This window comes from Pseudopedobacter beijingensis (genome assembly GCF_042678145.1).
In the GTDB taxonomy this organism is placed as follows: Bacteria; Bacteroidota; Bacteroidia; order Sphingobacteriales; family Sphingobacteriaceae; genus Pseudopedobacter; species Pseudopedobacter beijingensis.
The window spans coordinates 1-57,671 of sequence record NZ_JBHUDG010000048.1; the positions used below are offsets into that span (position 1 = coordinate 1).

43 protein-coding genes and 1 other RNA gene (1 of these 44 running past the window's edge) are annotated in these 57,671 nt (G+C 37.2%); 24 read left to right on the top strand and 20 right to left on the bottom strand.

Going from position 1 to position 57,671, the window contains the following annotated elements:
- Positions 1-323 precede the first annotated feature (323 nt).
- The 4 genes from ACFSAH_RS16475 to ACFSAH_RS16490 form a co-directional block, all read right to left on the bottom strand.
- Entirely contained in the window at positions 324-1,622 is a 1,299-nt protein-coding gene (locus ACFSAH_RS16475) for an NAD(P)/FAD-dependent oxidoreductase (RefSeq protein WP_379663839.1), read from the bottom strand.
- A 166-nt stretch (positions 1,623-1,788) separates the two neighbouring features.
- Complete coding sequence (gene secDF, locus ACFSAH_RS16480; RefSeq protein WP_379663840.1) at positions 1,789-4,758, bottom strand: protein translocase subunit SecDF; 2,970 nt, start codon at positions 4,756-4,758, stop codon at positions 1,789-1,791.
- 102 nt (positions 4,759-4,860) lie between these two features.
- A complete protein-coding gene (locus ACFSAH_RS16485) occupies positions 4,861-5,343 on the bottom strand; it encodes a dihydrofolate reductase (protein ID WP_379663841.1) in 483 nt (160 codons plus the stop codon).
- Positions 5,344-5,528: 185 nt separating this feature from the next.
- The gene (locus ACFSAH_RS16490; protein ID WP_379663842.1) at positions 5,529-6,323 is read right to left on the bottom strand and encodes a thymidylate synthase; all 795 of its coding nucleotides are present in this window, start codon (positions 6,321-6,323) and stop codon (positions 5,529-5,531) included.
- Between the two features lie 76 nt (positions 6,324-6,399).
- On the opposite strand from ACFSAH_RS16490, the gene ispE reads away from it, so the two are divergent.
- Together ispE and ACFSAH_RS16500 are read left to right on the top strand one after the other, a co-directional pair.
- Positions 6,400-7,203: a 4-(cytidine 5'-diphospho)-2-C-methyl-D-erythritol kinase gene (ispE, locus tag ACFSAH_RS16495; RefSeq protein WP_379663843.1), complete on the top strand. Its 804-nt coding sequence runs from the start codon at positions 6,400-6,402 to the stop codon at positions 7,201-7,203.
- 69 nt (positions 7,204-7,272) lie between these two features.
- Entirely contained in the window at positions 7,273-7,629 is a 357-nt protein-coding gene (locus tag ACFSAH_RS16500; protein ID WP_379663844.1) for a VOC family protein, read from the top strand.
- A 48-nt stretch (positions 7,630-7,677) separates the two neighbouring features.
- On the opposite strand, the gene ACFSAH_RS16505 is transcribed toward ACFSAH_RS16500, so the two are convergent.
- From ACFSAH_RS16505 to gpmI, 6 genes are all read right to left on the bottom strand, one after another.
- Positions 7,678-8,364, bottom strand: a complete 687-nt coding sequence (locus ACFSAH_RS16505) for a LytR/AlgR family response regulator transcription factor (RefSeq protein WP_379663845.1) — start codon at positions 8,362-8,364, stop codon at positions 7,678-7,680.
- A gap of 2 nt (positions 8,365-8,366) precedes the next feature.
- Entirely contained in the window at positions 8,367-9,122 is a 756-nt protein-coding gene (locus ACFSAH_RS16510; protein ID WP_379663846.1) for a sensor histidine kinase, read from the bottom strand.
- A 393-nt stretch (positions 9,123-9,515) separates the two neighbouring features.
- Entirely contained in the window at positions 9,516-10,502 is a 987-nt protein-coding gene (locus tag ACFSAH_RS16515) for a Kelch repeat-containing protein (RefSeq protein WP_379663847.1), read from the bottom strand.
- 1 nt (position 10,503) lies between these two features.
- The gene (locus ACFSAH_RS16520) at positions 10,504-11,832 is read right to left on the bottom strand and encodes a DUF4270 family protein (RefSeq protein WP_379663848.1); all 1,329 of its coding nucleotides are present in this window, start codon (positions 11,830-11,832) and stop codon (positions 10,504-10,506) included.
- A 574-nt stretch (positions 11,833-12,406) separates the two neighbouring features.
- Positions 12,407-12,940 (bottom strand): hypothetical protein, encoded by a 534-nt coding sequence (locus ACFSAH_RS16525; protein ID WP_379663849.1) that lies wholly within the window; start codon positions 12,938-12,940, stop codon positions 12,407-12,409.
- Positions 12,941-14,464, bottom strand: coding sequence for a 2,3-bisphosphoglycerate-independent phosphoglycerate mutase (gene gpmI / locus ACFSAH_RS16530; protein WP_379663850.1), 1,524 nt, complete (start codon positions 14,462-14,464; stop codon positions 12,941-12,943).
- Between the two features lie 102 nt (positions 14,465-14,566).
- On the opposite strand from gpmI, the gene ACFSAH_RS16535 reads away from it, so the two are divergent.
- The 14 genes from ACFSAH_RS16535 (at position 14,567) to dnaK (ending at position 40,538) form a co-directional block, all read left to right on the top strand.
- The gene (locus tag ACFSAH_RS16535; protein ID WP_379663851.1) at positions 14,567-14,953 is read left to right on the top strand and encodes a DUF4783 domain-containing protein; all 387 of its coding nucleotides are present in this window, start codon (positions 14,567-14,569) and stop codon (positions 14,951-14,953) included.
- Positions 14,954-15,005: 52 nt separating this feature from the next.
- Positions 15,006-15,854: a carboxylating nicotinate-nucleotide diphosphorylase gene (gene nadC / locus ACFSAH_RS16540; protein ID WP_379663852.1), complete on the top strand. Its 849-nt coding sequence runs from the start codon at positions 15,006-15,008 to the stop codon at positions 15,852-15,854.
- 14 nt (positions 15,855-15,868) lie between these two features.
- Positions 15,869-16,516 carry a glycerol-3-phosphate 1-O-acyltransferase PlsY gene (plsY, locus tag ACFSAH_RS16545; protein WP_379663853.1) on the top strand — a complete coding sequence of 216 codons (648 nt, stop codon included), beginning with the start codon at positions 15,869-15,871 and terminating at the stop codon, positions 16,514-16,516.
- A 4-nt stretch (positions 16,517-16,520) separates the two neighbouring features.
- Positions 16,521-17,327 (top strand): M48 family metallopeptidase, encoded by an 807-nt coding sequence (locus tag ACFSAH_RS16550; protein ID WP_379663854.1) that lies wholly within the window; start codon positions 16,521-16,523, stop codon positions 17,325-17,327.
- A 900-nt stretch (positions 17,328-18,227) separates the two neighbouring features.
- Positions 18,228-19,421 carry a helix-turn-helix domain-containing protein gene (locus ACFSAH_RS16555; protein WP_379663855.1) on the top strand — a complete coding sequence of 398 codons (1,194 nt, stop codon included), beginning with the start codon at positions 18,228-18,230 and terminating at the stop codon, positions 19,419-19,421.
- Positions 19,422-19,446: 25 nt separating this feature from the next.
- Positions 19,447-22,311, top strand: coding sequence for a TonB-dependent receptor (locus tag ACFSAH_RS16560; RefSeq protein WP_379663856.1), 2,865 nt, complete (start codon positions 19,447-19,449; stop codon positions 22,309-22,311).
- 191 nt (positions 22,312-22,502) lie between these two features.
- A complete protein-coding gene (locus ACFSAH_RS16565; RefSeq protein WP_379663857.1) occupies positions 22,503-23,183 on the top strand; it encodes an FAD-binding protein in 681 nt (226 codons plus the stop codon).
- Positions 23,146-24,201, top strand: coding sequence for an FAD-binding protein (locus ACFSAH_RS16570; protein WP_379663858.1), 1,056 nt, complete (start codon positions 23,146-23,148; stop codon positions 24,199-24,201). The genes ACFSAH_RS16565 and ACFSAH_RS16570 overlap by 38 nt, the downstream gene beginning before the upstream one ends.
- Before the next feature lie 1,287 nt (positions 24,202-25,488).
- Positions 25,489-32,091 (top strand): MBG domain-containing protein, encoded by a 6,603-nt coding sequence (locus tag ACFSAH_RS16575; RefSeq protein WP_379663859.1) that lies wholly within the window; start codon positions 25,489-25,491, stop codon positions 32,089-32,091.
- 91 nt (positions 32,092-32,182) lie between these two features.
- Positions 32,183-33,046 (top strand): PorP/SprF family type IX secretion system membrane protein, encoded by an 864-nt coding sequence (locus ACFSAH_RS16580; protein ID WP_379663860.1) that lies wholly within the window; start codon positions 32,183-32,185, stop codon positions 33,044-33,046.
- A 162-nt stretch (positions 33,047-33,208) separates the two neighbouring features.
- Complete coding sequence (locus tag ACFSAH_RS16585) at positions 33,209-34,588, top strand: exonuclease domain-containing protein (protein ID WP_379663861.1); 1,380 nt, start codon at positions 33,209-33,211, stop codon at positions 34,586-34,588.
- Positions 34,589-34,754: 166 nt separating this feature from the next.
- Positions 34,755-35,717, top strand: a complete 963-nt coding sequence (locus ACFSAH_RS16590; protein WP_379663862.1) for a hypothetical protein — start codon at positions 34,755-34,757, stop codon at positions 35,715-35,717.
- Entirely contained in the window at positions 35,677-37,914 is a 2,238-nt protein-coding gene (locus ACFSAH_RS16595) for a hypothetical protein (protein WP_379663863.1), read from the top strand. Before ACFSAH_RS16590 ends, ACFSAH_RS16595 begins: the two co-directional genes overlap by 41 nt.
- A gap of 695 nt (positions 37,915-38,609) precedes the next feature.
- On the top strand, positions 38,610-40,538 hold the full coding sequence (dnaK, locus tag ACFSAH_RS16600; RefSeq protein ID WP_379663864.1) for a molecular chaperone DnaK: 1,929 nt from the start codon (positions 38,610-38,612) through the stop codon (positions 40,536-40,538).
- Positions 40,539-40,611: 73 nt separating this feature from the next.
- Here dnaK and ACFSAH_RS16605 read toward each other — a convergent pair whose 3' ends face one another.
- Positions 40,612-42,450 carry a hypothetical protein gene (locus tag ACFSAH_RS16605; protein WP_379663865.1) on the bottom strand — a complete coding sequence of 613 codons (1,839 nt, stop codon included), beginning with the start codon at positions 42,448-42,450 and terminating at the stop codon, positions 40,612-40,614.
- Positions 42,451-42,547: 97 nt separating this feature from the next.
- Here ACFSAH_RS16605 and ACFSAH_RS16610 point away from each other — a divergent pair, with 97 nt between their 5' ends.
- The gene (locus ACFSAH_RS16610; RefSeq protein ID WP_379663866.1) at positions 42,548-43,366 is read left to right on the top strand and encodes an alpha/beta hydrolase; all 819 of its coding nucleotides are present in this window, start codon (positions 42,548-42,550) and stop codon (positions 43,364-43,366) included.
- A 183-nt stretch (positions 43,367-43,549) separates the two neighbouring features.
- Here the strand turns inward: ACFSAH_RS16610 and bcp are convergent, their stop codons facing one another.
- From bcp to ACFSAH_RS16630, 4 genes are all read right to left on the bottom strand, one after another.
- Complete coding sequence (gene bcp, locus ACFSAH_RS16615; protein ID WP_379663867.1) at positions 43,550-44,014, bottom strand: thioredoxin-dependent thiol peroxidase; 465 nt, start codon at positions 44,012-44,014, stop codon at positions 43,550-43,552.
- An 81-nt stretch (positions 44,015-44,095) separates the two neighbouring features.
- Positions 44,096-45,799, bottom strand: coding sequence for a M23 family metallopeptidase (locus tag ACFSAH_RS16620; protein ID WP_379663868.1), 1,704 nt, complete (start codon positions 45,797-45,799; stop codon positions 44,096-44,098).
- A 2-nt stretch (positions 45,800-45,801) separates the two neighbouring features.
- A complete protein-coding gene (locus tag ACFSAH_RS16625) occupies positions 45,802-46,413 on the bottom strand; it encodes a fumarylacetoacetate hydrolase family protein (RefSeq protein ID WP_379663869.1) in 612 nt (203 codons plus the stop codon).
- A 219-nt stretch (positions 46,414-46,632) separates the two neighbouring features.
- Complete coding sequence (locus ACFSAH_RS16630) at positions 46,633-47,193, bottom strand: T9SS type A sorting domain-containing protein (protein ID WP_379663870.1); 561 nt, start codon at positions 47,191-47,193, stop codon at positions 46,633-46,635.
- 174 nt (positions 47,194-47,367) lie between these two features.
- Here ACFSAH_RS16630 and ACFSAH_RS16635 point away from each other — a divergent pair, with 174 nt between their 5' ends.
- Together ACFSAH_RS16635 and ACFSAH_RS16640 are read left to right on the top strand one after the other, a co-directional pair.
- Complete coding sequence (locus ACFSAH_RS16635) at positions 47,368-49,305, top strand: KUP/HAK/KT family potassium transporter (protein WP_379663871.1); 1,938 nt, start codon at positions 47,368-47,370, stop codon at positions 49,303-49,305.
- A 323-nt stretch (positions 49,306-49,628) separates the two neighbouring features.
- The gene (locus tag ACFSAH_RS16640) at positions 49,629-50,573 is read left to right on the top strand and encodes a sulfite exporter TauE/SafE family protein (protein ID WP_379663872.1); all 945 of its coding nucleotides are present in this window, start codon (positions 49,629-49,631) and stop codon (positions 50,571-50,573) included.
- A gap of 178 nt (positions 50,574-50,751) precedes the next feature.
- On the opposite strand, the gene ACFSAH_RS16645 is transcribed toward ACFSAH_RS16640, so the two are convergent.
- Positions 50,752-51,123, bottom strand: coding sequence for a DMT family protein (locus ACFSAH_RS16645; protein ID WP_379663873.1), 372 nt, complete (start codon positions 51,121-51,123; stop codon positions 50,752-50,754).
- A gap of 174 nt (positions 51,124-51,297) precedes the next feature.
- Here ACFSAH_RS16645 and ACFSAH_RS16650 point away from each other — a divergent pair, with 174 nt between their 5' ends.
- Complete coding sequence (locus tag ACFSAH_RS16650; protein WP_379663874.1) at positions 51,298-51,492, top strand: hypothetical protein; 195 nt, start codon at positions 51,298-51,300, stop codon at positions 51,490-51,492.
- 20 nt (positions 51,493-51,512) lie between these two features.
- On the opposite strand, the gene ung is transcribed toward ACFSAH_RS16650, so the two are convergent.
- Positions 51,513-52,187 carry a uracil-DNA glycosylase gene (gene ung / locus ACFSAH_RS16655; RefSeq protein ID WP_379663875.1) on the bottom strand — a complete coding sequence of 225 codons (675 nt, stop codon included), beginning with the start codon at positions 52,185-52,187 and terminating at the stop codon, positions 51,513-51,515.
- Between the two features lie 131 nt (positions 52,188-52,318).
- On the opposite strand from ung, the gene ACFSAH_RS16660 reads away from it, so the two are divergent.
- The 3 genes from ACFSAH_RS16660 to ACFSAH_RS16670 all read left to right on the top strand — a co-directional run bounded on the left by ACFSAH_RS16660 (position 52,319) and on the right by ACFSAH_RS16670 (position 54,466).
- On the top strand, positions 52,319-52,885 hold the full coding sequence (locus tag ACFSAH_RS16660; protein WP_379663876.1) for a tetratricopeptide repeat protein: 567 nt from the start codon (positions 52,319-52,321) through the stop codon (positions 52,883-52,885).
- A 147-nt stretch (positions 52,886-53,032) separates the two neighbouring features.
- On the top strand, positions 53,033-53,350 hold the full coding sequence (locus ACFSAH_RS16665; protein ID WP_379663877.1) for a phosphoribosylpyrophosphate synthetase: 318 nt from the start codon (positions 53,033-53,035) through the stop codon (positions 53,348-53,350).
- A 276-nt stretch (positions 53,351-53,626) separates the two neighbouring features.
- Positions 53,627-54,466: a hypothetical protein gene (locus ACFSAH_RS16670; protein WP_379663878.1), complete on the top strand. Its 840-nt coding sequence runs from the start codon at positions 53,627-53,629 to the stop codon at positions 54,464-54,466.
- 61 nt (positions 54,467-54,527) lie between these two features.
- On the opposite strand, the gene ssrA is transcribed toward ACFSAH_RS16670, so the two are convergent.
- From ssrA to ACFSAH_RS16685, 3 genes are all read right to left on the bottom strand, one after another.
- Positions 54,528-54,925: a transfer-messenger RNA gene (ssrA, locus tag ACFSAH_RS16675) on the bottom strand.
- 32 nt (positions 54,926-54,957) lie between these two features.
- Positions 54,958-56,193, bottom strand: coding sequence for a pyridoxal phosphate-dependent aminotransferase (locus ACFSAH_RS16680; RefSeq protein WP_379663879.1), 1,236 nt, complete (start codon positions 56,191-56,193; stop codon positions 54,958-54,960).
- Positions 56,194-56,314: 121 nt separating this feature from the next.
- Positions 56,315-56,713, bottom strand: coding sequence for a DUF1573 domain-containing protein (locus ACFSAH_RS16685; protein WP_379663880.1), 399 nt, complete (start codon positions 56,711-56,713; stop codon positions 56,315-56,317).
- 136 nt (positions 56,714-56,849) lie between these two features.
- Here ACFSAH_RS16685 and ACFSAH_RS16690 point away from each other — a divergent pair, with 136 nt between their 5' ends.
- Positions 56,850-57,671, top strand: the 5' end (the start) of a protein-coding gene (locus ACFSAH_RS16690) for an alpha-ketoacid dehydrogenase subunit alpha/beta (RefSeq protein ID WP_379663881.1). 1,590 nt of this gene lie beyond the right edge of the window; only the first 822 of its 2,412 coding nucleotides appear in the window; the start codon lies at positions 56,850-56,852; the stop codon falls past the right edge of the window.

The following is a 57,671-nucleotide window of genomic DNA, read 5'->3' on the forward strand; positions in this document are numbered from 1 at the left end:
AATGGGTTATTAACCCTAATTTCTATTTGAGTTCTTGATGAAAGGAAGGCAAAAGTCTGAATCAATATATGAGTTATTAACTCGGAGCGCTTGTCTTAGTGTACTCTTGCTTCCTTTCTCATTCTAAATTTAACAATAACAAATCTAAAGGAGCGGAGTCGAAATATGACTTGAATGGCGCTATACAGGCTTCGACTGAGTTTATCCTGAGCCCGACGAAGGGCTCAGCCTGACAAAAAAACACTAATTTGAGACAGCCCCTTCATAAACATTCGGAATATAAACCTATTCCACCAAACAGGTCAGGAAAACCTAAATAGCCACTAATCTATAGCTATATCTTCCTTCATTGTTTTTCTGTTAAACCTTCTGATGATTAAACGCGTACCTCTATCCTGACTAAAATAGTTTACAATCCAGTTCATCATGGTTACCAGTTTGTTTCTGAAACCTACCAAAAACAGTAGGTGTATAAACATCCAGGTTATCCACGCAAAAAATCCTTGAAACTTCCAGAATTTTAAATCTACTACCGCCTTATTTCTGCCTATTGTAGCCATAGATCCTTTATCAAAATAGTCAAAAGGCTTAGGTGTTTCTTTATTAATTATCCTGATGAGGTTGGCGGCAAGTTGCTGGCCTTGCTGTATGGCCACCTGAGCTACTCCCGGATGCCCGTGAGGAAACTTCTCTGTTTCCATGTACGAAATATCCCCAATAGCAAAAATATTGTTGTAGCCCTCTATAAGGTTGTAATCTGTGGTTTTTATCCTTCCGCCTCTTACTATCTGCGCATGTTCAAGACCGGGAATAATGGCACCTTTTACCCCGGCACTCCAGATAACGCTTTTGGTAGGTATAACATCGCCGTTTTTAAAGCTGATCTGTTCACCGTTGTACTGATCTACCATGGTATTGGTTAGTACAGTAACTCCCATCTCTTCTAAGAATTGCTGGGCTTTATAAGAGGCTTGCTCAGAGAAAGGGGGAAGTACCCGGTTAGCACCTTCTACAAGGAAAATCTTCATTTTACTGAAATCTATTTCGTCGTAGTCAGAAGGTAAAACGTGGTTGCGTAATTCTGCCAATGCCCCGGCGGTTTCAACACCGGTAGGACCGGCACCTACAATTACAAAGTTAAGGAAGGCTTGTTTGGCCTGTGCATTTTTTTCTATAACGGCTTCTTCAAAGTTCTGAAGTAAGAGTGAGCGTAAGTTAAGGGCTTCGGGCACAGACTTCATTGGCATAGAGAAATGTTCTATCTCTTTTTGTCCGAAAAAGTTGGTCTCAGAACCTGTGGCAATTACCAGATAGTCGTAATGGAAATCTCCTATGCTTGTGGTAACGCTGCTGCTTTCTGTATTTATTTGGGTAACGTTGGCTACCCTGAATTTGAAATTAGCTTGTTTTTGAAATATTTTCCGGATAGGGAAGGCAATGGAATCGGGTTCTAGTCCACCTGTTGCAACCTGATATAGTAAAGGCTGGAAAGTGTGGTAATTATGTTTGTCCAGCATAAGGACATTGACTTCTTTGTCTTTTAATTTTTTGGCTATTTGTATGCCTCCGAATCCACCTCCAATAATGATGACCTGTGGGAATTTAGAACTTCTGCTCTCCATCAATTGTGAATAAAATATTAGTACTGCAAATTTACCGTTTCTCTCTTTCTTATTCTCTCTGTTGAAGTAAGTTTTTACTTCAAGATTATATAGAGGTAAGATTTAATGTAAAACAAAAAAGGAGCCATCTTTAAAGACAGCTCCTTTTTTATCATTAATAATGTTATTAGTTTTTAGTGTCTTTAGATAAATCGACTACAATAGGGGTAGAGATACACAACGACGAGTATGTACCAATGATACGTCCTATTAGTAATGCAAAGATAAATCCGCGGATACTGTCTCCTCCAAAGATGAAGATGGCTAATAATACGAAGAATACGGTTAACGAGGTTAAGATGGTACGGCTTAATGTACTGTTTAACGCAAAGTTGATTAACTGTATTTTTTCTTCGCCATGAACGTCTTCTTTTCCGTGTTCTGATAAACGCTCACGGATACGGTCAAATACGATAACGGTCTCTGTCATGGTATAACCCATAACGGTTAATATTGCCGCAATAAAGTCCTGTCCAATTTCAAGAGGGAATGGCATTACTCCGTCTAAAATAGTATAGAAAGATAATACCAGCAATACGTCGTGGAATAGAGCTATAACAGCACCCATACCATATTGCCATTTTTTGAAACGTACCAGGATGTATATAAACATCACAATACAAGAGAATAAAATGGCTCCGTATGCTCCGTAAATAATATCACTTGCAATAGTAGGTGTTACTTTTTGCGAGCTGGAGATTTCGTATTTAACGCCTAATTCGTTTAATCCTTTCTTCAACGCATTTTCTACAATATTATCGGCATCCGGATTTTCATCAGAAATATGATAAGGAGTAGTGATTTTTAAAGAGTGATCTGTTCCGGCAGTTTTAACCAGAGCTTCTTCTCCTTCAAACTTCTCTGTTAATTTTTTGGCAACGTCTTCAGTACTTAATGCCTGATCAAATTTAACGATATAGGTTCTTCCTCCTTTAAAGTCAACACCTAAGTGTAAACCATCATTTTTGATATAGAAAATAATACCTAGTATGATGATGATAGAAGAGATAGCATAATATGTTTTACGATGCCCAACAAAGTTGAATGACAGATTTTTGAAAGCGTTACGTGTGATGTTATTATCAAAAGTAATAGTTGCTTTTCTCTCTATTAACGATTCGAAGATCCAACGAGAAATAAGTACCGCTGCAAATAAAGAGGTAATAATACCTATACATAGCGTTGTAGCAAAACCCTGTACCGGTCCTGAACCAAATATGAATAGAATAGCACCTAAGATAAACAGAGTTACGTTAGAGTCAATAATTGACGGCATAGCGTGTTTAAAACCTTCTCTGATAGCTGTAGTGGTATTCTTGCCTAAGGCTAATTCTTCACGGACACGCTCAAATATAAGGATGTTGGCATCCACCGATAAACCTATGGTGAGTACTATACCCGCAATACCAGGTAATGTAAGTACAAAACCAAAGGACGTGAGTATGCCCAGAATGAAGAATAGATTTATTACCAGTCCAATATTGGCAACCCAACCTGCTTTGTTGTAATAGAATGCCATGAAAACAAGGATAACAACAAATGCGATTACAAATGACATTAAACCACTTTCAATAGCTTGCTGACCTAATGACGGACCTACAACAAAGTCTGATACGATTTTAGCCGGAGCTGGTAATTTACCTGCTTTTAATACGTTGGCAAGGTCTTTTGTTTCTTCAACACTAAAGTTTCCAGATATGGAAGAAACACCGTTAGGAATTTCGCCACCTACACGAGGTGCTGTATAAACCATTTCGTCTAAAACGATGGCGATACATTTGTTATCGTCTTCGTTTCTTGGATCTCCGGCAGCAGCAGCTGTTATTCTTTTCCATTCTCTGGCACCTGAAGAGTTCATGGTCATGGTTACCTCAGGGTTACCTTTCTGGTCAAAGTCTTCTCTGGCGTTAGTAATAGATTCACCAGTTAAAACAGCACCATTATTTACACCACTTCCTTTTATAGCAAATAGTTCGAATACTTTAGCTTCTTTACTAATTGATTTTACACCCCACATCAATTTAACGCTAGGTGGAATCATCGCTTTAATATCCGGATCATTCAAATAGTGGTTAACCTGTGCAGTATCTTTTAAAGCTGCATAACCTACAACCGGACCTGGTCTCAGGCTTTGCTCGCCATTAGGACCTTGATAGGTAGCAGGACTTAATACAGAGAATAACGGGTTAGCTTTTGCCAAACTAGCCATATTGCTTGCAGAGTCTTTGTTTGTGCTGTCTTTTTTAGCACTTAACAAAGCTGGTTTGTTACCTTCTGCTATAGCAGTTGTTGTGTCTTGTTTAGCAGCAGCTTTAGGTTGTTCTTTAGGCTGTTTTGCGGCTAATACACCATTTATGTTCTGTAATAGAGGGAATATTTCGTGGTTTTCAAAAGTCTCGAAAAACTCAAGCTTTGCAGAACCTTGCAATAACTTACGTACACGTTCCTGATCTGTAACCCCAGGTAGTTCTACTAAGATTCTGTTAGAACTTAGCTGTAGCTGGATGTTAGGCTGGGTTACCCCAAATTTATCAATACGTGTTCTTAAGATGTTATAAGATCTTTCGATTGCAGAATTCGACTGTTTTTCAAGATAGCTTTTTACTTTAGCGTTAGAGTCGTCAAGTTTAATGTCAGACGAGTTGTCTTTAGTAGAGTAGAAAGCAGCTAGCTTACCATCCGGGTTCAGGTGCTCGTATTCACTAACGAACAATGATACCAAGCCTTCTCTGCTGGTGCTTAACTTTTGTTGCGCATTTTTTAGCGCTTCATTGAAAATTGGGTCTGCTGGATTATTGGCCAGGTTTCTTAACAATTCAGATAAATCTATCTCCATTGTTACGTTCATACCGCCTTTTAAGTCCAATCCAAGGGCCATTTCACGCTCTTTTACGTATTGGTAGTTATGCCCAAAAATAGGATAAACGGGTTGCGAAGAAATAGAATCCAGATAATTCTTCTCTTTAACAGGATCTCCCTGCGCAAACTCCTTTGCTTCTTTCTCAGCTTTTCTGGCGAAAAAAGTAAAGGATAATGAATACAAACTTAGTACAGATAATACAACTGTTGCAAACTTAATTAGTCCTTTGTTTTGCATTTTTGATTAATTATTTATTCTGCTTTTTTTATATAAGAGGGCAAAGCTAATATAATTTTTAAATTATAAAATCTCTGCTATTAATTTATTTATACTTAATTGCTATTTTTCTAAAATGAAGAAAGAATAGTTGTATGGGTGACGTTCGTCGGCTAGGTGATCTTCTCTGTAAATTTCATTCAATTCGTTCAAGTTTAGGTTGTTAAAAAATGCATCAGCATCAAATTTATGGTGTACTTTGGTAACGTAAAATTTTTGCGTATAAGGTAAAGCCTGTTTGTATATTTCGGCTCCGCCAATAATAAAAACTTCTTCTTCTGTTTGGCATTTTTCTAATGCTTCTTCTAAAGAATGTACCACTTCGATACCCTCTAATTTAAGGTTTTTGTCTCTCGAAACAACAATATTACGTCTTTTTGGTAAAGGTCGTCCAATAGAATCATAGGTTTTACGACCCATAATTATGGTGTGACCCGAAGTTTTTTCTTTGAAAAACTTCAAATCATTAGGTAAATGCCAGAGTAGCTGGTTGTTTTTTCCTATTGCATTATTCTCGTCTACAGCTACAATTATATTTAAGCTCATTAGTTTGTAAAGTTCATCGTTTCCCGTTCATGATTTTTCTAGTTCCCAATTCTCATTTCTTATCCCCGTTCATCATTCATTACTCTTAGCTTTCCAATTCATCATTCATAGTTTATAGTTCATGACTCCTGGTTTCCCAATTCATCATTTATTGTTCATCATTCTTAGTTTTTCCTGCTCATCACCTAAACCGCAACAATTCCTTTAATATGCGGATGCGGATCGTAGTTTTCCAGAGTAAAATCTTCGTATTTGAAATCGAAAATGTTTTTTACTTCAGGGTTGATACGCATAGTTGGCAATGGTCTGAAATCTCTCGAAAGTTGCAATTTAGCTTGTTCCAGATGGTTATTGTACAAATGGGCATCGCCCAGAGTATGTACAAAATCTCCCGGTTTTAAACCACATACCTGTGCTACGATTAGCGTTAATAAGGCGTATGAGGCAATATTAAACGGCACTCCCAGGAAAATATCTGCACTTCTTTGGTACAGCTGACAACTTAATTTACCATCGGCCACATAGAACTGGAAAAAGCTGTGACATGGAGGTAATGCCATGTTTTCTATTTCGGCAACATTCCAGGCAGATACTATAATTCTGCGGCTGTCGGGATTATTGCGAATCTGATCTATAATAAGAGATATCTGGTCTATATGCCTGCCGTCAGGTGTAGGCCACGAACGCCATTGCGAACCGTATACCGGACCTAAATTTCCTTCCTCATCTGCCCATTCATCCCATATTCTAACACCATTTTCTTTAAGGTATTTGATATTGGTGTCGCCACTTAAAAACCAAATTAACTCGTGTATAATAGATTTTAAGTGCAACTTTTTTGTGGTCAATAAAGGAAAACCCTCTTCGAGATTAAAACGCATTTGATAACCAAATACACTAATTGTCCCTGTACCCGTCCTGTCATGTTTTTGATTGCCGTTTTCCAGCACATGACGCATTAAGTCATGATATTGTTTCATCTCTTTTTGGAAGTTTAAAGCTAATGTTTTCGCAAATTAAATATATTTGCTGATATCTCTAAATTTCTCTAAAAATATGATCTGCTTTCCTAACGCAAAAATTAATATTGGATTAAATGTACTGAGTAGAAGAACTGACGGTTACCATAACCTGGAAACTATTTTTTATCCGATTAAAATTAACGATGCGCTGGAGGTGATAGAAGCTGCTGAGATGGGATTTGAAACATCAGGTATTCCTATTCCGGGCTATGCAAATGAGAACTTGTGTTTACGGGCTTACGAGTTGATGCGGAAGGATTTTGATTTACCCAACATTAGAATACATCTGCATAAAAACATTCCGATAGGAGCGGGACTAGGAGGGGGCTCTTCGGATGCGGCGTTTTTTATTAAGCTTATTAACGATAAGTTTGGTTTGGAGATAGCTAAAGAACAGATGCTGGGGTATTGCAAGGTACTGGGCGCAGATTGTTCTTTTTTTATAGAAAACAGACCTGTATTTGCTCAGGGAATAGGAGACGAGTTTGAGCCTTTGGATATAGATCTTTCTCCCTATCATTTGGTTCTTGTTAAACCGGATGTGCATGTATCTACCGGAGAAGCTTATCGAGGGGTGAAATATAGCGAACCGGTAAATCCGCTGAAAACTTTGGTACGCTTGCCTGTAGAGGAGTGGAATTGTAATATTAAAAACGATTTTGAACCTCATATATTTAACAGCCATCCTCAAATAAGATTGGTGAAGGCAAACTTACTGGAGGCAGGGGCTTTGTTTGCATTAATGAGCGGCAGTGGATCTTCGGTGTTCGGTGTTTTTAATGAAAAACCAGATTTGAGCATGATGGACGAATCTTGTCTGGTTTATAGTGATATTTAAAAACGTTAATTCTTTTTTATACAGATAATTAGTATCTTAAACGTCAGTTTTTTGTTTTATCTGTATAATATGGAAATTCAATTCAAACGTCTGCACCACATTTTATTAACTGTTCCTGTTGGAAAAATACAGGAGGCCAGAGATTTCTATGCGAACGCTGTTGGCTTGCAGGAAATAGAGGGACAACATCCCAATGGAGCTATATGGTTCCAAATGGGGGATGTAGAACTGCATTTACTGGAAGAAGATAAAGGAGGGTTATACTCCAATCATCCGGCATTTGAAATTAAAGGACTTTCGGCCATTAGAGAACATTTTCTGACTAAAGGATTAGAGTTATCTTACCCGCCAAAAATAGAAGGACGGGAAAGGTTTTTTATCAGAGACCCGTTTGGAAACAGAGTAGAGTTTATCGAATTTATTTAGGAAAGACTTTTAATGGTGGCGAAGTAGGGTATGGGAGCCTGTTGGAATCTACTGGCGTATCCATGACTTTACTTCGTCCAGATAGCTGTTACCAATAGGAAGCTCCATATCAAGTATACTTATTTTTTTATTCTTAATGGATTTAACTTTCTGAATAGCTATGATATAGCTTTTATGGACCCGTTTAAATTGATCTGCTGGAAGCTTGCTTAATATTTTTTTTAGGGACATTAAGGTCATTACCGGTTTTCGGTTATTGCAATGTATTCTTATATAATCCTCCATACCTTCGATATACTCTATATCTGAAAAGTTTATTTTAACCATAGCATACTCAGAATATACATAAATGGCACCCTCAGAAATACCGTGTTTATACCTGTACTGGGCTATAGCTTTTTGTACACCTTTTTCGAACCGGTTAAAGTCTATGGGTTTTACGAGATAATCCGTAGCCGACAGTTCGAAGCCTTCATAAGCAAATTGTTTGTAAGCCGTTGTAAATATTACCGCGGTATCTGTTTTGAGGAACTTAACCAGCTCTATACCGTTAATGTCGGGCATATTAATATCAACGAGAAGAATGTCTGTCTGGTTTTTTTTAAGATATTCAATAGCTGCCACAGCATTTTCGAAAGTCTCGCAAAGCTTCAACGAAGGAATCCTCGCAATATATTCCTTTAGAAGATCTAAGGCCAATGGCTCGTCATCTATGGCAACACATTTGAGAATCATGGTCAGGTAGTAGAGTTCAGGTTTAAATGGACAATAAACAGGTCTTCTGTTTCTTTTATAAGTAAACGATGACGATTGGGATAAAGGTATTGTAATCTTTTTCTTGAATTAGAAATTCCTATTCCCGGGCTTTCAATCATATGATTATTAGGGAATATATGGTTGATGGACCGGAACGAAATATTTTCTTGATTCACAAGTATCTTTATCAGTATTTCTGAAGATTGGTTTTTGCTGATGCCATACTTGAAAGCATTTTCAATGAAAGAAATAAAAATTAATGGTGGAACTTGTTGGTGTTCAATTTTTCCTTCCACATCAAAAATAACATTGGTTTCTTTACCTAATCTTAATCGTTGTAAATTGATATAATCTCTGATAAATTCAATCTCTTTCTGTAGAGGGATAAAGTCTGAATTGGCTTTGTCTGTAATAAAATGCATGATGTTAGAAAGTTGCATGATGCTATTTGGGGTGTTTTTACTACCCGTAACAGATAAGCTATAGATGTTGTTTAAAGTGTTAAACAGAAAATGTGGATTTATCTGGGCTTTAAGAAAGGAAAGTTCTGCACTTACCTTTTCTGCTTCCATCCGTAATGCTTTTTGCTCGGTATATTGCCATCTTCTTATAAACTGATAAGATAGTCCGATAGCGATAATGATGATAAAGAAAAAAGTGCTGCCAATATCTATTATCCTTTTTCTAGGCGGTTTAAACATAGGCTTTTTGGCCATGTTTGGATTAAATGGTATCATGTTGTCTCCTTTTTTGATATAAAGAGGGGCTGATACAGGCCATTTTCTTACAACCGAATGCATGAGTGTGTCAAAAGGTTTTAACACAAATACAAGTATAATAAAGAGAAGCAGAACTGATCCTATGTAGAGCAGGTACTTTTTTAGAAAAAGTAATTTGGGAATGAGAACGTAAGTATGAATACAAAAAATGAAAATAAAGAGCAGGCAGAACTGAAAGTACTGCCATGAACCAATTATTAGAGAAGGTTTTGTGGGGTCTAGATGGAGCAGGAAGAGTAAAGGAGAACACAAAAAGAGCAACCAACAGAATATATGAATCAGAATAGAAGTGAGCCTGAATTGAAACATGAATGTAGTTTTACCCGTTTTGTGTTCTGAAATCATCTCTTGTTAATTTTCTCCATCAGGAGCTACACCATTTGGATCATAACGCCACAGATCATCAAATCTGCTGCTACCGGTTCTTCCGGTACCAACGTATCCGTATCCGTCTATAGAAAAACCAATAGCCTCGCTTCTTACGCTACCTTCAAAGGTATCCATTTGTTCCCAATAATCACTGCCTACATGGTAAACCCAAAGGTCTCCTAAAGAAGCTCCATTATTTCCAACGGCTAAATACCCCTTATTGCCTATGGTAAACGTTGATGCAGATTGGCGGCCAAGACTATAGTTATAGGTGGAGTTCTGGTAAAGACTGTTTAAAGAAGTCCATTGGTCATTTTGAGGGTCGTAAGCATAAAAGTCGGTATTGTATATACCGTTGTTTATTCCGCCACCTACATAAGCTTTTCCATCAATTACAAAAGAAAAAGCATTTACTCTTTTATTTCCGGGAATAGAAGATACCTGTGTCCAGGAATCAGTCGTTGGATTGTATTCATAAAAATCTTTGTAATTATTCAGGTCAGAACCACAGCCAACATATCCCTTTCCGTTAAGCGCAAATGCTACGGCTCCGTATCTTGCTTCGGCAGGGAAATCAGCAATTTTAGACCATTGATCAGTCGTTGGATTGTAAGCATAAAAATCTTTAAGAGCCGCAGTTCCGTTAGATCCTGTACCTACATAACCGATACCATTTACTGAAAATCCTACTGAATACATTCTGGCCTCTCCGGGAAAATCACTTACCCGATACCAGTTGTTTTTGCTGGGTTCAAACTTCCAGACATCTTTTAATCTGTTGGTACCATCAAACCCTGTACCAACGTATGCAATGTTATTTGCAACAAAACAAAAGGCTGCACTACGTGGAACACCTTCGAAGTCTGAGCTTCTTTCCCATTCTCCGTCGTTGTCGGTACTGTCACTTTTTTTGCAGGCTGAAGCCAGTGTAAGCAACAAACAAGCAATTATTGAAAAATTCCTAAACATGTTAAAGTTTTGTGTATGTGATTATTAATTTGATTTTATTTAGACTGCTGTTTTGTATGGTTAATTGTTCAAGCGTATTGAAAAGCTGAGCAGTGGAATAGGATAACAATAGTGAGCCTCCATTTTTTTCGTTTTTTCGTATGTTGTTGATACTGCTTGTAAGGTTAAAGCTGTAATAATATTGGTCGTAAGCGGCGTTTTTTCTTACCAAACTGCCATACTGGATGTCACTGGCAGAATTAAATGCATATATATACGATTGAGGGATATTGTTCTTGTTTGCCTGAAATAAAATCAGCTGTTTGGGTAACAGGTTGATATTGCTTTCTGCGGCAGGGATTCTCAGTTCTACATGATTAACGGCATAGTCTGGATGGGTATCATAAAAATATTGCAGATAAGGAATGGTTATTTTAGTGACAATTCCCAATCCTGATTGTACAAGCATGATATCGGAAGTTAACGTAGAGGATAAACTTTTTTTCTGATCAGACAAATAATCTAAAGTAGGCAGGTTATCCAATGGCTCAATCTGATTATATTTCAGACTGGAATTAGGCGAAAAGCTAATCTTACCTTCATTTCTTAATCCGGTAGTCTCATTCAGATAGGAGTAATGTAGATTGAGGAATAAAGAGTCGCTTCTAATACCAACCATATTTTGGTTAGTAGGTGCAGATATGAGTACCAGACCTTTGAAATAATTCAGGAACTCCTCGGCGTTGGTAAATCGGCTATCTTTATCCAGGATGTATTGAAACCACTCTTCTCCCATACTTTTAGGCAGTGTAAAAGAAAGACTGTCCTGGATGTGAGGTTTGGGAATATAGCTTTTTGAAGCTAATGGGGTGGTATAGTAGCCTATCTTAGAAATATTATACAATGATTGAGAACCTCCGAAAACAGGTTTCTCATCTTCATCCAGATAAGCAGGTATTTCACGTAAGGCTATATTTTCAGAAAGTTCATGAAGATAGAGCGTTTGTGTTTTGGTGGTGTCTCCATAGGAGTATTTGTCCAGATAAAACACCACGTTGACAGAATCTAGTCTTAATTCCTTCGATTCAGGAGCACTTACCGAGCCCAGATCCAGTTGAATATAGCTTTTGGTGCGTATGGTGCCAGTTATGTCGTTTTTTATGGTACCTAATAACATTCTATTATTTCCGGATGTGGGAATAGAATCGAACTTTACCGTATAAGATGCTACTGAAAATGAGTCTAACTGATCAATTCCTATAGGATCAAAATTATTTAAGGTAACCTGATTGTCTTTGGAGCATCCTCCTGTTAAAAACACTATAAAAGTAAGTAAAAGCAATAGCCTCATCAGTCAATTAAATTGATGTGTGAGCAAAAGAAAACAATTAACCCACATTGGAAAGGTAAGAATCGATGAACGTGATGTTTGTCTAGATGATCATAGCATTTTTAAATATCATCTAAACGGAATGGTGTTATAATAAATGAAATTACCTCAGAGGTAGATTAAGTTTGTAAGGCGTGGTTATTTTAAAGAGGTGCATAGTTTAATAGTCCATTGTCGATAGAACGTAGTTTATTGTCAAACATTGAGCATTAAAAATTCAACATTCTAAACAGTTCATCATCCATAGTTTTAAAGATCATCATTCCTAATTCAACAGTTCATCGTCTCTTGTTATTTGTTCATCGCTAAAGCAGTTCATAGTTTAAAATAGTCCATTGTCCATGGTCGATAGAACGTAGTTTATTGTCAAACATTGAGCATTAAAAATTCAACATTCTAAACAGTTCATCATTCCTAGTTTTAAAGATCATCATTCCTAATTCAACAGTTCTTCATTAAAAACGCAGTCAGGCTGAGGCTTTCGAAGCCCCATAAAAAGCTTATTATTAAATTCAGGCGAGAACAGCGTTAGAAGCTATTTTATATTACCAGTAATGGCATAGTCGTTTTGTCCAAGTACCACTACTTTTTGGAATTTGTTTATGCGGTAAAGAGAATCGGGGATATATTCGAGGACTTCGTGGCTATCGTATAGATAATTGCTTACGTTGTTCTCGATTTTAAAATGTAAGGGACGGTTTTCCGTATCAAAAGAAATCTCTATTTTTCTTGTTCTGAGCTTATCTTCCAGAGCGGTGTAAGTCGTTTTATAAGAGGTGCTGTCTTTCCGGTAGCTTCTTCTCCATGAAGATTTATTGATATCCGAATCAATAAACAAAGCAAACTCCTGATGCCAGTCCTCAATTTTTACCTCTTTTTCTTCTACCTGCTTATTATAAGAAATGTTTTTGTGAACAGTAGGGTTAAGGTTGGAGAGTTTATCTGCTTCCTTTTCAAAATATCCTTTGATATTAAAATAAGAAAGTTCATGCTGTCCGGGAGTTTTGTCTCCGGACTTGCATGAACTTAAAAATAAGATGAAAATCGGTAATAACCTTGATATATTCATTTACGATACTAAAACGTCACCTGACATTTCCTGAGGAATGTCTATACCCATTATTTTCAAGATAGTAGGAGCTATATCTCCCAGTTTACCATCTTTTACAGATTTGTAATCTTCGTCTATTAAAATACAAGGCACAAGATTAGTGGTATGTGCTGTATTTACAGAGCCATCATCGTTAACCATATAATCTGCGTTACCATGGTCTGCAATAATGATGAACGAATAACCATTTTCTATACCTGTTTTTATAACAGCTTCTGCACAGCTATCTACAGTTTCTACTGCCTTAACAACGGCATCAAATACTCCTGTATGACCTACCATGTCTGGATTAGCGAAATTCAGACAGATAAAATCAGCCCATCCTTTTTGAAGCTCAGGAATAATGGCATCTTTGATTTCATTGGCACTCATTTCAGGTTTCAGATCGTAAGTAGCAACCTTAGGAGAAGGTACCAGTAATCTTTTTTCGTTATCAAATTCTTTCTCTCTTCCTCCAGAGAAGAAAAAAGTTACGTGAGGGTATTTCTCCGTTTCGGCAATCCTGATCTGGTTCTTTCCAGCCTTTTCTATCACTTCGCCTAATGTCATTCTCAGATCGTCCTTTTCAAATGCAACCTGTACACCTTTAAAAGTGTCATCGTAATTAGTCATGGTTACATAATGAAGGTGTAGAGGTTTCATGTTTTGTTCAGGAAATTCTTTTTGTGTTAACGCTAAAGTAATTTCCCTGCCTCTGTCTGTTCTGAAATTAAAACAGATTACCACATCATCGTTTTCTATTTTAGCTAAAGGATTACCATTGGTATCGCAAACTACCATCGGTTTAACAAATTCATCGGTAATGCCTTCTGCGTAAGATTCCTGTATACCTTCAATTACAGACTGAACTTTCTTGCCTTCGGCGTTAACCATAACATCGTAAGCCAATTTTACTCTTTCCCATCTATTGTCTCTGTCCATGGCATAATAACGGCCTATTGCTGTTGCTAAATTTCCTGCAGAGTGTTGAAGATGGTCGTTTAACTCCGTAATAAAGCCCAGTCCAGAATTAGGATCGGTATCCCTGCCATCTAAAAAAGCATGGATAAATACATCTGTTAAGCCAAATTCTTTGGCAGTATCGCAAAGTCCTTTCAAGTGGTTAATATGCGAATGCACCCCACCATCAGAAACAAGACCTATAAAATGAACTTTTTTACCGTTGGCTTTAGCATAATCAAAAGCTCCTTTGATTGCTTTATTGGTAGAAAACTCTTTTTCTTCTACCGCTTTGTTAATACGTCCCAGTTCCTGGTAAACCACACGTCCTGCACCAAGGTTCATGTGCCCAACTTCGGAGTTTCCCATTTGACCTTCGGGAAGCCCTACAGCAGTTCCGGAAGCGACTAATTTACTATGTGGATACTGTTGTAAACAACTGTTAAAAAAAGGTGTTTTTGCCGCTAAAATGGCATTTGATGAATCGTTACGGCCGTATCCCCAACCGTCTAAAATGATAAGTGCAACTTTTTTATTTTTCACAAAGCAAATATAATATTTTAATGTAAAGCTTTTTTTAAAATTGTTTTCTTCGTAATTTAAGCCTATTATTGGAGGCAATTTTGCGCATTAAATTTGTTAGGTATGAAAAAGTATTTGTCTATACTGTTCTTGGTGGTTGTTGGCCAAACGGCTTTTGCCGATATCATAGACGATGTGGCGCAAAGTTTTAAAAATGGTAATGCAAAATCATTGGCTCAGTATTTTGCCTCTTCAATTGAATTGAGCATGCTTAATCAGGAAGATGTTTATTCGAGTGCACAGGCTGAGATTATTTTTAAAGATTTTTTTCAGAAAAACACACCCGTATCTACTAGAGTTATCCATAAAGTAACCTCCAATGCAAATTATAAATTCGGAGTTATATTGTTGTCAACCAGTAAGAATAACTATAGAATAAGCTATGAGCTGAAGAGTGCATCTGGGAAATTTCTTATTACACAGGTAAGAATAGAAGAGAACAAAGAATAATAGGCTTAAAAAAATTTATATTTTTGCGACTGGATCAAAACAAACCAAAATTTTGGATCGAGAAATTATTCAACAAATCATAAAGTCTGCGTTAGCAGAGGATGTAGGAGACGGAGATCATACATCTTTATCAACAATACCTGTTGCAGCCAGGGGTAACGCAAAATTATTAGTTAAGGAGGAAGGGACTATTGCAGGAGTAGAACTTGCGCTTGAAGTTTTTAAAGAGGTTGATAAAGATCTTGAAGTTGAAGTCCTGATCAATGACGGAGAAGAGGTGAAACCCGGAGATATTGTTCTATATGTTTCGGGGAGTGTACAATCTATACTGGTGGCAGAGCGTTTAGTATTAAACCTGATGCAAAGAATGAGCGGTATAGCTACCACTACACATCGTATTGTAGCTGAGCTGCAAGGTACCGGAACACAGGTTCTGGATACCAGAAAAACAACCCCTAACCTGAGGTATCTGGAGAAATGGGCGGTTAGAATAGGCGGAGGTGTAAATCATAGGATAGGATTATACGATATGATCCTGATTAAGGATAATCACGTAGATTATGCCGGTGGAATTGAAGCGGCTGTTAAGGCAGCAAAAGCTTATCTGCTGCGCACTAATAAAAAACTACAGATAGAAGTTGAAGTAAGAAGCTTGCAGGAGCTTGAACAGCTTTTGGCTGTAGGAGGGGCAGACCGTGTGTTGTTGGACAACTTTAGTTTTGACGATTTGAAGAAAGCAGTGGCTATGGTCAACAAAACTATTCCTACAGAAGCTTCTGGAGGTATTACGCCAGAGAATGTGTTGGAATATGCCCGTTGTGGTGTAGATTACATTTCTATGGGGGCACTTACACATTCTGTAAAAAGTCTTGATTTGAGTTTGAAAGCAGTTGTAAATTAGCTATATAGCATAGGATGATATCTGTATATTCGATAGGCGCTATTCTTTTAGCTTATATTTTTGGGTCTATACCAACCGCGGTTTGGATAGGTCAGGCATTTTACGGGGTAGACGTAAGAGAGTACGGAAGTGGAAATGCCGGTGCAACCAATACTTTTAGGGTGTTGGGTAAAAAGGCAGGTATTCCTGTTATGTTGATTGATATTCTGAAAGGCTGGACAGCTACCAATCTGGCTTATTTTATAGGACTTTCTGTTACTGGTCCGGAGCATTCTGTACAGTATGTTAATTACCAGTTAGCCTTGGGGATTGTGGCCGTAATGGGGCATTTGTTTCCCGTGTTTGCTGGCTTCAGGGGCGGTAAAGGTATTGCAACCTTGTTTGGAATGGTTTTGGCAGTACATCCCCAGGCAGCATTACTATGCGTTTTGGTATTTGTTATTGTGTTATTAACTACCAATTACGTGTCGTTGAGCTCTATTTTGGCAGGAGTAACTTTTCCGGTTAGTCTGATATTTGTGTTTCATGTACCCGTTAAAGCATTAATTATATATGGGATGTGTATATGTGTGCTTATATTGGTTACCCACCAAAAGAATGTGGAGCGGCTGCTGAAAGGAAAAGAATCAAAAGTAAATTTGTTTGGAAAAAAGAAAAGTTAAGGTCATGATAAGCAAAACAATCAAAGGGATGGCGATGGCGTCAATGGTTTTGTTGGCAACTTCTTGCTCTACTGTTCCGTTGACGGGACGTATGCAGGCCAGTTTGGTAAGTGATGGGGAAATGAATACTTTGGCGGCTACGAGCTATAAAGAGTTTTTAACAGAAAACTCTAAAAATGTAATTACCAATACAGCCGAAGCAAAAAAAGTAAAAGATATAGGGAATAAGATAGCGGCGGCTGTGACTAAATATATGAATGATAACGGCCTGGGAAACCAAATAGCCGATTTTCAGTGGGAATTTAACCTGGTTAAGAGTAATGAGGTGAATGCATGGTGTATGCCGGGAGGTAAAGTGGCTGTTTTTACAGGAATACTTCCTAAAACATTGAATGATGCGGGACTGGCTACGGTGATGGGGCATGAAATTGCACATGCTATTGCCAGACATTCAGCAGAACGTTATTCGCAGCAGATGATAGCAGCAGGTATAGGTAATCTGGCAGGAGCTGCTGTAGCAAAAACAGAATCAGGAAAAGCTATTTTTGATCAGGTATTTGGTGTAGGGGCACAAGCAGGTGTTTTATTACCTAATTCCAGAAAACAAGAAGCAGAAGCAGATAGGTTGGGACTTACTTTTATGGCAATGGCAGGATACGATCCGGCACAAGCTGTTTTCTTTTGGGAAAGAATGTCGTCAGGCAATGCGGCATCTACGCCTGAGTTTTTGAGTACGCACCCTAGTGATGCCAGTCGTATAGCTAATATTAAAAAATATTTACCCGAAGCGTTAGCCTATTATAAAAAGTAAAGAGATTTTTTACTGAAATAGCGCAATAATAAAGAGGTTGGGAAAGAGCTATATCAAAAGAACCTTGTCATCCCGAGCGTAGTCGAGGGATCTCTTTCAGCAGTACTTAGGGAAGAGATTTCTCTTTGCTATACTCATCAAAATGACAAGGTTTTTATTTTTGATACAGCTGTTACAGTTGGAAGAAAAAACAATGGAAATATTGAGCTGGTAGAAATATCCCTGTTGGGGTAATAAAGTCTGAATACCGTGAAAGAAACTCCTGATATCATAGACCTACTATTCAAATCAAATCTGTGTGATATCCAATAATCCTGTATAATCCGTGATTCAGACAAAATATGAGTAAACAGAAAGAGCGAAAGAAAAACGAAGACTGATAGTTAATAATTCATTGTTTCTCATTCATAGTTAAAAGATCCTCCTTCAAAAGTTTTTTATAATCTGTCTTCCCAATCCTGTCTTTTTCTGTCTTGAGCGGAGTCGAAGGCTCTCTTTTACAGTAATACCTCTATTCCGTTATTCTGGCCACAATGGAGGGGTCTTCCTCAAAAGTCCTTCTGACAAAAAAAATGGAGCAAGCTATTTCATTATATTCCAGCCGAAAAGATAATGATCTTTGGTTTTTAGATGGCTTCTTTCTATAGTTGGCTTAAATATTTTAACCCTGTATAATGGGGATCTAAATAGACTTAGTATAAGAAAATGCTACTTATATTATGGGATAATTATGGTTTTTTAAGGTTATTCTGTTTAAAATCAATATTTTATATCCTTAAATCAATATTTTTTAAATAAGAATCAATATAATAGAGAGCTCCTTTTTAAAAGAATTAGTTTTAAATAATTTAATTCGATATCAAAAAAAGTGATAATTTTATTGCGTTAATTCATTGTCTAGTGACCAATTTTTACGACACACTTGTAATTGGAGGCGTTTTTACCAGTTTTTTAACCAGTATTTTACTTTTTACAAAAGGAAGGTATCAATTACATGCTAACCGTCTTTTGGGGGTAGTTATTTTTGCATGGGGATGGTATGGTTTACTGTACTTTCTGATTACTACAGGCTGGATAAAAGCAATACCTGAAATATATAGGATAGGGAGTCCCCTATATTATTTGATACCCCCATGTAGCTATTTGTACATGCGGAGTATCTTATTGAATCAGACCCAATTTAAGAAATACGATTGGTTACATTTTTTGCCTGCTTTGATAAACCTTATAGATCTATTGCCCTTTTATTTTTTAGATAGCGGGGCCAAGAGAGAAGTTGTGAATGCGATTATAAATAATTTCAGCCTTTCTTATCAGAAAGGATCCGGGTTTATTCCTGCTTTCTGGCATTTTCAGCTCCGATGGATGTTAGGTGTTGCCTACCTTGTAGTTCAATGGCGTTTATTGCTGCGTGTTAAGAGAGAAGAAGTGTTGTATCAGTTTAAAACAGTAATTCGTTGGCTGGTTACTTTTGTAAGCTTTAATACGGTTATTTACGTGGGATTGGGTATAATGTCTGTTATTGCCTGGATAAATTTAGGGGAACCCGTGAATATTTTGTTGTCTGGCAGATCTATTCCTACTTTATTACAGATTGTTGGATTTATGTGCATGAGCGTTTACCTCTTTTTTAAACCAGAAGTTTTATATGGCTTGTCAGAGGAATCATCCGTTCCGTTGGTGAAAAGTGAAGAAATGACAGAAGCCAATAAGCCAAGGTTTATCGTTTCTGAAAAAACATTTGCACCCGAACTGATAGAATCTTATCTGAATCAGATAGAGGATTATATACAGACAGAGAAGCCTTTTAAAAGGCATGGTTTTACAGTAAGTGAACTGGCTAATGAACTAAATATGCCGCTTCACCATCTTTCGTATGTGCTTAATAGCCATCTTAAACAACGCTTCACCGATTTTATCAATGGTTATCGGGTAAGTTATGTTATAGATAGGATAGATAGTAACCAGTGGCGTTCCTTTACATTAGAAGCATTAGCCAAAGAAGCAGGTTTTTCTTCAAGAAGTACATTTTTTTCAGCATTTAAGAAAGTAACAGGAGTAAGTCCTTCTGCTTATATACAATCCAAAAAATAACTTATAACAATTAAAAGTTACCACCATGTATCAGTTTCCAACGCTCTACCTGAGAAAACAGTGGATGTTAATTTTGTTTGGTTTAATAGCTTTTTGTCTGGACCTTAATCAGGCGAAAGCGCAAAATCAAAAGGTGAATGGAAAGGTAATAGACCTTAGGACCCATGAGCCTGTTAGTGGGGCATGGGTAAAAGTGATCGAAACAGGTCGCGCAACATCCACTAACGAGAAAGGTTTATTCCAATTATTGATCAGTAAGTCGTTACCGGTAAAGCTTAAAGTTTATGCCATAGGTTACAAAGAAACAGAATTAAGTGTCTTTAATACAGATACAGTATTGATGGTTATGCTGGAGCAGCAACATATTATCGGCAATGAGGTTGTCGTGTCAGCATCGCGTATCCCCGAACATATTCTCGAATCGCCCGTAGCCATTGAGCGTATTTCCGTACAGGATATTGCTAAAACAGCATCAACATCATTTTACGAAAGTCTTGTTAACCTTAAGGGTATAGAACAAAGCACCCAGAGCTTTACCTTTAAATCTTTAAATACAAGAGGTTTTAACGCCAATGGCAATGTCAGGTTTAACCAGTTTGTAGATGGAATGGATAATCAGGCACCGGGTCTCAATTTTTCTGTAGGAAATATTGTAGGGATATCCGATTTGGATATGGAGAGCGCAGAACTGATTTCGGGGACATCCTCGGCTTTATTTGGCGCAGGCGGAGTGAATGGAACATTGTTACTCCATTCTAAAGACCCTTTTAAATATCAGGGATTGAGTATGCAATTTAAAACAGGCGTTAATCATGTAGATAGAAAGTATTCGCCTATGACGGATTGGAGTGATATGCAATTCAGATATGCCAAAGCATGGAATAATAAGTGGGCGTTTAAAACCAATGTATCGTATGTGAAAGCAGCGGATTGGGTGGCGCATGATTACGCTAATTATGACCGTACCAATATGCAGATGAAAGAGGGAAACAGGCTTACAGATCCGGCATATGACGGTATCAATAGTTATGGCGATGAAATAAAAGCAAATATGAAAAATGTAGCTCAGGCAGTAGTTCAGTCGGGGAGAGAAGCTTTTATTGCTCAATATAAAAATCAGACAGGAACAAACCCTTCAGAGCAGGATATAGAAGGGTTTCTGACCAGTAATCCTAATGTAAGTCCTTTCTATTTGGGACTGCAAGGAGGTGTAATCCCTGATCAGGAAGTATCCCGTACCGGTTATGAAGAACAGGAACTGGTAGATTATACAACCACTAGCTTAAGAACCAGTGGTGCGCTGCATTATAAAATTAATGCTAATCTTGAAGCTATAGGACAGGCTTATTGGGGGGCAGGATCGTCTATATATACTGGTGCCGACAGGTACTCATTAATGAATTTTAACCTGGGGCAATACAAATTGGAGTTGAAAGGTAATAACTTTTTTTTAAAAGCCTATACTACCCAGGAGCGTTCAGGAGATGCCTACAATGCTACGGCATTAGCTTCTTTAATGAACGAACGTTTTAAGCCCAGTACTCAATGGTTTCCACAATATATTGGTAATTATTTGGCTGGTAAAAATAAAGGGTATGACGATTTAGAAGCACATCAGGCTGCGAGAGCACAAACAGATGCAGGTAGGTTTGCCGCAGGATCAGAGGAGTTTAATGAGGCTAAAGCCGATATTATTTCCAGAGCTATAGGTCCGGAAGGCGGAGCCAAATTTAAAGATAAAACCAATCTGTGGCATTACGAAGGAATGTATAGTTTCTCAGGGTGGATACCTCAGGTAGATCTCATTGCGGGAGCATCTTACAGACGGTATGCCTTAAACTCCGGAGGTACCATATTTGATGATTTAATCAGAAGGCTTTCCATCTCCGAATATGGAGCCTATATGCAAGCTACCAAAAAGTTTTTTGATGAAAAGCTAAAAGCTACGCTAGCTTTACGTTACGATAAAAATGAAAATTTTAAAGGTACCCTGTCTCCACGGATTTCGGGTGTTTGGCGTGCTGCAAAAAATCATTATGTCAGACTGTCTTATCAAACCGGGTTTCGTAATCCAACGGCACAAGCACAATACCTGGACTTATTGGTAAGAGCCAACTCCAGGTTGATTGGTGCGCTGCCGGAAATTCTGGATAAATATCAATTGCAGACCAATAAGCCTTATACAGATATAAGTTACCGGTCTTATGTAGCGTCAGGGTATGCAGATCCTTCTCTGCTCGAAGTTTATCCGCTTGGAAAGCTTAAGCCAGAGCAGGTTGAGGCTTATGAATTGGGGTATAAAGGGTTATTAACTAAAGATTTATATGTCGATGCTTATTATTACTTTAATCATTATACCGATTTTTTAACCAATACCGTTTTATGGCAAAACCCTACTCCAGATAATATTTTAGGTATGGTATCTCCGGTAAGATATGAGATTAATGTAAATAGTAACCAAAAAGTTAAATCCAGAGGTTGGGCAGTAGGTGTTGATTACGTTTTGAAGAAATGGAAGTTTACCGGAAATATATCACAGGATAAATTAGGGAAAATTCCTGATGAGTTTTTTAATACCTATAATACGCCGGCTTATCGGTTTAATGTAGGAGTAAGTGGAAACGAACTCTTCAAGAATACCGGGTTTAATCTGATATATAGGTGGCAGGATCAGTTTGTCTGGCGGTCTGGTTTTGTGGTGGGTCATGTTCCTGCTTATGGTACATTAGATGGGCAGTTCAGTTTTAAGCTACCCTCTTATCAATCCGTTCTTAAAATTGGTGCAGCAAATATGCTGAATAAATATTACATCACTTCATTGGGGAATCCGGCAGTAGGAGGTATGTATTACCTGTCTTTGGTATTTGATTCTCATTTATGGAAGAAATAACTAGGAATATTTTTTTATCCGTTTATTAAGCAGACGATAGGGTAAAACATTTTAAGGGAAAATAGAGTTGTATTGTTTGTAGATTTCTCATGAAAGGAAATCTTATTAAAGAGGATTGGACTGGTATCAAGAGCTCTGAAATAAGGTGGTGGAGAAATGATATCATATGTATTAATTAAATATAGATGGTTATGAAAACAGACAATATACCAAATGGACCCATTGCAATCGATAAGGATGTGGATGTGTTGATCGTAGGATCAGGAACGGGAATGATAGCCGCTTTAGCGGGCGACGAATTGGGACTGAAAAGTTTAATCATTGAAAAGACGTCCTTAGTAGGGGGCTCTACAGCCCGCTCGGGAGGAGCCTTCTGGATACCTGCTAACCCGATTTTGAAAGAAGGAGGTTCAAAGGATACACTTGAAAAAGCTGAAGCCTACCTGGGCGCTATCGTAAAAGATGCTCCAAAAAAAACATGGATGGCTTTCTTGAATAATGGAGTGGCGACGGTCGAACTATTAAGGCGTGCTACTCCGCTTGATTTGTTCTGGGCAAAAGGATATTCTGATTATCATCCGGAAAACCCAGGAGGAGATTCTATAGGTCGTACCTGTGAGTCAAGACCTTTTAACATCAATAGTTTGGGTGCTGAGGTAAAAAGACTACGTCCTGCGCCAATGAGTGCGCCCATTCCTATGCCGGTGACAGGTTACGACTATAAATGGATGAACTTGATGCTTAGAAAACCGCTCAAGGCTTTTCCTATTATTTTAAAAGCGATGTTCAAAGGGATAGGAGGTTTGCTTTTTGGTAAGAAAATGACCGCAGGAGGTGAAGCGTTGGCCGCTGGATTATTTCGGCGTTATTAAAAAGAATATCCCTGTTTGGACAAACACTACACTGGTTGAACTCTTGAAAGATGGTGAGAGAATAGTAGGTGCAATAGTCGAACAGCATGGTAAGAAAGTTACCGTTAATGTTAGAAAGGGAGTGGTATTGGCAGCAGGTGGATTTGATCATAACCTCCCCATGCGCCAGAAGTATCAATCTCATTCGCTGACAGAGCAAGATAGTTTGGGAGCTGAAGGAAATATGGGGGATGCCATATTTATGCCCCAGATGAAGTTGAATGCTGCCACTGCGTTGATGGAGGAGTCCTGGTGGTTTCCTGCAATCGCTCCAGTCAAAAAAGGAGGAATGCCCCAGATCATGCTTGCCGAACGTTCGCTACCGGGTAGTTTTATGGTGAATTCAGAAGCAAAACGTTTTATTAATGAATCCGAAGACTATATGTCTTTTGGTCAGACGATACTAAAGTATGAGAAGGAGGGGACACCTGTAAAAGAAATGTGGCTCATTTTTGATCAGAAATACCGTAATAATTATATTCTGGCAGGTTCTGTAATGCCAGCAATGCCATTGCCTAAGGAATGGTACGAAAAAGGTATTGCTCATAAAGCCAATTCCGTCGTAGAACTGGCCAATAAAATGGGGGTTCCGGCAGTAACGTTAACAGAGACTTTTAGTCAATTTAATGCTATGGCAATGAAAGGACGAGACTTGGAGTTTGATCGGGGGGAAAGCGAATACGATAGATATTATGGAGATCCTACTGTTAAACCTAATCCAAACTTACGCCCGCTAAATGAGAAGAAAATATATGCTGTAAAAGTAGTGCTTGCAGATTTAGGTACCTGTGGTGGACTTCTGGCAGATGAATATGCGCGTGTGTTGAACAAGGATGGTGTGCCTATAGAAGGTCTGTATGCTATTGGGAATAACTCTTCCAATGTCTTTGGACGTGTTTACCCGGGTGCTGGTGCTACGATTTCACAAGGATTGGTATTTGGATATATAGCCGCACATCATATGTCTGCTATTGAATAATAATTATAGACTAAGTCTTAAAGATAAGGTAATAACACCCTACCTCAAATTCTGCCTTGATCTTCCCAGGCCCTTTCATAGAAAAGGGCATAGCCGAGTTCTGGCTAGTCGGGATTTTGCGGGAAAAAGTATTTGTTCGGCTTGGCAATGCAACCGGAGAAGAAATGCCTGGTATTTATTTGTAGTATTAAAATAACTAGTCTACCTGGTAATATCTACCTAAAAGAACCCTGCTTCAACAAATTTCTATTGCATATCGTCCTTTTGGATCCGATGTGGAGAAAGCAGCCTATTTACTGTTGTTTAGGGATGCATTTCTACTCCAATCAAATGTGACAATTCCTACTTTTTGGATCTCGTCCTTTCAGAGACGATGTAGAAAAAGAAAGTTGCTAGAGTATGGCCTGTCTATGAAAGCCACAGAGGGAGGTGTGGGGAAATTCCTGGTATTTATAATAAAGCTTACTCATCCATTATATACTTACTATCGTATACTTTTTTACAGAGGAATATTAGTGAGATAATAGAGGGTTTATAGAGGGTTCATAGAGGTAGAGCTCTCTAAATCCTCTACTTTTACACTCTTTTATTTATACTTAAATTCTATTATTAATAGATTTATAATATATCCGTGTTCTCAATGGAATAGTACTTTTTTGAGCAGTATCTCCAAAGGAGGACGTTGCGCAACCAAATTCTATTAGATATCGTTCTTTTAGAGATGATGTTGCGCAAAAAACTATGGCCCATAAATCTATCATGTTGAACTTTCTGAATTAAGTTAGGAACAAGTTATATCCATATCGCTGAGCCAATGGAAGGATGAAAAAAAAGGTTTTTAACATTTATAATATACGACTTACCAGTTTTTGGCATTTGACTCTTCTTTATAGAGCAGGTAATCCGGAATTAGGGAGGCTGTAATAGTGGTTTTTCGTCGATTGAGATGAATAGAAGGATGTTTTTACTTAATTGTTATCTTCTTTTTGTAAATTGGTATGTTGTATTTGTTGTGGTTTTAATTGCTTGAATATCCGCATTTTGTGTAAATAATGACTCTTAAATATGTCCTAACTTCTGAAATTCGGACATATTTAAGGTCGTGTTTTTTCTTTTAATCGTGTCTATTTTACAACTTTGTATTTATGGAAGTTATGTCTTGTTGATTTTTTATCAAATGCAGATTTAAGGAATATAATCCCTAGCTATTAATGATACAAGAGCATAAATAACACTTATTGAATAAATGATTTTAGCTGATTCTTGAATAAAAAATAAAGTATTTATATGATAAAATTTTACAAAAGTTTGTTGTTCGGAGTTTTGATAAGTTTACTGGCCTTTACCGTACAGGCACAAACTTTAGGTACGGAAGATGGAGTCTATAACTTTGGCAATCTTGGTACTGATAATACAGGAGGGGCCGGCTTAAAAATACAAGGTGATAAATTTAAAATCAATAATGAGTATGTAGACGATGGAGATTTAGGTCTTTATGATGGAACTAATAAGGCTATTAATATCTCGTCAACTCTTACCATAGCCGCGGAGGGGGGAGTAACTTGCAGACGATTTACCTTTTTGGACTTAGCTCTTTATTCTTATTGGATAAATACGTATACCGCGAAAACTTATTCTCATTTTAATATTTCCTTATACGATGAAAACGCTAACTTAATAGCCTCTCATTTTATAAATGCCGATATCGAGATTGGAATTGGAAAAATTACTAAGCTAAAAAATATTCCATTTACAAATCCTTGGCCTTCTACGGGGTATGATAATGTAGCAAAAATAGAAATTACTTTTACAGCTAAAAACGAAAAACCAGAGATTTTAGGTTTTTCCAATATAACCATAGCAAATGTATCTGCGGGACCTAGTATCTTGGCAAATGGTAGTCTTAATTCTTTTTCAACCTGTGCCGGCACGGCATCTGCGGTACAAAGTTTTACGGTATCTGGTAGTAATTTAACGGCTAATCTGGTGATTACTCCTCCGGCAGGTTACGAAATATCTGAAAATGCCATTAATTATAGTCCTTCTATCAGTAAAACGCCTTTAAGTGGTACGGTAAGTAATTCTACTGTATATGTCCGTTTAAAATCAGATGCTACTGGAACGCCGTCAGGCAATATTGCAGTAAGTTCTACCGGAGCAACTACCAAAAATATAGCGGTAAGCGGTACGGTTAAAACAACACCCACGGCATCAAGTAACAGTCCGGTTGCTTCGGGTGCTACGCTTAATTTAAGTACCCCAACTGTAACGGGAGCAACTTATGCCTGGACGGGGCCTAATGGTTTTTCTTCATTTGTGCAAAATCCAAGTATTACTAATATAACAGCGGCCTCAGCAGGTACTTATAGTGTTACGGTAACGGTAAGTGGTTGTACCAGTTTGGCGGGAACAACAGTTGTAACGATAGCTGTGCCATCCGGTATTACCCCCGATGCCAACGGTATAGTAAGAGTTAAAAAAAGCGGGGCAGGCAACAAAACCGGAGACAGCTGGGCCAATGCAGCAGCCGAGCTGGCCGATGCCTTAAAAGCGGCCAAAATCAATACGGCTATCAAAGAAATCTGGGTAGCTGGGGGTACCTATAAACCATTGTATAGCCCTGAAGATGGCGCTAACTTTGGTACAGACAAAGGCAGAGATAATACTTTCCTGCTGGTAAAAGATGTAAAGGTTTATGGTGGCTTCGCCGGTACTGAAACTGCTTTAACCGATAGGAATTTAAGCTTAACGGCCAATGCCAGTATTTTAAGTGGAGACATAGATAATAACGACGCAGCTGATGGAACCATTTCAGGAAACAACACTTACCATGTGGTAATAAGTTCAGGCGATATAGGAACAGCAACCCTAAATGGTTTTACCATAAAAGGAGGTAAGGCAGATGCGGGTGGTAACACGATTACTGTAAGTGGGAACTCAATAAAGCAAAACTCAGGAGCAGGTATTTACAACTATTCTTCAAATCCATTGATTGAATATGTTAATGTGTCATACAATTTTAGTGGCGGTGGAGATGGTGCAGGAGTTGGTAATTTTAATAACTCTAGTCCAAAAATCGTGAATTCATTGATACACCATAATTCGGGTTCTTACAGAGGAAGTGGGGTCTACAACGCATTTTCGACGCCAGAATTGGTGAATGTTACTATAACTGATAATGTTAACAATCCAACCGTAGGTGTTGTGCATAATGATGGAGGTAGTGCTATTGTAAAAAATAGTATTATTTGGAGTAATACCGCTAAATCTGGAATTGAAGGTAATCCATCTATCGATGTAAAAAATAGTATTATACAAGGTGGATACGCTGGAACAGCTATACTCAATGCAGACCCACAATTTACCAATGCAGCAGCAGGCGACTATACGCTATCAGCTTCAAGTCCGGCTGTAAATAAAGGTAGCAATACCTCGTTTACCGGATTAGATGCCAATACCAAAGATCTCGCCGGAAATGCCCGTGTTTATAAATATGCCAGTGCCGGTGTGATAGATATGGGGGCTTACGAACTACAAGCCGATGCTGCAACAGCGATTACAGCAGTAACTGTACCTTCTAATGCTACTTATGCTATTGGACAAACATTAAATTTTACTATAAAATTCAGTGGAAATGTAAATGTTACCACAACAGGAGGTACACCACGTATAGTAATGACCATTGGTTCAACTACACGTTATGCAACTTATACATCAGTAAGCGGAACAGGAGATTTGGTATTTACCTATACCGTACAATCAGGAGATTTAGATACAGATGGTATTGCAGTAGGAAGTGCTATTGACCTAAATGGTGGAACTATAACAGACGGAGCATCTAACGCGGTGGTGTTGACATTAAACAGTGTAGGGTCAACGGCAAGTGTACTTGTAGATGGTATTGCACCTTCAGTTACCTCTATTGTCAGATCCTCAGGAAACCCGTCAGTAACTAAGCTTTCGCAGATTAGTTTCGATGTAAGCTTTTCAAAATCAGTAACCGGAGTTGATGCGGCCGATTTTACATTAACAATAACTGGAGGGGTTACGGGTGCTGCGGTTAGTTCAGTATCAGGAAGTGGCAGTGTTTATACCGTTACGGTAAGTACGGGAACTGGCGATGGAATCATTCGCCTCGATTTGAACAGTTCTCCAACGGGTATAAAAGATAACGCAGGTAATGATATTGCAGGCGGATATACAGCAGGCCAGAGTTATACTATAGACAAGACAGCGCCTGTAGTATCAGGTGTAACCAATAGTTGGATATACAATACCAATAAAACAATTACCTTTAATGAAGGTACAGCAACCTTGAACGGATCAGCTTTTACAAGCGGTACAACCGTAAGCGCAGAAGGTTCATTTACGCTGATTGTAACTGATGCGGCAGGTAACACCGCAACAGTAAGCTTTACTATTGATAAAACACCACCAACTACAACTATTGCAACTTTGGTCCTTTCAGATGATAGCGGCGTTTCATCCACCGATTTTATCACAAATGTTGCTGCCCAAACCCTATCAGGAACCTTAAGTGCTAACTTACAGACCGGAGAAACAGTACACATTTCGTTAGACAACGGAGCTAACTATCAGCTGGCTACTGCTACCGTAGGCTTAAATACATTCTCTTTAAGCGGGGTAACGCTATCAGGTAGCAGTACCATAAATGTACATGTAGCCGACCAGGCTGGTAACAAAGGAACGGTATATTCGCAAGCTTACACGTTGGATACACAGGCACCGGCAGCGCCGTCAACACCGGGACTGACAGCAGCAAGCGATAGTGGTGTGTCTAACTCAGACCATATTACCAATGTTACCCAACCTACGTTCACAGGTACGGCAGAAGCAGGAGCAACGATTACCTTATATAGCGGGGCTACGGTATTAGGTACAACAACTGCAACAGGTGGAAACTGGAGCATTACTTTGGCATCCGCATTGACTGATGGAGCATATAGCATTACAGCAAAGGCAACCGATATAGCAGGCAATGTTAGCTCAGCTTCTTCGGCATTGAGTATTACAATAGATACTACTCAACCTACGGTAACTATAACCAGTAATATATCTACCCTTAAAATAGGACAAACAGCTACTATAACCTTTACTTTTACAAAAGACCCAGGTGCTACTTTCACTGCAGCAAGTATTACCATTACTGGAGGAACCTTATCAGCGCTTTCAGGAACAGGTACAACTCGTACGGCCACCTTTACCCCTACCGCCAACGTAGATGAAGGTACGGTCAGTATTACGATAGCAGCTGGAAGCTATACAGACATAGCAGGAAATACTGGTTTAGCAGGAACTACACCAAGCCTGACTTACGATACCAAAGCACCGGCAGTACCAACAGGTTTAGTAGCCATTTTCGATAACCAACAGAGTGTATTAAATTGGACAGCTAATACAGAAACTGATTTAAGCTCTTATAAGATCTATAGCGGTACCAGTGCTAATCCTACCACTTGGCTCGCCACGGTAATAAAGCCGACAGTAACCTATACGCACACCGAATTAACCAATGGAACCACCTATTATTACCGCATAACAGCGGTAGACCAGGCCGGAAACGAAAGTACTTACAGTACAGAAGTAACGGCTATTCCTAAAGCGGCACAAACCATTACTTTTAATGCCCTTACCGCTAAAACTTATGGCGATGCGGATTTTGATGCAGGAGCTGCAACAACATCGGGTTTAACCATCAGCTACAGTTCTGATAACACTTCTGTAGCAACTATTGTAAGTGGAAAAATACATATTGTAGGAGCAGGAACCGCTAACATTACGGCCAGTCAGTCAGGGGACAATTTCTACAAAGCAGCAGCTGATGAGGTACAGACCTTAACGGTTAACAAGAAAATTCTTACAGCTACAAGCCAGCCAGTAAGTAAAACTTATGACGGCACTCTTACGGCTGCAATTAACTTCAATGCTTTTACTACGGCAACTGGTTTAGTGGGTACAGATGATGTATTTGTTACTTATAGTTCTGCAAGTTATGACGATAAACATGTTGGTGTTAATAAAGCTGTTACAATAAACAATCTTGCTTTATCTGGTACGTCTAAAAATAACTACAGCCTTAATGTGTTCAGTACAATGGGTTCCATTACAACTAAAACTATCAGTGTAACAGCACAGGCAGACAATCGGGCATATAACGGAACGACAACGTCATCTGTAGCTCCTGTAGTAAGTGCCCTGCAAACAGGAGATGTTATCTCGGTTCAGCCTATACAGATATATAACAACCGTAATGTTGGATCGAACAAAACATTGATCCCATCCGGGCTGGTTATCAATGATGGTAATAACGGGGCAAACTATACGGTAAACTACGTGAACAACACCAGCGGAGAGATAACCAAGAAAACTATCAATGTAACAGCACAGGCAGACAGCCGGGTGTATAACGGAACGACAACGTCATCTGTAGCTCCTGTAGTAAGTGCCCTGCAAACAGGAGATGTTATCACAGTTCAGCCTGTACAGATATATAACAACCGTAATGTTGGATCGAACAAAACATTGATCCCATCCGGGCTAATTATCAATGATGGTAATAACGGGGCAAACTATACGGTAAACTACGTGAACAATACCGACGGAGTAATCATACCGGCAATTTTAAGCTATGTAGCTACGGCAACCAGCAAGGTGTATGGCGATGCAAACCCTGTACTGACCGGAACGGTAAACGGTTTCGTAATGGGCGACAACCAAGCCAATGCCACAACCGGGACTCTGAACTTCGGCACAACAGCAACCAATGCCAGTAGCATAGATAGCTATGCTATCAATGGCAGTGGGCTAACAGCCACAAACTATATCCTTGAGCAGGCAGCAGGTAATGCAACGGCATTGACTATAACCGCTCGTCCAATAAGCATCAAAGCTGATGCGAAGAGTAAGACCTATGGGGATGACGATCCGGCATTGACCTATCAGGTTACATCCGGAAATCTGGTAAACGGTGATACCTTTACAGGAGCTCTGATACGGGATAACGGGCAGAATGCGGGCAGCTATGCCATTAGACAGGGAACAGTGGTGTTGAGTGATAACTATGATTTGAGCTATCAGCCGGAAAATCTTAGCATCAACAAGGCATTGTTAACCGTTACGGCTAACAATAGCGCTCGCTGCTATGGCACAGGCAATCCGGCGTTCAGCGTAAGCTACAGCGGGTTTAAGTATAGCGATAACGAAAATGGACTTGTTACTAAACCAGTGGTAAATACCGCTGCAACAGCAAGCAGTGTAGCAGGAAGCTATGAGCTGATCCCGTCAGGGGGAGTATCTGCTAACTATGATTTCAGTTACGTAAAAGGAACACTTACGGTGAATCCTATACCGGTTAATACTATTGTGAGCGACAAAGGAACCACTATGAGTAAAGGAGAAACAGCGATACTTACCGTAAACAGTGATAATGGGACAAGTTACAGCTGGTCATCTGCAGAAGGTATCATCAGTGGTTATAACAGTGCTGTATTAACAGTTCGTCCATTGGAAACCACCACCTATACGGTAACGGTAAGGAATAGCAACGGCTGTGAAAGTGTTTCGACCATAACCATAGAGGTGCGTAACGATTATGCTGCTATAGAAGCAGAAAACTTTATGACTCCTAATGGAGATGGTGTAAATGATACGTGGGTGATCAAGAACATAGATGCTTATCCTGCGCATACCTTAACGATTTTTGATAGGGCGGGGCGAGAGATTTATAAAGTAAGGAACTACAAGAACGACTGGGGTGGCGAGTTGAACGGGTCACAGCTATCTGGAGGTACTTATTACTATATCTTGAAATTTGACGAACCGGGAGTACAGTACCTGAGAGGATTTATAACGATAGTAAGGAGTAAATAGCATGATGAACTGTTTAGAATGTTGAATTTTTGACAATCAACTATGGTCTATCGACTATGGACTATTTAACCATGTTATTAAATATTAAAAAATGAAAAAATATATACCACTGTTATTCAGTTTGTTTTTTATGCATGAAGCGGTTGGACAGCTGAGTCCCTTAAAAGGGCAGTATTATGAAAATCCCTACCAGTCTAATCCTGCCATGGCAGGGCATTCGGGCAGTATGGAAGCTTATGCCAATTATTCTAACCAATGGAACCGTATTGCCGGTGCTCCGGTGATGATGTCGCTTTCCCTTTCAGGTCCTATTAAGGGTAATGCCTCTTTCGGTATAAACCTGAACAATGATAAGGCCGGTTTGATTGCCAAGACTCAGGTTATGGGTACCTTTGCCTATAAAGTACCGTTAACGGAAGAACAAAATTTGCGGTTTGGAGTTTCGTTGAGCTGGTCTCAGGATCGTTTGGATTATGGTATGGCCACTTCCAGCGGCATCAATGATGTGGAGCTGGCAGGGTACAATGACCGGGAAAACTACCTTGATGGTAACGTGGGTGTAACTTATCAGTACAAAAAACTGGAAGCACAGTTTAGTTACCTGAGCTTAAATGAGAAGCGTTACAGCCGTATCTCCACAGTAGATTATTCTACTTTTTATAGCTCTGTGAGTTACCAGATAGAATTTGATAATAGTTTTGGCGTAAAGCCTTTATTGGCTTACCGGGGTATCAAGAATTTTGATAATCAATTGGATATAGCCGCAGAATGGAAAGCCGATATGTTACGTTTTTATACGATGTACCACAGTAATAACAGCTTTACGGGCGGAATGGGATATGTGGATAAAGGCGGTCTACGCATCTCTGCCCTGTATAATTCAGAACCTGTAAATCTGCGTGGTTTTAGCGGAGGGATATTTGATATAGTGTTAGGCTATAGATTTGGGAAGTAAGCTATAATTTGATTAAAGCTATAAAGCCTGGGTTATGTAAAAGTAATCCGGGCTTTATAGTTATCAAAGTAAGGGAGCTCTGCATAGCAGAAAATAAACAGGGTCTGTTTTAAATATAAATTTTATGCTAATAAAATTAGTATTAGATTTGTTTTTTGGAAGATGGAGACACAAAAATTATATGCTGTTGTAGATATTGAAACTACCGGAGCTTTTGCTAAAGGTAATCGTATTACCGAAATAGCCATTATAGTACATAATGGAGATACGGTTACGCAAGAGTACCAAACCCTTATTAATCCGCAACAGGAGATACCTTACCATATACAGGCGCTGACCGGGATTGATGAAGATATGGTGAAAGATGCTCCGATATTTGAGGAGGTTGCGGCGGAGGTTTTTAATATTCTGAAAGATAAAACCTTTGTGGCCCACAATGTGTCTTTTGACTATTCTTTTATCTGCAACCAGCTAAAAGAATGTGGGTATAATCTTCAGACACCGCGTTTATGTACGGTACGTTTATCCAGAAAATACTTTAAAGGTTTACCTTCTTATAGCTTAGGTAAACTCTGCCAGAGTTTAGGTATAACCCTTATTGATAGGCACAGAGCTTATGGAGACGCAAAAGCGACGACTATACTGTTTGAAAAAATATTAAGGGAAGACGGAGAGGAGGAGGTTTATAAGGGACAACTGAAACGGGAAATACAACAAAGTAGATTTCCCAGTCATGTTTCGCCGGCTGAATTAGAAAAACTACCTGCTTCAACAGGAGTTTATTTTTTTAGAGATAAAAAAGGAAAGCTTATTTATGTGGGGAAGGCCGTTAATATCAAAAAGCGAGTAAATAGTCATTTTTCTGGTCATAATATTAGCCAACGCCGACAGCTTTTTATCAACGATATTTACCATATAGACTTTGAGGAAACGGGGACCGAGCTAATGGCACTTTTAAAGGAGTGCATCTATATTAAACAAAATTGGCCCTTATACAACAAAGTGTTGAAAAAGTACGAACCCAAGTTTGGTTTAATAGACTATACAGATGGAAGAAACGCTATTCGGTTATGTATTAGTAAACTGCCGCCTAAACATGGTGCACTGGCATATTTCAGTACAATTGCAGAGGCGAATACCTCTCTTCTGCGATTAATAGAAACCTTTAACCTTAATCATTCCTTTTGTGTTTTTTATCAGGATAAAAAAAATGATGATATAAAAAAGACTTTATCATTTCCAGTGTATAGTGCGGAATTTATAGAAGAACATAACGATAAGGCAGAACAGGCTATAGGCTCTTTGGAAGAAGATAAAACCAGTTTTGTATTATTAGATAAGGGAAGGAATACAGGTGAAAAGAGCTATGTATATTTTAAACAGAACAAAGTTTATGCATTAGGCTTTCTGGATGGAGAAAATGCTGTAATTGATATTGAAGATTATATCAAACAAGAAGATCTGTGTCAGAGTAATTTTTATATGTGCCAACTGATTAAACGTTATGCGCTGCAAAACCCTAACCGGGTTTATAAATTGTAGGCGATTGAAAGCTTAGGTAAGTTTTTTGTTCCTTTACCCATAAAAAGGGATAAAAAACTAATTTTGCTGCATAAACTAATTTTTGATGGGTATTGGTAAGCATACATTACTAAAAGTGAAATTTAGACGAATATGGTTGGGATACGCAGCCATTATATGCTTGTTTATGTCTTGCTCCAAATCCAAGACAACCACAGAAACCTCTTTTTATTATTGGAAAACAGTATTTGATATAGATAGTAATCTAAAAGCTGTAATTAACGATAATGAAATCAATAGGCTGTATGTCAGATTTTTTGACATACAAATAAAAAACGGACAGGCCATACCGCTTTCTCCTATACTGTTTAAGACAAAACCCGATATTTCTATTGTTCCCGTAATCTATATCAAAAATGAGGTGATGTTAGATTCTCTGGTAGATTTGCAAGATTTAGCTCAAAAAACTTATGGATTAATCGAGCAAATCGCAGTAAAAAATAATATCCAGGTAGAGGAAATACAATTAGATTGTGATTGGACACTTAGAAGTAAATCTAATTATTTCGATTTCATCAAAGCAATAAAAGCTGTTAGCCAGAAAAATATAACGTCTACTATCAGACTCCATCAGGTTAAATATTACCAGAAAACGGGAATCCCTCCGGTAGACAAAGGAGTGCTGATGTATTATAATATGGGAAAAATACTGCCGGATAAAAGCAATTCTATTTATGAACGTAAAACCGCTCAGCTTTATTTGAAAAGCCTTTTAAATTATCCGTTGGAATTGGATGTGGCTTTACCTATTTATTCCTGGACTATTGTTTCCAGAAATGGTACAGTAATTAACCTGCTTAGTAAAACAACAGTGCAGGATTATACCGATATAACTAAATTTCGCCCTTTAGACCCTAACCGATTCGTGGTAACTGAAGCCAATATAAAATCGGGGATGTTTCTGAAAATTAACGACACTATTAAGGTAGAGGCTATCTCTAAAACAGATATGGATGAAATGGTAGAAGATTTGAGCCGTTATTTAAAACAAAAACCTGCTACACTTATTTATTACGATTTAGATACAATTAATACGACAACTTTTACAGATGACAAAACGTTTTTTAAAAAGACTGGGGCTAGGTTTTAGCGCCGGGGTTTTAGCAGCTTATGGTATTATTTATGCCTGTGCGGATGGAGACTGGGGGTTAGAATACTCTTCTAATTTTACACCCGAAACGTATGTAGATAAAAGCTATTCGCCCCTGTTTTTATCTGGCGATACATTCTATGATATACATTATGACGATATACATTTAACACGTTTTAATGATGAAATATTAAAAGATTGGAAGGCTTATCTGGGTAAAAAAATGGATGTAAAAGCTGTGGAATACCTGTTGTTGAACGATACGGCCAATACGCTTATTAATGATTTGTACCTGAAAAAGAAAAACGCAGATCAGTCTCCATGGTTTCAGGCAGTGAATATGAAAGATAAGAAGGTAAACAGTTTTGTAACTTTTATGTACAAAGCCAAAAAACTGGAAGCATTTTCTACACAAACCTATAATTATTGGGACTATGAGAATTTTACCAGAAAACAAGCTGATCCTACGATTGTACAGGAATTTATAACAGATTATGATAAAATATCAGATAAATTCCTGAAAAACAGGTATTGGTTTCAGGTGGCCAAAGGTTATTTCTATGCTAATGATTTAGAAGGTTTAACGGCTTTTATAAATAGAACGGAAGCAAAAACGCCTAAAAACAGCTTATACTACAGAGCTTTGGCCTATCAGGCAGGGCTTTATCACGTCAGTGGGAATTATGAAATGTCGAACTATTTGTTTGCCAGAGTTTTTGATCAGTGCCCTACGTTACGGGTAACAGCAACCTATAATTTTAAACCGCAGAACGACAGCGATTTCTTTGCTTCTATAAACAGGGCAAAAGATCTTGAAGAAAAATCAGCATTATGGGCGATGCAGGGATATTATGGAGATTTGAATAAAGCCATTTCCGAAATCTATAAAATAAACCCTAAAAGCAAACACCTCGACTTCTTGCTGACCCGGTTGGTGAATGGAGAAGAATCGGTTCTTGCAGAGATTGCCTTTCAGGATTTAGAATCTTATAAAGATAGTATCCAGCTCAAGTTAGACAAAAATGCACTGGCATTGGTAAAACAGATTGCCTCAGAAAATAGAACAAAGCAACCTTATTTGTGGACTTTGGCAGCAGGTTACCTGTCTATCTTTAATAAAGATTACAGCTATGCAGCAAAAGCATTTGCTCAGGTAGAAAAAACCAGTCCTAAAACTCATTTAGCACAAAACCAGATCCGTTTACTTAAATTGTATAACAGCGTAAGTGAAACTACAAAAATGGATAAGGCTGCCGAAGGTAAATTATTAGAAGAGCTCAACTGGTTGTATAATGTTTGTCCTAAAGATACGCTTGTTCCGGAGTTCAGGTACGAAATGGCTTCGGGTTGGACCAAGGATGTGATCTCCAGACTATATGCCAAGCAAGGCAATATTATTATGGCAGAGCTGTTTAAAGCAGATCCTGATTTTTATTACCAAAATAATCAACTGGAGTCTATGAAGAAGTTTTTATCAAGGACTGATAAAAACTCATGGGAAAAATTAGCAGAGGGTGTGTATGAGACTAAATTGACTGATATTTATGAGTTTCAGGCTATTTTTAGTGCTTATAAAGACGATATAAATCAGGCTATTGTTTATATGGATCAGGCCGGGGAAAATGCGCAGACCGAGTTATTTGGAAATCCATTTAACGGGAAAATTAAAGACTGTAATGATTGTGATCATGAAGCTCCCCAAAAAGTAAAATATTCAAAACTGGCCTTTCTGAAAAAGATGAAGGAAATGAAAGAACACATAGCTAATGGTAAAGATGTTTATGCCAATAGCTTGCTTCTGGGAAATGCATATTACAATATGTCATACTTTGGCAATGCCCGTGTGTTTTACGATAGCAATAGCATACTGAATGAGTATGGTAATTTTATAGGCGACAAAAACAGGTCTATGCTAAATGGTATGAGTATGGTCCGCAAATACTATCAACATGCCTTTAAAGCGGCTAATAATAAAGAGCAGAAAGCAAAAATAGCCTACCTGATGGCTAAGTGTGAGCGAAACGATTTTTATACGGCAAATTATTTTACACAGCCTTACAGATGGTACAATCAGGGGGATGTTGATTTTATAGCCTGGCAAGGATTTCAACAATTGAGAGACAATTATTCGGATACTAAATACTACAGAGAGGTGATTAATGAATGTGGTTATTTTAGGAAATATTTGGGTATGTAGCTGCTAAGTAAGTTGTTAAAATGTAATCGTCTTTGTTCCCGGATAGTTGTGGAAGAAAGGCGATTGTGTTTTTTTATTTAGGAATATTGAAGTAAATCTTTAAAATAGGATATTCTTACTCCTTTGATTAGTACTAACAAACATCATTACATCCTTCGTTAAAAGATGCTTTAGAGAAGCCTTAGAGGAGCTCTTGAGTTTTATTGTTCCTTGTTCAGTTTTGCTTCCGTAACATTGTCTCTGAAAGGAGCGGTATTGCTGGGAATTGAAACTTCTATTTTGTCTGAATCACGGATTATACATGATTATTGGATTTTACGGATTTGGTTGGAGTGGTGCACCTGCATCAGGGTAATCTTTTGAATTGTTGCTTCTGATACCGAGAGTTTTGTTCTTGAACCCATACACTACATTTAGATAATCTCAATCTAACCCGGTTAGAGGCTGCGAAAGCTGTTTGTGATATCCTGAACTTATTAAATAATGGTAATGGGTGGGCTTTGGCCTCTGAAATTCTACTTCATCCTTTATGAATTGAAAATCTGACAAGCTGTCATTTCTAGCGACAGAAAGCTGTCTTATATAGCAGAAAGATTACTGACATATTTAGAAAAAAACTGTCAAACCGCTATTGGCATAGGCATTGATAATAGATTTATGTTCAAAAAATTGTTAAATAAAAATTTATATATCATATGTCTAAAATTATCGGTATAGATTTAGGAACAACAAACTCATGTGTTTCAGTAATGGAAGGAAATGAGCCTGTTGTTATCACTAACAGCGAAGGTAAGCGTACTACTCCATCCATCGTAGCGTTTGTAGAAGGAGGAGAACGTAAAGTAGGAGATCCGGCAAAACGTCAGGCAATTACCAACCCAACTAAGACTATATACTCTGTAAAACGTTTTATGGGTAGCAGCTACGATGAGGTTAAAAACGAAGTTGGTCGTGTACCATACAAAATAGTTAAAGGCGACAATAACACACCAAGAGTAGAAATTGATGACCGTAAATATACGCCACAAGAAATTTCTGCAATGATTCTTCAAAAAATGAAGAAAACAGCAGAAGATTTTTTAGGTACAGAAGTTTCTGAAGCAGTGATTACCGTTCCGGCTTATTTTAATGATGCACAACGTCAGGCGACAAAAGAAGCGGGTGAAATTGCAGGTTTGAAAGTCAGAAGAATTATTAACGAACCTACTGCTGCGGCTCTGGCTTACGGGTTAGATAAAGCACACAAAGACATGAAAATTGTAGTGTTTGACTGTGGTGGTGGTACGCATGACGTTTCTGTATTAGAACTAGGTGACGGTGTATTTGAAGTAAAATCTACTGAAGGTGATACACACTTAGGTGGTGATGACTTTGACCAGGTGATTATTGATTGGTTGTCAGACGAATTTAAAGCTGAAAACGGCGGATTTGATTTGACTAAAGATCCAATGGCGTTGCAACGTTTAAAAGAAGCGGCAGAAAAAGCTAAAGTTGAGTTATCTTCTACTACATCTACAGAGATTAACTTACCTTATATTACAGCAGATGCTACTGGTCCAAAACACTTGGTGCGTACGTTAACCAAAGCTAAATTCGAAAGCCTTGCTGCCAGTTTAGTAGAGAGAACAATTGCTCCATGTAAATCTGCTTTGAAAAATGCTGGTTTATCCGTTTCGGATATTGATGAAATTATCTTAGTCGGTGGTTCTACCCGTATTCCTGCAATTCAGGAAGCCGTAGAGAAATTCTTTGGAAAAGCACCTTCTAAAGGAGTTAACCCTGATGAAGTAGTGGCAATTGGTGCTGCTATCCAGGGTGGTGTTTTAACAGGAGAGGTTAAAGATGTATTGTTGTTAGACGTTACTCCACTTTCTTTAGGTATTGAAACCATGGGAGGTGTAATGACTAAATTGATAGAGGCAAATACAACTATCCCAACTAAAAAATCTGAAACATTCTCTACCGCATCAGACAATCAGCCTTCTGTTGAAATCCATATCATACAAGGTGAACGTCCGATGGCCAAAGATAACAGAACAATAGGTCGTTTCCATTTAGATGGTATTCCACCAGCACCAAGAGGAGTTCCTCAAATTGAAGTAACTTTCGATATTGATGCTAACGGTATCATTAAAGTGTCTGCTAAAGATAAAGCAACAGGTAAAGAGCAAAATATCAGAATCGAGGCTTCTTCAGGTTTATCTCAGGAAGAAATAGATAAAATGAAACAAGAAGCTGAAGCTAATGCTGATGCTGATAAAAAAGCAAAAGAAGAAGCAGACAAAATCAATGGTGCTGATGCGCTGATTTTCTCTACCGAGAAACAGTTGAAAGAGTACGGAGATAAGATTTCTGCAGATAAGAAATCAGCTATTGAAGATGCTTTAAAAGGTTTAAAAGAAGCACATGCAGCTCGTAACTTTGCAGATGTTGATGCTAAATCTGAGGCGTTGAACCAAGCTTGGGCAGCAGCATCTGAAGAGATGTACAAAGCTGGAGCCGGTGCCGAAGGACAGGAACAGCCGGGAGCTGATGCTGGTCAAGGATCTGCAAACGCAGGTGGTAGCGCAGATGATGTAACAGATGTTGATTTCGAAGAAGTTAAAGACGACGATAAGAAATAAACTGTTTAAGTTATAATAGTAAAACCCCCGATTTAAATCATAAATCGGGGGTTTTAGTTTTAAGTCGTTTTAGTTAGTTTACTTCTGCTTTTTGAGCTTCTTTTTCCTGCCTTTTTTCTTCATGTCGTTGTTGCCTTCTTTCTTTTCTGTTATGCACCTTTTCTTTGATGGTTTCGATATCGCCCTTAAAGCTATCTATAGCGTTACCTACTTTACTGACTGTATTTTTTAAAGATTTTTCTTTTTCGTTGCTAACGCCTACACTTTCTTTAATACCGGTGAATAGAGATTTCCATAAAAAACTAAAAAAAGAGGCCTCTGCTGGTCTAACATAGTAAATGTTACCTTTGGTAAACTCTCCGTTTAAATTGGGGTTTTGGGTATTTAAAACAAATATATTGGCCAGTGTAGAAACAAAACCTTGTTTTTTTAACTTTCCATCCTCATCTCGTTTTAAAACATTCACTTTTAGGTCTTTGTAATAAAATAGCATCAAACCGCGAGCAATATTTTGGTTGGCTTTTATATTGAAGTCCATTTTTTGAATATCGGCAGAAATGATCTCTGCCATACCCAAAGGTTTTACAATTTGATTTATGGCGGTACCATTAAAACTTCCGATATGGCCTTGGTAATCAAATTCCCCAATTTTACTGTTCATATAAAATGTCATTTGTAAAGTAAGGGGAGCCTTGCCAAAAATACTGGATCTTAAATGGGCAATCATCTTCGGGTTCTGTATTAAAGCTTTTTTATCATTGGCTACATTTTTTATAGTACCATTAGTATTCAGAAAATCAATTTTACCTACCTGTTTACTTTTTTGATCGAATTCGCTATAGCTGATATCTACTTTTTTTAACTGTAATTCATCTATCTTCATGTCCAAAGCCAACTTAAGTAATTGCTGATGGGGAAATTTTCCAGTTTTATTCTTGATGATTTTTCGATAAGCGTTATTATTATAAACATCAATTTTGGCATTGCTGATGCTTAAAGTTTTTGCATACAGCTTTTGACGATTTAAAAACAGGTCAAAATCAAAACCCATGATATTGATTTCGTTAAAAGTCAAATCATAACGATCTTGTGCATAACCTATTTTTTTATGGAATTGATTTTTGTTGAACCTGGGCTCCAGTTTAACTTTTTTTAAACTCAATAAGTTTTTAGAAGTAGAGAAATTCAGGTTTTCCAGTTTAATAATATAGAGGCTATCTGGTGTGACAATTTTATAGTCTTTTATATTAAGGGTAACATCTTTTGTATAATACACCCTAGATTTATCCAGAGCGGCAGAAGAATCAATTTTAATATCTGTAATGGTAATATCCAGGTTCTTTAAGGAAGTACGTTTCTGGTTGATGTTACTTTGGTTTACAAACGTAAAATTTATATCTCTAAGTTCTATTTTTCCTACATTAACATCCTTAAAAATGTCTTTTATAAGCTGATGTAAGGGCTTATTGTTCTCTTTTTCCACCTTGACGATATCGTTATAATCCCGTCGGTTATTGTAAATAATTAAGGTGGGTTTATCAATAATAATATCGGCTACTTTTAATTCTTTAGTGGTTACAGCTTCTTTGGCATTGGCATTTTTTATAACCAAAGCAGCTACTTCCAGTTCGTACAGATTATCCGGAGCAGCCTGTTTAGCATCCAGTTTTTTGTAAACAGTTGTATCAGGAATCAGTTTAAAATGAGTGAGTTTTAAATTTCCATTGATGGGATGAATGTCTAAAGTTTTATATTCAATTCTATATAAACTATCGGTAGAGCTAAGTACCGCTTTTTTTAATTGTTCTTCCAGAAGCGGGCGCCAGTTATTAGATAGATATTTTGTTAATACCAGGAATGCAATAATGGCAATAATAACAATACCCGAAATCCAAAGGATTATTCTCTTCATAACATGCTTTTGATTATTTATAATAGTTAAAATGTGAATAATGTTTTAAAATTTGATTTCAAGAACTAATTTAGAAGCTTATAAAATCTTATAAAGTATGAAGAAGATATTTTTATCGTGTATGTTGCTGCTGGCAGGTATTGCTTATAACCATACTATTGCGGCCAATGTAGACACCGTAGAAACTTTTAGTCCATCTATGAACAAAAAGATAAAAGCGGTGATGGTAACACCAGATAGCTACAAAACTAAAAAACAATTTCCGGTGATGTACCTTTTGCATGGTCATGGCGGTAATTATGCAAGCTGGATAAAATCTGTACCTGCATTAAAAGATATTGCAGATAATAACCAAATGATTATTGTGTGTCCGGATGGAAATGTATCTAGCTGGTATTTTGACAGCCCTTTATTACCGGAGTGGAAATACGAAACCTATGTTTCGTCTGAACTGGTAAGTTGGGTTGACAGCAAGTATAAAACTATAAAATCTAAAGAGGGCAGAGGTATTACGGGTTTAAGTATGGGAGGACACGGTGCTTTGTACTTAGCAATTAAACATCAGGATGTTTTTGGAGTAGCAGGGAGTATGAGTGGAGGTGTGGATTTTAGACCTTTTCCTAAAAACTGGGCTATTGCAGAAAAATTGGGAAGTTATGAAGCATATCCTAAAAATTGGAATGATCATACAGTAATTAACCTGGTGTCTTATATTAAACCAGATCTGAAATTATTGATTGATTGCGGAACGGAAGATTTCTTTTATGCGGTAAATGAGGCGTTACACAGTGTGCTTTTGGCTAATAAGATTCAGCATGATTATATTACAAGACCGGGAAAACACAATTGGGATTACTGGAGAGAGTCTATTTACTATCAGGCTTTGTTTATGAACAGGTACTTTACTTCTAAATGATGTAATTACTAAATCTATAAAAATAAAAGGGACTATATCAAAAGGATCTTGTCAGCCCGAGCGTAGTAGAGGGATCTCTTTCAGAAATACTCAGGAAAGAGATTTCTCTTCGTTATACTCATCGAAATGACAACATTTTTATTTTTGATATAGCCCTTTTTTAGGTTAAGAACCTTTATAAGGTTACTTAGCAAGTACTTCTAGCAATTGCTGAGAAGAGTTTTTAGTATCTACTTTTTTAATAATGGCTTCAATCATGCCTTTTTCGTCTATAACAAAAGTAGTTCTGTTAATGCCCATGTATTTTTTACCATACATGTTTTTCTCGACCCAAACGCCATATTTTTCCACAATTTCTTTACTTACATCAGCAACCAATGTGAAAGGTAGTTGAAACTTCTCTTCAAATTTTTTGTGCGATTTTTCGTCATCCACACTTACTCCCAATATTTCAAACCCCTTGCTTTTAAGACTTTGATAGTTGTCTCTAAAATCACAGGCTTCGGCAGTACAACCGGGGGTGTTATCTTTTGGATAAAAATACAGAACAACCTTTTTTCCAATATAATCACTCAGAGAAACCGTATTTCCATTCTGATCAGTAGAGGTAAATAGTGGAGCTTTATCTCCTTCTTTTAGTTCTTTCATAGTTTTTTAATTTTAAAACTGCAAAGAGAAATACATTCTCAAAAAGCGAATGTATTGCTGTGTTGATTGCAGGGATTACTTTTATTTTATGAAATTATATTCAACAGTTCTGATGTTGTTTTTTGCATCAGCAACCGTAAATTTAAAAACATGATTGCCTTTTTTTAGGTCTTTTTCAAAATTATGCCAAACAGTGCCGTTGCGTGGCTCATATTCCATTAACACCCAGTTTCCGTCAATATAACCATTAAAGCTCTTTATCCCGGATAAATTATCACTCATTTTTAATGAAATCCTACCAGCGCTAGCCAGGTTTGCATTGTTGCTGATGTTTAAAGGTGTTATCACAGGTGCAATGGTATCTGCTCTGAGGTAAAATTTACCTAACACACGAGGAAAAGCTCTGATATACCCATTATAAAATTCGCCACCTTGCGAAGCGCCATTTTCATTAACAATAACCAGTTTGTCTTTTAAGGCAAGATATTCCGGATTAACTTTAATTTGAAGCTCAAATCCTTCGTGGATGGGTGTAAGCTTATTGTGAATGTGATGAATGCGAGATAAAGCACTTCCTGATGGCGGGGAATTTGAATAAATAAAATCTAAATCATCATAAAAAATACCTTTGGGAAATATAGCTATCACTTCATCATTGGCGAATCTGTTATCGTTAAGGTAATTAAAATATTTACCCTTTATAGGGGCCTTTTTAGGGAGATCATTCCCATTAGATTTTATCTTGAAATTAAGGACAGATTGGTTGCCTTTATAATCACGTAATATATACTTAATGTCATGGATATTGGTATCAGTAGTTTCAATGATACCGTAATTTTTCATGGTTTTATAAAACGATGTTTTAGCGCCGGGTAAAGCAAAACCTTTTTCTATAACCCTTCCTGTAGTTAGCTTTGCCGGGTAATCTATAAATGCGTTTACAGATCGGGTATGTTCAAAATAAAGCTGATCTATAACCGTTTCGAAAATAATAGCATCATCTAAAAGTACAGTGGTACTATAAAGTCCGTTTTTATTGGCATTCCCACTAAAAAGGTCATACGCACTTACTCCAAAACCAAACCTGCCATTTACTATAAGCGGGGTGTTTTGGGTTAGCCTGTAAGTGCCATTACTGCCTGTAATTGGGATTTGCTGTTTTTTAGTCGACTCACTAAAAGGATCGTTATTAAATGTATACAGAAATAATGCTGCAATAGTAGGTTTTATATGGTCTTCTACATCAATACCAAATATTAAAGGATTAATAGTCTGTTCTGTTTTGGTGTTCCTGATTTCGAAATGAAGATGGGGGCCTCCAGAGCTTCCTGTATTACCCGAATAAGCTATGATATCTCCCTTTTTAACAGGTATTTCTATGGGAGTTAATGGTAAGTCAAGCGTGAAACTCTGGGCCGCATACTGCCTGTTTTTTGCAAATAAAGCAATGTTGGGCGAAAATTTTTGTAAATGTGCATATACGGTAGTGGTGCCATTAGGGTGGTTAATATACAGCGCATTTCCAAAACCACCAATTTGTATTCTTATTCTTGAAATATAACCATCGGCAGCAGCATAAACAGGGTAACCTTCTCTTTGGTTGGTTTTAAAATCAAGCCCGGAGTGAAAATGGTTAGACCTGATTTCTCCAAAAGAACCCGCAAGATTGAGTTTAATATCTAAAGGATTTAAATAGTAGTTTTTTGAAACCTTGGTCAGATCAAATTCCTGAGCAAAAGCAAATTGTGTTAATACTAAGAATGAAAGGACGATTTTCCTGATCATATTTACTTTACTTCGATGTTTAACAATTCTTTATCTTCAATATAACCAACCAGTTTGTCACCGATATTCAATCTGCCAACACCTACGGGAGTTCCTGTAAAAATAAGGTCGCCCTTTTTTAGGGTGATGTATTGGGATACAAAAGCAATGATTTGGTCAAAAGAAAAAATCATATCTTTTGAGTTGCCTCGTTGTTTATAATCGCCATTCACCGTTAAAGAAAAATTAATATCTCCTTTGTCGGCAAATTCAGATAGAGGTAAAAATTCGCTTACCGGAGCCGAGTTGTCAAAACCTTTGGCAAGCTCCCAGGGTAACCCCTTAGATTTAAGTTTGGTTTGTAAATCTCTTGCTGTTAAGTCCAGTCCCAGTCCAATTTCTTCATAATATTTAGAAGCAAATTTTTGGGCAATATGCTTACCTTCTTTAGCTACTTTTAAAACCAGCTCCACTTCATAATGAATGTCGGAGGAAAAATCAGGAATATAAAACGGGCGGTTGTTTTTACTTACCGCAGTATCGGGTTTTAAAAAAATAACAGGTTCGTCTGGTACGGGATTATTCAATTCTTTAGCATGTTCGGTGTAATTGCGTCCAATAGCTATAACTTTCATGGATTTATTAGTCGTAAATTAAGATTAAAATATAGTAACAAAATTAAAAAACGGCATTCCCTTGTACATATCTGATGAGAATATTTTTTAAAGAACATGCAGTTTTAGAAATAATGAGCTCCTATTAAATGAGCTCATCAAAGTATAAGCAAAAGCTGTTCCCGAAAAAGTATATGCACTACCCAATGGGGCGGCCAGCACAAATATTTCGAAATAAAATTATAAAACAGAAATTCTTTTGATAATAGATTCAGAACCAGAAACGATTCTCACAAAATATAATCCACTATTTAATTTAGAAGTGAGATTAAAAGAGTTGATCTGCTCTCCGGCACCTACTTTTTGAGACATAAGGGTTGCTACTTCATTCCCTAGAACGTCCAGTATCTTAACCGTAACTGTGTTCTCCTTATTTAAGGTGTAAGACAAGTTAATTTGGGTAGAAACGGGATTAGGATATATTTTAACATTATCTAGGCTCTTTTGAGGGTCTGCAACCAAAACCGAAGATTTTTCTGTATTGGCAGAAGTAGATTTTGTTAAAGAGGAAGACGCTTTAACAGCCGAAATTTTCATCATAAAAGACGCAAAGTCTTTATTGATGATATCGCTTGAGTGAAATTGAGGTCTGTTAGGTCTGTTATCTTTTAAATACAGGACTTTTTTGGTAGTATCGGCCATTGCAGATGTAGTAAATGCAATACAGCAAGTGTTGCCCGCCAATTGTAAAATGGCGACCATCAAAAAAACTAAACTTACTGATAGATACTTGTTTCCCATATTATATTAACAAAAATATAAAAATTAATTCAAGAAAATAAAACAAAAACTGTCATTTATACTTTTTAACAATAATTAACGTTGAAAACTGTGCCGCTTTGTTTGGCATAAAATGTTCTAAAACAGTTTTGATTATTCAATAAGTTATTACATTTGCTTTTTTAATTTCGACAAGTGTCTAAACATCATAATTTAAACAAGCTTACAGCAGCTGGAGTTCTCATTAGTTTAGGTATCGTCTATGGAGACATTGGTACTTCGCCATTATATACTTTCAAAGCTATCATAGGAGAGCGTCTTATTTCGGAAGATCTTATTTATGGAGGTGTAAGCTGTGTTTTTTGGACATTAACCTTGCAAACAACCATTAAATATTTGCTGATTACCTTAAGAGCAGACAATAAAGGAGAAGGGGGGATTTTTTCTCTTTACTCCTTAGTGAAAAGAAAAGCTAAATGGTTGGTTTTTCCTGCTATTATAGGAGGTTGTGCTTTACTGGCAGATGGAATTATAGCTCCGCCGATTACTATTTCTGCAGCAGTTGAGGGGCTGGAAATTTACTATCCTGATTTGCAAACCCTACCCATTGTAATTGCACTTATTACATTACTTTTCATTATCCAGCAGTTCGGAACATCAACGGTAGGTAAAGCATTTGGTCCTATTATGTTTGCCTGGTTTACCATGATGGGGGTGATGGGGATAATGCAGGTGGCTCAAAATCCAGCTATTATTAAAGCACTTAATCCTTATTATGCTTATCATTTGCTGGTAAACAGTCCGTCTGTATTAACCATATTGGCAGCCGTATTTTTATGTACCACTGGTGCCGAAGCACTTTATTCTGACCTGGGGCATTGTGGGCGTCCTAATATCAGAATCAGTTGGATATACGTAAAATCCTGTTTAGTTCTTAACTATTTGGGGCAGGGAGTTTATCTGAAAGGATTGGAAAATACCTTATTGGATGGTCGTAATCCATTTTTTAGAATGATGCCCGAAACGTTTTTGGTAGTAGGGATCTCTTTAGCCACCGTTGCAGCAATTATTGCCAGTCAAGCTGTTATATCGGGCTCCTATACCATGATATCTGAGGCAGTAAGGTTAAACCTTTGGCCTAAAGTAAAAATCAATTATCCAACCAACCAGAAAGGGCAGCTATATGTTCCCAGTATTAACTGGCTGTTGTGGATAGGTTGTATTTTGGTGGTGTTATACTTCAAAAGATCAGAAAATATGGAAGCCGCCTATGGGTTGTCTATTACTTTGGCTATGATGATGACTACCATCCTGATTTCTGTTTATATGGCTAAGAAAAAAATCCCTATTTATTTGATTATTCTCTTTGCTACAGTTTATGGGATTTTAGAAGGTGTGTTTTTTGTGGGGAACATGACTAAATTTCTGCATGGCGGTTGGGTAACTATTTTAATAGGACTGATTATGTTCTCGGTAATGTGGACATGGTATTCTGCAAGAAAAATTAAGAATCGCTATATGCGTTTTGATGATATTCAGAAATATTATGATGTTATTAAAGATTTGAGTGAGGATAAGACAGTTCCACAATACTCATCGCAACTGGTGTATTTAACAAGTGCAAACTTTACCAATGAAATAGAAACCAAGGTTATTTATTCAATCCTGCAAAAGAAGCCCAAAAGGGCAGATGTGTATTGGTTAGTACATGTGGATGTGGTAGACGAACCCCATACTATGGATTATAAAATAACTCATTTGATAGAGAAGAAGTTAATCCGTATAGATTTTAAATTAGGGTTCAGAGTTGACCAAAAGATTAGTTTGCTGTTCAGAAAAGTAGTAGAAGATCTGGTTGAAGCAGGAGAGGTAGATATTATGAGCAGACACCCATCTTTGAAAAAATATAATATTACCGGAGATTTTAAATTTGTGGTTCTCGAAAAAATTCTATCCAGAGCCAATAATCTGTCTTTTATAGACAGAATTATAATGGATTATTATTTCTATCTCAAGAAAGTGAGTTTGTCTGAAGAAAAGGGCTTTGGACTGGACTTAAGCTTTGTAACTCTTGAAAAAGTGCCGCTGGTTGTAGAACCACCGGATGAAAATTCTGTACTATCTCGTATATAATAAAAATTTGATGCAATTATCTTAATATTAGTTAATTGCATCTTTTTTTATTAAATAATCTACTATATCTATAGATTTTATTTTGATATTAAAATTTAGATTCTTAATATTGTCTATCAAATTAGTAGATTATGGATCAGGCTTACTTTAATATCCAAAAAATGAACCCTAGTAGACCACGCTGTACAGGAATGTGCTGTTGTAGGGCAATCTAAAATAAACTTATTCGGTAACGAATCAGTGCTCAATCAATAGGTATGTTATCATTAGATAGCTTCCTGATATCAATCCTACACACATTATTACATTAGTTAAAACAAAACATGATAGAAGAACAAGATTTGTTAGAAAAAGTAGATTTTGAAAAGTTGGAATATCAAAAGTCAACCAGAAAATGGAAAAAAATAGCTTCGTGGTCGCTGGTATTTATCGCATTCCTGTTTTTTGCTGGGTATATCTATAATCAGGTAAGTTATGAGGGATTAGACAGTTTTGTAAAAGAGCAATTTAACAAACAGTTTTTGTTTATGTTGGCTGTAGGTTTTTTTGCACAGCTTGTTGATGGAGCTTTAGGTATGGGATATGGTGTAATATCAACTACCATGTTGCTATCTGGGGGCTATAGTCCTGCGGTTATATCGGGAAGTATACATACTGCAGAAATGTTTTCAAGCGGAGCATCTGGTTTTAGTCATTACAAATTTGGTAATGTGAATAAGAAGCTTTTTAAAACGCTGTTAATTCCAGGTGTAATAGGTGCTATTTTAGGTGCATTGCTATTAGGTTATGTAGATGAAAAGCATGCAGGTTATTTAAGACCGGTTATTTCTGTTTATACATTTATTTTAGGTATCAGAATATTGCTGCAAGCCTTTAGGAGAAGCAACACAAAGCCTAAAAAAGTTAAAAGAGCAGGTTGGTTAGCTGGTGCAGGTGGTTTTCTGGATTCTTTCGGAGGTGGAGGATGGGGGCCACTTGTTACCAGTACATTAATATCAAAAGGAAGAAGTCCTAAATATGTTATTGGCTCTGTAAGTATCACCGAGTTTTTTGTGACAATGGCAAGTGCTATCACTTTCTTCTTCATTTTAGGAACCAGTCACCTCGAGTCCATAATAGGTTTAATATTGGGAGGAGTACTGGCGGCTCCGGTAGCTGCAAAATTAGTGGGGAAATTACCTGTTAAGCAAACGTTTATAGGAGTAGGGATTATTGTGCTATTATCCAGTATCAGAATAATATGGAAGTTTTTGGAAACAGTTTTATAATAAAAGGAGGGAAATACTTAAAGCATTCCCATTTTTAAATTCACAGAACAGGAATTCAATTCAAATCAGGGGTCAGCAAAGTGACGGATAAGTATAAGAATCAGGGATGAATTTTCCTACAGGAGGGGATGAATCTTTATATATTATAGATAACAATAGTTTAGTCCATCCCCGGTGTCTATTTCTTGAAAATAAAATACACGGCCAATATCAGAAATACAAAACCAATAGCATGGTTGAGTTTGAAAGTTTCCGTTTTAAAGAAAAAAATCGTGAATATTGTAAATACGATGAGCGTAATAACTTCTTGAATTACTTTTAGTTGCCAAAGATTAAAGGGACCACCATTTTCATTAAAACCGATCCGGTTAGCCGGAACCTGGAAAGAGTATTCAAATAAAGCTATTCCCCAGCTGATTAAAATAACGCTGGTTAAGCTCAGACTGCTAAACCAGTTGAACTGTTTGAATTTGAGATGACCATACCAGGCAAAAGTCATGAAAGTATTGGATAAAACGAGTAATCCAATAGTGAGTAGCATTTTTTTCATATATTAAAAAAAACAAATATAATCTTTGATATAAAAAGAGAGGAAATTTTATTGTGGGAGGCTTAAAATCAACAGATCATCGAGGTTATGAATTGTATTAAAACAAGTACATACTTGATTTTTAGCAAATATTCTCTTTAATTTGGGTTTCGTTAAAAAGTAAATAAAAAAGAGATGAAGTTTTTGGTTTCCGTGGTATTGATGTCCTTTTGCATGAGTTTTACTTCTTGTAGCGAAAATTCTGTAAAACAAAATGATACCCTTAAATCTGTTAAAGCAGAAAATAATAAAACATCAGAAGCAAAAGCAGAGCTGGAGAAAAGTAAAAAACCAGTTTGTTGCCAGTCAAATATCCCTTCACGGTTTTAGACCCGGAATAGATTTTCTTGTTAGATCTGCCAATCGATAGGTTCAAGTCCCTGTTGTTCTAAATATTTATTGGTTTTACTAAAAGGGCGCGATCCAAAGAAACCGTTATAGGCAGAAAAAGGAGAGGGATGGGCAGATTTGACTATAAAATGCTTGCTTGTATCAATTAATCTTGCTTTTTCCTGAGCAAATCTTCCCCACAATATAAATACAACCCCGGATTTATAATCCGAAACAGCTTTGATAGCCGCATCGGTAAATATTTCCCAGCCTTGCTTTTGGTGAGAAGCTGCTTTACTGGCCTCAACAGTTAAAGTAGCGTTTAATAAAAGAACACCTTGTTGAGCCCATTTGGTAAGATTCCCTGTAGAAGGAATTTTAAATCCTGCTATATCTTGTTCCAGTTCTTTGTATATATTTTGTAAGGATGGCGGAAGTCTGATGTTATCCTTCACGGAAAAAGATAATCCATGAGCTTGACCATAGCCATGATAAGGATCTTGACCGATTAGTACAACTTTAACATGATCAAATGGTGTAAGGTTGAATGCATTAAAAATCTCGTTACTAGGAGGGTATATAATCTTCTTTTGTTGTTTTTCTATCAACAGAAAAGACTTTAAACTCTTCATATAATCTTTTTCGAACTCGTTACCAACAACCTTTAACCAGGAAGATTCTAATTGTACACTCATTTTTTGACCTTTATTTATGAATAGCAAATCAAATAACCGATATTTGCAGACGCTAAAATAGGAATGCTAGGTTAAAATGAAAAGTACTTTTATTTTAGAGATTAAAAAAGAATTGATTTTAGGAAGAAGATATGCCAAATTTTATTAGAATTATTCTGGCGGCAGTAATTTTAGGAGCAGCCGTAACATTAATGGTGTTTTCGCACTGGGGATGGGGGATTTTATTGGTTTTTGTAGCTTTATTGGTTTTTGTAACCTATATTTTTAATGAGAAAATGTTGATGGCCCAATGGCATCTCAGAAAAGAAAATATGGATAAAGCTCAACAATGGTTAAATAAAATCAACAACTATGAAAAAGAGCTTTATAAAGGACAATGGGGGTATTACCATCTGTTAATAGGTTTGATAGAGTCAAGAACATCACCTATGAAATCCGAAAAATATTTTAAGAAAGCATTGCAGTTTGGTTTAACCATGGATCATAATATAGCTTTGGCAAATTTGAGTTTAGCAGGAGTAGAGATGGCAAAACGTAATAAACGCGAAGCACAACGTTTATTAAAAGAAGCAGAGAAAGCAGATAAAAATAAACTAATGGCCGAGCAGATTAAGATGATGAAGGGTCAGATGAGTATGTTAGATAAAACGCAAATGGTGCAGGGAGGTAGAGGCCGAGGAGGATTTAGACAATATTAATTAAGATATGAAAACAAAAAAGGAGTACTTTAAAGTACTCCTTTTTTGTTTTATAGTAGTGACTTTAAAATTTGATTTAGATTGGTAAACATAAACTTATTACAGTTTAAAATGTTAAATTGCTAATAATCATTAAAATGAATTGCTATGACTGAAAGAAATTCTATGACCACCTTGTCTGAAGTACTAAATAAACTCAAAAATGAAGGTTATACGGTAGATTTCAACCTTAGTGAAAACTGTTTGGTATGTGCCGGAAATTCACTAAAAATTAACCCTGATGAATTTGTTGTCGATAGGCATTTCCGCTTTGAGGGCAATACAGATCCTGGAGATGAAGCCATTGTTTATGCAATATCTTCCGCAAAAAATAATATTAAAGGGGTATTGGTGAATGCTTACGGGATTTATAGTGATGATATGACTGATGAAATGGTTAAGGCCTTATCTAAGAAAAACCCATAAGTATTATATATAAGGTTAAACAAGAAGAAGGCGTCTGGAAAGATTGCCTTCTTTTTTTTATAGCTATTTTTTTGATTTGGAGTTCTTGGGGGCTGTGGTATCATCAGGTGATTGATGTTTGCATTATCGACATTGTTCCTTACAATACTATACTTTTTTATGCAGTCAAATGCTTATAAGCTTTGAATTGGTGTTGTTAACTAAAAGAGAATTAAATTGCATTTTATGGTGTTTGTTTTGTTTTCTTGTTTATATATTTGGAGCTATAAAAATATTATGATGAATTATAAGTCTATTTTAACCTTTTTTTTGTTTTTATTATGCGTCTCTGTTACTTATGCGCAGGTAGATACTTTATTTATAAATGGAGAAAGAATTCCGTGTAGCGTTAAAGAAGTTACAGCTGATGCGGTAAAGTTCTCTTATCCCGGAGAAGATTTACTCAATACTGTGTATAAAAATACAGTTCAGCAAATAAAATTCAAAAGCGGCCGTACGCAAACCTTTATAGAAGCTTCTTCTTATAAAAAAGTATCATCGGTAGATGATTATGATAATGTTACCATGACTTCTGTAGAATCAGAAGTAAAAGGTTTATATAAATTAGGAGAGGTGAGTTCAAAAGCGAAAGGAACTACTACATTGTCAAATCAGGAAAGAGTAAAAGAAAGAGCTTATAGGAAACTGAAAATCGAAGCCGCAATGTTGGGGGCAAATATTGTTTATCTGACCAATCAAAGAAGTGAGGGTAATAAATTTGGAGGTTACTATCAGTCAGGGTCTTCTGCAGAAACTAACCTAACAGGAGTTGCTTATACTAACCAGTTACCCAGTATTGAAGATTTTAAGAAATTAACAAATGGTAAGTCTGATTTTGTTGTAGTTGAAGAGACTAAAATGTGGTCTAGTGATAGCGATATGTCAAAATCTGCAATTAAAAAAGATTTTAAAGTATTGGATATCGTTAACGATAATGGTATTATTACTATTAATGGAGAGTTAAGTGGAGTAAAGAAATATTCTAAATTCAGATTAGTAGGATTTACCGCAGATTCTTTTAATATCTATTACAAAGATAAAAGCACTGTTTATAATTATAAAGTGCAGTTTAAATAAAATAGAGCTAGTTTTTATAAACAAAAAAGGTCGAGATTTCTCTCGACCTTTTCTGTTTATAGTGTGGAGTCGGAGGGATTCGAACCCTCGTCCAAACATGGGATTAGTTGCGCTTTCTACATGCTTATTTTGTGTTTATTTGTCGGGATAAAGTTGGCCACAAACAGCCTGCATTAACCTTAGTTTCTAAAATTGTCGGGATACTATCGAAACATTTGTATCCTTATTCCAACATTTCGGTGCTCCTGGTTCAGGTGTCGTTGGCTAGAACCCCTGAGGAACATCCTGCTTCCGCTACTGTAGCGAGACTAGGGCAAATCTTAAATCTTTAAGATTAAGCAGCAAGAGCGTAATTATTTTCGCCTTTTATTGTTTAAGAACCCTGATTATAGTGATGTTTTCTCAATTCACTGCATGCTTACACACTTATCGTCCATCCTGTCAATTCCGGTCGACCCCGTTGTAATGCTTACACAAAGGTAAGCATTTTTCTATAAATGTACGTTAGTCAGTTTTTTATCTGACGCTAAAGTTCTGCCCGGATATACTTCTAAAGCCTTTTCAAGACAAATCATGGCATTAGTCAAATCTGTTTGATTAAGAACATAAGCCATCCTTACCTCATTTTCTCCCACACCTTTTGTAGCATAAAAACCTGTAGCAGGTGCAAGCATAACGGTCTGGTTTTCATAAGAAAATTCTTCCAGCATCCATTTACAAAATCTATCCGCGTTGTCAATAGGTAATTTAGCTACTACATAAAATGCACCGCCCGGATTGGGGCAAAAAACACCTTCCATTTTATTAAGAGAGCTCACCAGAATATTTCTACGTTTCTCATATTCCTGGTTTACCTCTTTAAAATATTCATCAGGGGTATGAAGTGCAGCAGCCTCACCTGCAATTTGCTCTACCAATCCAGGACTTAGTCTGGCCTGAGCAAAACGCAGGGCAATTTCCATCACGGCTTTGTTCTTGGTAATAATGCACCCTAATCTGGCGCCACAGGCACTATAGCGTTTAGAAACGGTATCTATAATAATAACATGATCCTCCAATCCATCAAAATGCATAGGTGAAAGAAATTCTTTACCTTCATAGCAAAACTCTCGGTATGCTTCATCAGCAATAATATAAAGATCGTGTTTTAAAGCAAGTTCTTTTAAATCCAAAAACTCTTGTCTGGAATATAAATATCCGGTTGGGTTATTTGGATTACAGATCATAATGGCTTTTGTTTTCGAAGTGATAGATTTCTCAAACTCGGCAATAGGAGGTAAGGCAAAACCGTTATCTATTACAGAAAGTATAGGTTTTACTACAGAATCACTCTGACAAGCGTATGCATTATAGTTAGCATAAAACGGTTCTGGTATAATGACTTCGTCACCCTGATTAAGACAAGTCATTAAAGAAATAATAATAGCCTCAGACCCCCCGGTTGTTACCAAAATATCTTCTGGTGTAATGTTGTATCCTAATTTGTTATAGTATTGGGCCAAAGCTTTTCTATAGGCGACAGTCCCCTCAGATGCGGTATAGGCCCATACTTTAAAGTCGATGTTTTTTATCGCATTTAACATAACGGCCGGTGTCTCAATATCGGGTTGACCGATATTCAGATGATAAACCTTCTTTCCTTCCGCTTTAGCTTTCTCGGCTAGCGGTGTGAGCTTCCTGATTGGCGAAGCTGGCATCTGTTTCCCTTTTTCAGATATCTTTGGCATAATTCCACAAAATTAGTGGTGTTTTTTAAATTGTTATTTAGTTTCAGAATGTATATATACAAAGAAAAGCCTTTTCTGAAATTACAGAGAAGGCTTTTCCTGAATTTTAATGCGTTAAATACTAGTTGGCGGCTGCGCTAACAACCTCTCCCTTTATGTATAACATTTTTACAGGAGTTTTGGAATTGGACGTGATTTTAACAAACTTGTTAAAAGGAGCCAAAGCAGCAGCATTGTACGTTAATGTAATAGAACCAGATCCACCTTTTGGTACCGGAGTTCCTTGTTTAGGTTCAACATTAGGAACCGTACAACCACAGGTAGACTCCACATTAGAAATAATTAAAGGCTCATTTCCAACATTGGTATATTTAAAAGTAAACGAAACCGGTTTCCCTTGAGGGATTTTTCCAAAATCATACGTTTCTTCTACAAATTTAAACTCTGCTTTATTGTCTTGCATAGCGGTAAAGCCAATGAAAGAAACAAGTATGGCAGCGATAAAAAATAATTTTTTCATAACCAAATTAAATTTATTCAAATGTAACAATCTCAAAAGATGTTCCAAATATTTTAGTGAAATAAGATTGTAAAATTCGACATACCCAATGATATTTCCTATTTTTGAAACGAACGGACAGTAATATTAAGAGAGCATGCAATACAAAGTAACCAATCAGTTTGATACTTCGGAATTGAGTTTTGAGGACTTTAAAGCGATTGTTATAAAAGATTATAAAATAGCATATGAGAGTCGTCAGGTAAGTTTGCAAGGCAGAAAAGAGGCGTTGACAGGAAAGGCGAAGTTCGGGATATTTGGAGATGGGAAAGAAGTAGCGCAAGTGGCCATGAGCAAAGCTTTTAGGAAGGGAGATTGGCGTTCGGGATATTATAGAGACCAGACCGTTATGTTTGCTACTGGGATGGCAACTATTAAAGAGTTTTTTGCCCAACTGTATGCAAATCCTGATATAGAAAAAGAGCCTCATTCTGGTGGAAGACAAATGAATGCACATTTTGTAAGCAGGTCCCTGAATGAAGACGGAAGCTGGAAGAATTTAACAGAAATGATGAATTCAGCTTCAGATATATCGCCAACAGCTATGCAAATGGCTCGTTTGGTCGGTCTGGCACAAGCATCAAAACTCTATCGGGAAAATCCGGAACTAAAAGAGTTTACCAATTTTTCTATCAATGGAAACGAGGTGGCTTTTGGGACCATAGGTAATGCCTCAACATCCGAAGGCCTGTTTTTTGAAGCGGTTAATGCCGCCGGTGTATTACAGATTCCTATGGCTATTTCTATCTGGGATGATGGTTATGGGATTTCTGTTCCTAATAAATACCAGACCACTAAAGAAGATATATCAGAAGTTCTTCAGGGTTTTCAGAGAACAAAAGACAAGCCGGGAATTGAGATTTTTAAAGTAAAAGGATGGGATTATGTAGCACTTTGCGAAACATACGAAACTGCTATA

Bases quoted from the DNA above. Each gene is read 5' to 3' on its own strand.
- ACFSAH_RS16505 (WP_379663845.1), bottom strand. From the start codon at position 8,364: ATGATTCTCAAATGTGTTGCCATAGATGACGAGCCATTGGCCTTAGAT.
- ispE (WP_379663843.1), top strand. From the start codon at position 6,400: ATGATCTGCTTTCCTAACGCAAAAATTAATATTGGATTAAATGTACTG.
- ACFSAH_RS16610 (WP_379663866.1), top strand. From the start codon at position 42,548: ATGAAGAAGATATTTTTATCGTGTATGTTGCTGCTGGCAGGTATTGCT.
- dnaK (WP_379663864.1), top strand. From the start codon at position 38,610: ATGTCTAAAATTATCGGTATAGATTTAGGAACAACAAACTCATGTGTT.
- ACFSAH_RS16525 (WP_379663849.1), bottom strand. From the start codon at position 12,940: ATGAATATATCAAGGTTATTACCGATTTTCATCTTATTTTTAAGTTCA.
- ACFSAH_RS16625 (WP_379663869.1), bottom strand. From the start codon at position 46,413: ATGAAAGTTATAGCTATTGGACGCAATTACACCGAACATGCTAAAGAA.
- ACFSAH_RS16475 (WP_379663839.1), bottom strand. From the start codon at position 1,622: ATGGAGAGCAGAAGTTCTAAATTCCCACAGGTCATCATTATTGGAGGT.
- ACFSAH_RS16520 (WP_379663848.1), bottom strand. From the start codon at position 11,832: ATGAGGCTATTGCTTTTACTTACTTTTATAGTGTTTTTAACAGGAGGA.
- ACFSAH_RS16575 (WP_379663859.1), top strand. From the start codon at position 25,489: ATGATAAAATTTTACAAAAGTTTGTTGTTCGGAGTTTTGATAAGTTTA.
- ACFSAH_RS16565 (WP_379663857.1), top strand. From the start codon at position 22,503: ATGAAAACAGACAATATACCAAATGGACCCATTGCAATCGATAAGGAT.
- ACFSAH_RS16485 (WP_379663841.1), bottom strand. From the start codon at position 5,343: ATGAGCTTAAATATAATTGTAGCTGTAGACGAGAATAATGCAATAGGA.
- secDF (WP_379663840.1), bottom strand. From the start codon at position 4,758: ATGCAAAACAAAGGACTAATTAAGTTTGCAACAGTTGTATTATCTGTA.
- ACFSAH_RS16560 (WP_379663856.1), top strand. From the start codon at position 19,447: ATGTATCAGTTTCCAACGCTCTACCTGAGAAAACAGTGGATGTTAATT.
- ACFSAH_RS16630 (WP_379663870.1), bottom strand. From the start codon at position 47,193: ATGGGAAACAAGTATCTATCAGTAAGTTTAGTTTTTTTGATGGTCGCC.
- ACFSAH_RS16685 (WP_379663880.1), bottom strand. From the start codon at position 56,713: ATGAAAAAATTATTTTTTATCGCTGCCATACTTGTTTCTTTCATTGGC.
- ACFSAH_RS16515 (WP_379663847.1), bottom strand. From the start codon at position 10,502: ATGTTTAGGAATTTTTCAATAATTGCTTGTTTGTTGCTTACACTGGCT.
- ACFSAH_RS16500 (WP_379663844.1), top strand. From the start codon at position 7,273: ATGGAAATTCAATTCAAACGTCTGCACCACATTTTATTAACTGTTCCT.
- ACFSAH_RS16605 (WP_379663865.1), bottom strand. From the start codon at position 42,450: ATGAAGAGAATAATCCTTTGGATTTCGGGTATTGTTATTATTGCCATT.
- ACFSAH_RS16680 (WP_379663879.1), bottom strand. From the start codon at position 56,193: ATGCCAAAGATATCTGAAAAAGGGAAACAGATGCCAGCTTCGCCAATC.
- ACFSAH_RS16650 (WP_379663874.1), top strand. From the start codon at position 51,298: ATGAAGTTTTTGGTTTCCGTGGTATTGATGTCCTTTTGCATGAGTTTT.
- ACFSAH_RS16645 (WP_379663873.1), bottom strand. From the start codon at position 51,123: ATGAAAAAAATGCTACTCACTATTGGATTACTCGTTTTATCCAATACT.
- ACFSAH_RS16580 (WP_379663860.1), top strand. From the start codon at position 32,183: ATGAAAAAATATATACCACTGTTATTCAGTTTGTTTTTTATGCATGAA.
- ACFSAH_RS16660 (WP_379663876.1), top strand. From the start codon at position 52,319: ATGCCAAATTTTATTAGAATTATTCTGGCGGCAGTAATTTTAGGAGCA.
- ACFSAH_RS16550 (WP_379663854.1), top strand. From the start codon at position 16,521: ATGATAAGCAAAACAATCAAAGGGATGGCGATGGCGTCAATGGTTTTG.
- ACFSAH_RS16620 (WP_379663868.1), bottom strand. From the start codon at position 45,799: ATGATCAGGAAAATCGTCCTTTCATTCTTAGTATTAACACAATTTGCT.
- ACFSAH_RS16665 (WP_379663877.1), top strand. From the start codon at position 53,033: ATGACTGAAAGAAATTCTATGACCACCTTGTCTGAAGTACTAAATAAA.
- bcp (WP_379663867.1), bottom strand. From the start codon at position 44,014: ATGAAAGAACTAAAAGAAGGAGATAAAGCTCCACTATTTACCTCTACT.
- ACFSAH_RS16535 (WP_379663851.1), top strand. From the start codon at position 14,567: ATGAAAAAGTATTTGTCTATACTGTTCTTGGTGGTTGTTGGCCAAACG.
- ung (WP_379663875.1), bottom strand. From the start codon at position 52,187: ATGAGTGTACAATTAGAATCTTCCTGGTTAAAGGTTGTTGGTAACGAG.
- ACFSAH_RS16510 (WP_379663846.1), bottom strand. From the start codon at position 9,122: ATGATACCATTTAATCCAAACATGGCCAAAAAGCCTATGTTTAAACCG.
- ACFSAH_RS16595 (WP_379663863.1), top strand. From the start codon at position 35,677: ATGACAAAACGTTTTTTAAAAAGACTGGGGCTAGGTTTTAGCGCCGGG.
- ACFSAH_RS16590 (WP_379663862.1), top strand. From the start codon at position 34,755: ATGTCTTGCTCCAAATCCAAGACAACCACAGAAACCTCTTTTTATTAT.
- ACFSAH_RS16490 (WP_379663842.1), bottom strand. From the start codon at position 6,323: ATGAAACAATATCATGACTTAATGCGTCATGTGCTGGAAAACGGCAAT.
- ACFSAH_RS16670 (WP_379663878.1), top strand. From the start codon at position 53,627: ATGATGAATTATAAGTCTATTTTAACCTTTTTTTTGTTTTTATTATGC.
- ACFSAH_RS16640 (WP_379663872.1), top strand. From the start codon at position 49,629: ATGATAGAAGAACAAGATTTGTTAGAAAAAGTAGATTTTGAAAAGTTG.
- plsY (WP_379663853.1), top strand. From the start codon at position 15,869: ATGATATCTGTATATTCGATAGGCGCTATTCTTTTAGCTTATATTTTT.
- ACFSAH_RS16585 (WP_379663861.1), top strand. From the start codon at position 33,209: ATGGAGACACAAAAATTATATGCTGTTGTAGATATTGAAACTACCGGA.